46 protein-coding genes (1 of these 46 running past the window's edge) are annotated in these 57,671 nt (G+C 61.3%); 32 read left to right on the top strand and 14 right to left on the bottom strand.

The genetic code is table 11. The annotated features are described in order from the left end of the window. Window positions 1-277: the 3' end of a LacI family DNA-binding transcriptional regulator gene (locus ABEB22_RS17565; RefSeq protein WP_349295134.1), read on the top strand. It extends 737 nt beyond the left edge of the window; only the last 277 of its 1,014 coding nucleotides appear in the window; the start codon falls outside the window, past its left edge; the stop codon is at window positions 275-277. A gap of 56 nt (window positions 278-333) precedes the next feature. Here the strand turns inward: ABEB22_RS17565 and cysN are convergent, their stop codons facing one another. After that, window positions 334-2,250, bottom strand: a complete 1,917-nt coding sequence (cysN, locus tag ABEB22_RS17560) for a sulfate adenylyltransferase subunit CysN (RefSeq protein ID WP_339115219.1) — start codon at window positions 2,248-2,250, stop codon at window positions 334-336. Window positions 2,251-2,316: 66 nt separating this feature from the next. After that, on the bottom strand, window positions 2,317-3,222 hold the full coding sequence (gene cysD / locus ABEB22_RS17555) for a sulfate adenylyltransferase subunit CysD (RefSeq protein ID WP_339115218.1): 906 nt from the start codon (window positions 3,220-3,222) through the stop codon (window positions 2,317-2,319). Between the two features lie 104 nt (window positions 3,223-3,326). On the opposite strand from cysD, the gene ABEB22_RS17550 reads away from it, so the two are divergent. Then, window positions 3,327-4,370 carry a hypothetical protein gene (locus ABEB22_RS17550; RefSeq protein ID WP_349295133.1) on the top strand — a complete coding sequence of 348 codons (1,044 nt, stop codon included), beginning with the start codon at window positions 3,327-3,329 and terminating at the stop codon, window positions 4,368-4,370. On the opposite strand, the gene ABEB22_RS17545 is transcribed toward ABEB22_RS17550, so the two are convergent. Further along, window positions 4,367-5,344 carry a glycosyltransferase gene (locus ABEB22_RS17545; protein ID WP_339115216.1) on the bottom strand — a complete coding sequence of 326 codons (978 nt, stop codon included), beginning with the start codon at window positions 5,342-5,344 and terminating at the stop codon, window positions 4,367-4,369. The genes ABEB22_RS17550 and ABEB22_RS17545 overlap by 4 nt on opposite strands. Before the next feature lie 267 nt (window positions 5,345-5,611). Between ABEB22_RS17545 and ABEB22_RS17540 the strand changes: the two genes are divergently transcribed. The 4 genes from ABEB22_RS17540 to ABEB22_RS17525 all read left to right on the top strand — a co-directional run bounded on the left by ABEB22_RS17540 (window position 5,612) and on the right by ABEB22_RS17525 (window position 13,012). After that, the gene (locus tag ABEB22_RS17540) at window positions 5,612-8,293 is read left to right on the top strand and encodes a DUF4214 domain-containing protein (RefSeq protein WP_349295131.1); all 2,682 of its coding nucleotides are present in this window, start codon (window positions 5,612-5,614) and stop codon (window positions 8,291-8,293) included. A 144-nt stretch (window positions 8,294-8,437) separates the two neighbouring features. Further along, window positions 8,438-9,466 (top strand): GDP-mannose 4,6-dehydratase, encoded by a 1,029-nt coding sequence (gmd, locus tag ABEB22_RS17535; RefSeq protein WP_339115214.1) that lies wholly within the window; start codon window positions 8,438-8,440, stop codon window positions 9,464-9,466. 28 nt (window positions 9,467-9,494) lie between these two features. Further along, a complete protein-coding gene (locus ABEB22_RS17530; protein WP_349295130.1) occupies window positions 9,495-12,059 on the top strand; it encodes a glycosyltransferase in 2,565 nt (854 codons plus the stop codon). Continuing rightward, window positions 12,056-13,012 carry a sulfotransferase family 2 domain-containing protein gene (locus tag ABEB22_RS17525; protein WP_339115212.1) on the top strand — a complete coding sequence of 319 codons (957 nt, stop codon included), beginning with the start codon at window positions 12,056-12,058 and terminating at the stop codon, window positions 13,010-13,012. The genes ABEB22_RS17530 and ABEB22_RS17525 overlap by 4 nt, the downstream gene beginning before the upstream one ends. 19 nt (window positions 13,013-13,031) lie before the next feature. On the opposite strand, the gene ABEB22_RS17520 is transcribed toward ABEB22_RS17525, so the two are convergent. After that, on the bottom strand, window positions 13,032-14,069 hold the full coding sequence (locus ABEB22_RS17520) for a LacI family DNA-binding transcriptional regulator (protein ID WP_349295129.1): 1,038 nt from the start codon (window positions 14,067-14,069) through the stop codon (window positions 13,032-13,034). A 151-nt stretch (window positions 14,070-14,220) separates the two neighbouring features. On the opposite strand from ABEB22_RS17520, the gene ABEB22_RS17515 reads away from it, so the two are divergent. From ABEB22_RS17515 to ABEB22_RS17465, 11 genes are all read left to right on the top strand, one after another. Further along, complete coding sequence (locus ABEB22_RS17515) at window positions 14,221-15,195, top strand: sugar ABC transporter substrate-binding protein (protein ID WP_339115210.1); 975 nt, start codon at window positions 14,221-14,223, stop codon at window positions 15,193-15,195. A 130-nt stretch (window positions 15,196-15,325) separates the two neighbouring features. Then, window positions 15,326-16,369 carry an ABC transporter permease gene (locus tag ABEB22_RS17510; protein WP_406871206.1) on the top strand — a complete coding sequence of 348 codons (1,044 nt, stop codon included), beginning with the start codon at window positions 15,326-15,328 and terminating at the stop codon, window positions 16,367-16,369. A gap of 10 nt (window positions 16,370-16,379) precedes the next feature. Beyond that, complete coding sequence (locus tag ABEB22_RS17505; protein WP_349295127.1) at window positions 16,380-17,381, top strand: ABC transporter permease; 1,002 nt, start codon at window positions 16,380-16,382, stop codon at window positions 17,379-17,381. A gap of 11 nt (window positions 17,382-17,392) precedes the next feature. Continuing rightward, the gene (locus ABEB22_RS17500; RefSeq protein ID WP_349295126.1) at window positions 17,393-18,211 is read left to right on the top strand and encodes an ATP-binding cassette domain-containing protein; all 819 of its coding nucleotides are present in this window, start codon (window positions 17,393-17,395) and stop codon (window positions 18,209-18,211) included. Window positions 18,212-18,281: 70 nt separating this feature from the next. After that, complete coding sequence (locus tag ABEB22_RS17495) at window positions 18,282-19,178, top strand: sugar phosphate isomerase/epimerase (RefSeq protein WP_339115206.1); 897 nt, start codon at window positions 18,282-18,284, stop codon at window positions 19,176-19,178. A gap of 10 nt (window positions 19,179-19,188) precedes the next feature. Continuing rightward, window positions 19,189-20,232 carry a Gfo/Idh/MocA family oxidoreductase gene (locus ABEB22_RS17490; RefSeq protein WP_339115205.1) on the top strand — a complete coding sequence of 348 codons (1,044 nt, stop codon included), beginning with the start codon at window positions 19,189-19,191 and terminating at the stop codon, window positions 20,230-20,232. Then, window positions 20,229-21,170, top strand: a complete 942-nt coding sequence (locus ABEB22_RS17485) for a sugar phosphate isomerase/epimerase (RefSeq protein ID WP_339115204.1) — start codon at window positions 20,229-20,231, stop codon at window positions 21,168-21,170. Before ABEB22_RS17490 ends, ABEB22_RS17485 begins: the two co-directional genes overlap by 4 nt. Window positions 21,171-21,262: 92 nt before the next feature. After that, the gene (locus tag ABEB22_RS17480) at window positions 21,263-21,547 is read left to right on the top strand and encodes an antibiotic biosynthesis monooxygenase (RefSeq protein ID WP_349295125.1); all 285 of its coding nucleotides are present in this window, start codon (window positions 21,263-21,265) and stop codon (window positions 21,545-21,547) included. Between the two features lie 51 nt (window positions 21,548-21,598). Then, on the top strand, window positions 21,599-23,527 hold the full coding sequence (iolC, locus tag ABEB22_RS17475) for a 5-dehydro-2-deoxygluconokinase (RefSeq protein ID WP_349295124.1): 1,929 nt from the start codon (window positions 21,599-21,601) through the stop codon (window positions 23,525-23,527). A gap of 119 nt (window positions 23,528-23,646) precedes the next feature. After that, the gene (iolD, locus tag ABEB22_RS17470; RefSeq protein ID WP_349295086.1) at window positions 23,647-25,509 is read left to right on the top strand and encodes a 3D-(3,5/4)-trihydroxycyclohexane-1,2-dione acylhydrolase (decyclizing); all 1,863 of its coding nucleotides are present in this window, start codon (window positions 23,647-23,649) and stop codon (window positions 25,507-25,509) included. Window positions 25,510-25,732: 223 nt separating this feature from the next. Next, entirely contained in the window at window positions 25,733-26,701 is a 969-nt protein-coding gene (locus ABEB22_RS17465) for a GNAT family N-acetyltransferase (protein ID WP_349295123.1), read from the top strand. Window positions 26,702-26,749: 48 nt separating this feature from the next. On the opposite strand, the gene ABEB22_RS17460 is transcribed toward ABEB22_RS17465, so the two are convergent. Together ABEB22_RS17460 and ABEB22_RS17455 are read right to left on the bottom strand one after the other, a co-directional pair. Beyond that, a complete protein-coding gene (locus ABEB22_RS17460; protein ID WP_349295122.1) occupies window positions 26,750-28,039 on the bottom strand; it encodes an FAD-dependent oxidoreductase in 1,290 nt (429 codons plus the stop codon). Window positions 28,040-28,061: 22 nt separating this feature from the next. Next, window positions 28,062-28,727 carry a haloacid dehalogenase type II gene (locus tag ABEB22_RS17455; RefSeq protein ID WP_339115199.1) on the bottom strand — a complete coding sequence of 222 codons (666 nt, stop codon included), beginning with the start codon at window positions 28,725-28,727 and terminating at the stop codon, window positions 28,062-28,064. Here ABEB22_RS17455 and ABEB22_RS17450 point away from each other — a divergent pair, their 5' ends adjacent. The 11 genes from ABEB22_RS17450 (at window position 28,728) to ABEB22_RS17400 (ending at window position 39,992) form a co-directional block, all read left to right on the top strand. Next, on the top strand, window positions 28,728-28,898 hold the full coding sequence (locus tag ABEB22_RS17450) for a hypothetical protein (RefSeq protein ID WP_406871205.1): 171 nt from the start codon (window positions 28,728-28,730) through the stop codon (window positions 28,896-28,898). A gap of 35 nt (window positions 28,899-28,933) precedes the next feature. After that, the gene (locus ABEB22_RS17445) at window positions 28,934-29,302 is read left to right on the top strand and encodes a cupin domain-containing protein (protein WP_349295121.1); all 369 of its coding nucleotides are present in this window, start codon (window positions 28,934-28,936) and stop codon (window positions 29,300-29,302) included. Continuing rightward, complete coding sequence (argE, locus tag ABEB22_RS17440; RefSeq protein WP_349295120.1) at window positions 29,299-30,405, top strand: acetylornithine deacetylase; 1,107 nt, start codon at window positions 29,299-29,301, stop codon at window positions 30,403-30,405. The genes ABEB22_RS17445 and argE overlap by 4 nt, the downstream gene beginning before the upstream one ends. A 113-nt stretch (window positions 30,406-30,518) precedes the next feature. Continuing rightward, the gene (locus tag ABEB22_RS17435) at window positions 30,519-31,361 is read left to right on the top strand and encodes a GNAT family N-acetyltransferase (protein ID WP_339115195.1); all 843 of its coding nucleotides are present in this window, start codon (window positions 30,519-30,521) and stop codon (window positions 31,359-31,361) included. Between the two features lie 16 nt (window positions 31,362-31,377). Further along, the gene (locus tag ABEB22_RS17430; protein WP_339115194.1) at window positions 31,378-32,751 is read left to right on the top strand and encodes an aspartate aminotransferase family protein; all 1,374 of its coding nucleotides are present in this window, start codon (window positions 31,378-31,380) and stop codon (window positions 32,749-32,751) included. After that, window positions 32,748-33,659 (top strand): NAD(P)-dependent oxidoreductase, encoded by a 912-nt coding sequence (locus ABEB22_RS17425; RefSeq protein ID WP_339115193.1) that lies wholly within the window; start codon window positions 32,748-32,750, stop codon window positions 33,657-33,659. The genes ABEB22_RS17430 and ABEB22_RS17425 overlap by 4 nt, the downstream gene beginning before the upstream one ends. A gap of 277 nt (window positions 33,660-33,936) precedes the next feature. Next, entirely contained in the window at window positions 33,937-34,668 is a 732-nt protein-coding gene (locus ABEB22_RS17420) for an HAD-IA family hydrolase (protein WP_349295119.1), read from the top strand. Between the two features lie 143 nt (window positions 34,669-34,811). Next, the gene (locus ABEB22_RS17415) at window positions 34,812-36,422 is read left to right on the top strand and encodes an ABC transporter substrate-binding protein (protein WP_339115191.1); all 1,611 of its coding nucleotides are present in this window, start codon (window positions 34,812-34,814) and stop codon (window positions 36,420-36,422) included. A 91-nt stretch (window positions 36,423-36,513) separates the two neighbouring features. Next, window positions 36,514-37,461 (top strand): ABC transporter permease, encoded by a 948-nt coding sequence (locus ABEB22_RS17410; protein ID WP_339115616.1) that lies wholly within the window; start codon window positions 36,514-36,516, stop codon window positions 37,459-37,461. Continuing rightward, the gene (locus ABEB22_RS17405; RefSeq protein WP_339115190.1) at window positions 37,461-38,309 is read left to right on the top strand and encodes an ABC transporter permease; all 849 of its coding nucleotides are present in this window, start codon (window positions 37,461-37,463) and stop codon (window positions 38,307-38,309) included. The genes ABEB22_RS17410 and ABEB22_RS17405 overlap by 1 nt, the downstream gene beginning before the upstream one ends. A gap of 3 nt (window positions 38,310-38,312) precedes the next feature. After that, window positions 38,313-39,992: an ABC transporter ATP-binding protein gene (locus tag ABEB22_RS17400; RefSeq protein WP_349295118.1), complete on the top strand. Its 1,680-nt coding sequence runs from the start codon at window positions 38,313-38,315 to the stop codon at window positions 39,990-39,992. A 30-nt stretch (window positions 39,993-40,022) separates the two neighbouring features. Here the strand turns inward: ABEB22_RS17400 and ABEB22_RS17395 are convergent, their stop codons facing one another. Further along, complete coding sequence (locus ABEB22_RS17395; RefSeq protein ID WP_339115188.1) at window positions 40,023-40,517, bottom strand: Lrp/AsnC family transcriptional regulator; 495 nt, start codon at window positions 40,515-40,517, stop codon at window positions 40,023-40,025. Window positions 40,518-40,682: 165 nt separating this feature from the next. Between ABEB22_RS17395 and ABEB22_RS17390 the strand changes: the two genes are divergently transcribed. The 4 genes from ABEB22_RS17390 to ABEB22_RS17375 all read left to right on the top strand — a co-directional run bounded on the left by ABEB22_RS17390 (window position 40,683) and on the right by ABEB22_RS17375 (window position 46,124). After that, window positions 40,683-42,008 (top strand): FAD-binding oxidoreductase, encoded by a 1,326-nt coding sequence (locus ABEB22_RS17390; RefSeq protein ID WP_349295117.1) that lies wholly within the window; start codon window positions 40,683-40,685, stop codon window positions 42,006-42,008. A 119-nt stretch (window positions 42,009-42,127) separates the two neighbouring features. Then, on the top strand, window positions 42,128-43,591 hold the full coding sequence (locus ABEB22_RS17385) for an aldehyde dehydrogenase family protein (protein ID WP_349295116.1): 1,464 nt from the start codon (window positions 42,128-42,130) through the stop codon (window positions 43,589-43,591). Between the two features lie 18 nt (window positions 43,592-43,609). Further along, window positions 43,610-44,656 carry a tartrate dehydrogenase gene (locus ABEB22_RS17380; protein ID WP_349295115.1) on the top strand — a complete coding sequence of 349 codons (1,047 nt, stop codon included), beginning with the start codon at window positions 43,610-43,612 and terminating at the stop codon, window positions 44,654-44,656. 1 nt (window position 44,657) lies between these two features. After that, window positions 44,658-46,124, top strand: a complete 1,467-nt coding sequence (locus tag ABEB22_RS17375) for an NAD-dependent succinate-semialdehyde dehydrogenase (protein ID WP_349295114.1) — start codon at window positions 44,658-44,660, stop codon at window positions 46,122-46,124. A gap of 150 nt (window positions 46,125-46,274) precedes the next feature. Here the strand turns inward: ABEB22_RS17375 and ABEB22_RS17370 are convergent, their stop codons facing one another. The 7 genes from ABEB22_RS17370 to ABEB22_RS17340 all read right to left on the bottom strand — a co-directional run bounded on the left by ABEB22_RS17370 (window position 46,275) and on the right by ABEB22_RS17340 (window position 57,129). Continuing rightward, window positions 46,275-49,406, bottom strand: coding sequence for a M10 family metallopeptidase C-terminal domain-containing protein (locus tag ABEB22_RS17370; protein WP_349295113.1), 3,132 nt, complete (start codon window positions 49,404-49,406; stop codon window positions 46,275-46,277). Window positions 49,407-49,732: 326 nt separating this feature from the next. Beyond that, window positions 49,733-50,998, bottom strand: coding sequence for a cytochrome c (locus ABEB22_RS17365; RefSeq protein ID WP_349295112.1), 1,266 nt, complete (start codon window positions 50,996-50,998; stop codon window positions 49,733-49,735). Window positions 50,999-51,010: 12 nt separating this feature from the next. Then, the gene (locus tag ABEB22_RS17360) at window positions 51,011-52,783 is read right to left on the bottom strand and encodes a GMC family oxidoreductase (RefSeq protein ID WP_339115181.1); all 1,773 of its coding nucleotides are present in this window, start codon (window positions 52,781-52,783) and stop codon (window positions 51,011-51,013) included. 29 nt (window positions 52,784-52,812) lie between these two features. Beyond that, window positions 52,813-53,556, bottom strand: coding sequence for a gluconate 2-dehydrogenase subunit 3 family protein (locus ABEB22_RS17355; RefSeq protein ID WP_349295111.1), 744 nt, complete (start codon window positions 53,554-53,556; stop codon window positions 52,813-52,815). 635 nt (window positions 53,557-54,191) lie between these two features. Next, complete coding sequence (locus ABEB22_RS17350; RefSeq protein WP_349295311.1) at window positions 54,192-55,535, bottom strand: TRAP transporter large permease subunit; 1,344 nt, start codon at window positions 55,533-55,535, stop codon at window positions 54,192-54,194. Continuing rightward, entirely contained in the window at window positions 55,535-56,038 is a 504-nt protein-coding gene (locus ABEB22_RS17345; RefSeq protein ID WP_339115179.1) for a TRAP transporter small permease subunit, read from the bottom strand. The genes ABEB22_RS17350 and ABEB22_RS17345 overlap by 1 nt, the downstream gene beginning before the upstream one ends. 47 nt (window positions 56,039-56,085) lie before the next feature. Next, window positions 56,086-57,129: a TRAP transporter substrate-binding protein gene (locus ABEB22_RS17340; RefSeq protein WP_349295110.1), complete on the bottom strand. Its 1,044-nt coding sequence runs from the start codon at window positions 57,127-57,129 to the stop codon at window positions 56,086-56,088. Window positions 57,130-57,671 lie beyond the last annotated feature (542 nt).

The raw sequence follows: 57,671 nt of genomic DNA, 5'->3' as shown, positions 1-57,671 counted from the left end.
GCCCGGTGCGATCTATAACGTGGCGGGGGCCAATCGCGGCGTAGGGGCTGCGCTCGAACATGCGGGACTGAGTGGCAAAACGGTCTTTATCGGTCACGAGCTGACGCCATTCACGCGGGTTCTGCTTGAGGCAGGCACGATGGATTACGTCATCTCGCATGATTCGGCCGCCGAGCTGGTCCAGGCCGTGCGGGCCATCGACGAGCGTCTGCGCGGTATCGAAAGCCAACCCGCACCCTCCTCGATCCTGATCCATACCCGTTACAACTGCAACTGACACAACAAAACGCCCCGCTCTCTCGGGCGGGGCGTTTGTTGGTGCTATGAACCGGATCAGGGAATCAGACGCGCGATGATCAGATCGGCAGCTTCTTCCGGCGTCATCTCGGTCGTGTCGATGCGCAATTCGGCATTGTCAGGGGCTTCATAGGGGCTGTCGATGCCCGTGAAGTTCTTCAGCTGACCCGAACGGGCCTTTTTATAAAGGCCTTTCACATCGCGCTCTTCGGCGACTTCCAGCGGCGTATCCACGAAGACCTCGACGAACTCGCCCGGCTGCATCATCCCGCGCACCATGTCACGCTCCGAACGGAAGGGCGAGATGAAGGCGGTGATCACGATGAGACCGGCATCGGTCATCAGCTTGGCAACCTCGCCCACACGACGGATATTCTCGATCCGGTCGGCCTCGGTGAAGCCCAGATCCTTGTTCAGGCCGTGGCGCACGTTATCGCCATCGAGCAGGAAGGTGTGGCGGTTCATCCGCGCCAGTTTCTTCTCGACGATATTTGCGATGGTCGATTTGCCCGAGCCCGAGAGGCCGGTGAGCCAGAGCACGGCTGGCTTCTGGTTCTTCATCGACGCATGGCTCTCGCGCGAGATGTCGGTGGCCTGCCAATGGACATTGGTCGAGCGGCGCAGCGCGAAATGCAACATGCCGGCCGCGACCGTCTGGTTGGTCATTTTGTCGATGAGGATGAAGCCACCAAGATCGTGGTTCTCCTCATAGGGCGCGAAGGGGATCTCGCGGTCGGTGGTGATATTGGCCACGCCGATCGCGTTCAGATCCAGCGTCTTGGTCGCAAGATGCTCCTGCGTGTTGACGTTCACTTCGTATTTCGGCGCCTGAACGGTGGCCGAAACGGTCTGGGTGCCGATCTTGAGCCAATAGGCGCGACCGGGGATCATCTCTTCCTCGTCCATCCAGATGATGGTCGATTCGAACTGGTCGGCCACTTCGAGCGGGCTTTGCGCCGCCACGATGACCTGACCGCGCGAGCAGTCGATCTCGTCTTCGAGCGTGATGGTGATCGCCTCGCCTGCAATCGCTTCGTCGCGATTGCCCTCGAAAGTCACGATCTGCGCCACTTTGGAGGTCTTGCCCGAGGGAAGCACGCGGATCTCGTCGCCCGGTGCGATCCGGCCCGAGGCCACGAGGCCTGCAAAGCCGCGGAAATCGAGATTGGGGCGGTTCACCCATTGCACCGGCATACGGAAGGGTGCGTCGACGGGTTCGTGCGACGAGGTGATCTCGACCGTTTCCAGATGCGGCAGCAGCGGCGTGCCAGTGAACCACGGCATGTTCTCGGACGGCGTGGTGATGTTGTCGCCCTTATACCCGGAGATCGGCATCGGCACGAAATCGGTCAGGCCGATGGTTTTGCCGAATTCGGTGTAATCGGCCACGATCTGGTCGAAGGTCTCCTGCGAATAGCCCACGAGATCCATCTTGTTGACCGCAAGCACCACATTCTTGATGCCCAAGAGTTTCACCAGATAGGAGTGACGCTTGGTCTGGGTCAGCACGCCTTTACGCGCATCGATCAGGATCACGGCCAGATCGGCGGTCGAGGCGCCGGTGACCATGTTGCGGGTATATTGCTCGTGGCCGGGAGTATCGGCGACAATGAACTTGCGCTTCTCGGTGGCGAAGAAGCGGTAAGCCACGTCGATAGTGATGCCCTGCTCGCGCTCGGCGGCAAGACCATCGACCAGCAGCGCGAAGTCGATCTCCTGGCCCTGGGTGCCCACGCGCTTGGAATCGGCTTCGAGCGTTGCCAGCTGATCCTCGAAGATCATCTTGCTATCATAGAGCAGGCGGCCGATCAGGGTGGATTTCCCGTCATCGACCGAGCCGCAGGTGATGAAGCGCAGCATGGTCTTGTGCTGGTGGACCTTCAGATACTGGTCGATATCTTCCGCGATCAGCGCGTCGGTCTTGTAGATCGGGTCTTGTTGGTTTGCAGTCATGTGAGTGCACCTGAAATTCATATATCCGGAGAGAAGCGGGGCCGTTTGCGGCCCCTGCGCGCGCGATCAGAAGTAGCCTTCCTGCTTCTTCTTCTCCATCGAGGCGGCCTGATCGTGGTCGATCGCACGGCCCTGACGCTCGGAGGTGGTGGTCAGAAGGGTTTCCTGAATGACCTCCGGCAGCGTGGTGGCCTGGCTTTCGACGGCACCGGTCAGCGGGTAGCAGCCCAGCGTGCGGAAACGCACCGAGCGCATGACCGGCTCCTCGCCATCTTTCAGGCGGAAGCGGTTGTCATCCACCATCAACAGCATGCCATCGCGTTCCACGGTCGGGCGGGGCGCTGCGAAATAGAGCGGCACGATCTCGATGCCCTCGAGATGGATATATTGCCAGATGTCCAGCTCGGTCCAGTTCGAGATCGGGAAGACCCGCATCGACTCGCCCTTATTCTTGCGGGCGTTATACAGACGCCACAACTCGGGGCGCTGGTTTTTCGGGTCCCAGCGGTGCTGGGCGGTGCGGAAGGAGAACACACGTTCTTTCGCGCGGGATTTCTCCTCGTCGCGGCGCGCGCCACCGAAGGCGGCATCGAACCCGTATTTGTCGAGCGCCTGTTTCAGGCCCTCGGTCTTCCACATGTCTGTATGCAGCGAGCCGTGATCGAAGGGGTTGATGCCCTTTTCGATGGCTTCGGGGTTCTGGTGGACCAGCAGCTCCATCCCCGCATCTTTTGCGGCCTTGTCACGCAGCGCATACATCGCCTGGAATTTCCAGGTGGTGTCGACATGCAGGAGCGGGAAAGGCGGCGGTGCGGGATAGAAGGCCTTTTTTGCCAGATGCAGCATGACCGCCGAGTCCTTGCCCACGGAATACAGCATTACAGGGTTCTGCGCCTCGGCCACGACTTCACGCAGGATATGGATGCTCTCGGCTTCCAGCCGCTGAAGGTGGGTAAGAGATGTCTTGGTCATGATGCTCTCGGTTCAAACTTCGTGTTGACACCAGAGGTAAGCCTGTCAGTTTGTCGCAGCACCCCCCAAATGGGGGCTAAATGCTTTTTCGGAGATTTTCCGCCATGGCGTCCAGCGAAGAAGCTGTTATCGCGTCACTTTTTTCTGCCTCCTCCGGCTATGGCGCGGGCGAGGCCGCAGCGCCCTCCGAATTGTGGTCCGATTTTCTGCGCGGTCTGGCGCAGATGACTGGCGCGGATGCGGCGGGGCTCTTGTCTTTGCGGGGCGGCGAGGTCACGGGCGCATGGTCATGGGGCGGGCCGGTGCCGGTTTTTTCCCGCGCCCTCATCGAGAGGATGCGCAGCGGGCGGATCTATGGCCAGAGCGAGCTCTCCGATCTGGCAAATCCCGACCTTCCCTTGCGGGCGCTGCGCAGCCGGATCGATGCGACAAGCCACGCGCTTGTGTGGATCGGGCGTAATGGTGTGGATCACGGCATTGCGGATTTCCGCGCGCGCGACGGGGTCGGGTTGTCTCGGCTTGCGCCCTATCTGGGGCCTGCGTTGCAAAGCTATCAGGCGCTGCGGGCCGAACGGGCCCGCCACGCCCGTGATAGCAGGATTGCGCGCGATCTGGGGGGGTATTGGATGCAGATCTCTCCGGCGGGGCGGGTGGTCGCGCAATCTGCGGATCTTCCGGCGCGGCTGGAGGGCACGGCCATGACGCTGACCGAGCAGGGCTGGCTCGCATTCACCTCGCCCGATCTGGCGCGGCGGTTCCGTGCACGTCTGGCCGAACTGGGCGCCGCGGAAAGACCCGAAGCCGGGGGGAGCGCGGCGGGATGGGCCGCCTTCGATCTCTCCGAGACGCGCCCGCTTGCGATGGTATTGCGTATGGAGGAGGGGGCGATCATGGCCTATCTGCGCCAGCCGCGCGCCATCGGGGAGATGGGAGAGACCCATCTGATGCAGCATTACGGGCTCGCCCGCAGCGAGGCGCGGCTTGCGATCTGTCTGGGGGACGGGCTGTCGCTGGCGGAGGCGGGCGAGGCGCTCGGCTGGCAGCGCGAGACCGCGCGTAGCTATTCCAAGCAGCTCTACGCAAAACTGGGCGTTGCCGGGCAATCCGCTGTCGTGCGGCTCCTATGGTCGGGAGGGCTCTGGCTCTAGAGCCGTCCGGTGCGCGCCATCACCTGTAGCACGCGGTCGCCCTGTAGCGTCTGGCGGTGGATATCCAGCTCGCGCAGTGCTCTCCCGTAGGCGCCACCGCCCATCTTGCGCGCCGACAGGAACCGCATCAGCAGTGCGTCGTTCTCGGGGGTCAGCGACAGGCGGTTGGCAAAGAGCGCCGCGATATTGGCATCCAGCCAGCCGGAAAAATGGCGTTTGGCGACTGTGCCCAGCCGCTTGAGACGGCCACGCACCGGTCCGTGATGGCCCAGCTGGTTTGAGCCGTGCTGGCGGTAATAGAGCGTGGGTTTGGGATCGTTGAAGATCTGCGCGCCTGCCCCCGCCATCATCATGTAGATCCACCAGTCGTGATAGGGCACTCTGGCCGAGATCGCGGCTTGCGCCGACTGGCCCAGAATGGCGGCAGCCGGTGCCGACAGCACGATCGTATTGCCGCCGAGGATGTTCTGCACCAGCGAGTTGCGGAAGGACGGTCCGCGCATATGCAGATGCGACAGGCCCAGCTTCTTGAGGTGCGTATCGGTCAGGATGGTTCTGCTGGCATAGACGAGCGGGTCGCGGGCGGGATCGCCTGCGCGCTTCATCCAGCGCACCGAGCGCGCGAGCTTTACCTTCGACCAGACATCATCCTGATCGGAGAGCGCAAGGGCCGCCTCGGGGGCATCCTTGGCGGCGCGGGCGGCCAGCGTGAGAAACGCGGGGGCCACACCCGCGCGGGGCCCGTCAAAGATCCGCACCCGAGAGGGATGGCGCTTGCGGAAAGCCTCGAGAATATCGGTGGTGGCATCGCTCGATCCGTCATCGCTGGCATCGAGTGACCAGTTGCGATGGGTCTGGCGCTCGAAACTGGCCAGCTGGTCGGGCAGATGTGCGGCGCCGTTCCGGCAGGCCATGATGATGCGGATATGGGGCGTCTGGGTGGCCGAAATCAGGGACGAAACAGGGTTTTCCATGCCGGTATATTTGCGCGCCCCATTCCGGATTGTCCAGCGGTGTTGCGACATCTCCAAAGGCTGGGCGGCAGCATGCTGCCGAGGGCGCGACCGTTGGCATTTGAGCCAAATCGGCGGTAAAAGCCATGTTTTGTTCCCATTTTGATCCGCTTTCGGGCAGGCTTTGTGTCCATCTTGCGCATGTGGGAACAGCCAGCGCGCCATCGGGCACAGTATCGGGACAGGATAACCGGTGGCGCGTCTGCAAGGAGGTTTGGGGCGAGGCGGATGGGCTATCTGACACATCTGGGAATGGCGACGACGGGCGCCACCAAGTATATGAGTTCGATCGACGACCTGCTCCTGTCGCTCGACGGGGGCGTGCTCTATCAGGCCTCGGGCGAGGGCGGCGTCATCGTGCGCGATGCGGCTACGGGGGCCAAATTACTCGATCTGGCGCTCTATCCCGCAGGCTCGGGCCTCTACGGCACGGTCGATCTGGCGCTCTGCGAGGTTGGCGGCAAGCTCGCCCTTCTGGCCTCGGGCCCGCTGATCAGTGGCGTGGCGGGCTATTGGGTGGCCAGTAACGGCACGCTCAATCAGGCATTCACGCTCGAGAATAGTAGCCTCGACGCGATCAATATCCTTGAAACCGTGTCCATTGGCAGCACCGATCTTCTGATTACGGCGGGGCGCGAGGAAAACGGGTTCACGGTCTATACGCTCGGCACGAGCGGGGCGCTGTCGGTCACGGCGCGGGCGGATCTTGCGGCGGGCACTCTCCGCGATATTGAGACGGTGACCGTTGGCAGTGCGACCTATGTGCTGACCCTGTCGGATGACGATCCGAAGCTCGGCTGTTATGCGCTCTCCTCCACGGGCAAGGTCAGCGCGCAGGCGGGGCTTGATCTGGCCGATGGTCTGGCGATCTCGAACCCTGTCGCGCTGACGCAGGTCACGCTGGCGGGACAGGTCTATGTGCTGGTGGGCGCGCAGGGGTCCAGCTCGGTGACGGTTGCGAGGATCGATGCTGCGGGCCAGCTGACGGTGACAGATCAGGTGAATGATGACCTGACGACGCGTTTCGGCCAGCTGACCGTGTTGGAGGCGGTCGAACACGAGGGCCGCGCCTATATCGTGGCCGGTGGCGGGGATGACGGGCTCTCGCTCCTGACGCTATTGCCCGACGGGCGGCTCCTGCATCTGGAAACGGTCGCCGATACCGAAGGCATGGCGCTCGAGGACCCTTCGGCGCTGGAGCTGGCGGTGGTCGATGGCGAGTTGCGCCTCTATGTGGCAGGACAGGGCGAGGGCGAGGACGGGCTCTCGGCGCTCTCGCTGTTCAGTATCGACATCGATCCGGGGTCGATCCTGAGCGGCACCAAGGCGGCGGATGCGCTGACCGGCGCGGGCGCCGATGACATTCTTTCGGGCGGTGCGGGCAATGACACGCTGCGCGGCGGTGCGGGGGATGATGTCCTCATGGACGGCGCGGGCAGCGACCGGATGTGGGGGGGCGCGGGGGCCGATACATTTGTTCTGACCAAGGATGGCACCACCGACCGGATCGAGGATTTCGAGGTCGGGATCGACCGGATCGACCTGTCCCAGATAGGGCGCTTCTACACGGTCGATGCGCTGACCATCACCCCCATCACGGGCGGCGCCAAGATCACGCTGGGCGAGGAGACGGTGACGGTGATGTCCGCCGACGGGCGGTCGCTGAAGGCGTCCGATTTCAGTGCCGAGGATCTGCGCGATATCTGGCATATCGATATCAGCTATCTCACGCTCGGGCCGCAACATATCGTGGGCACGGCGGAGGACGAGTGGCTCGAGGGCGATCGCGGGGCCGATACGGTCACCGGCGGGCGCGGCGCCGATACGCTCTTGGGGGGCGCTGGCGATGATCTCCTTCTGGGCGAGATCGAGGACGGGAAATTCGATGCGGCCTCGGCGCAGGTGGTGCGGATCTTTCAGGCGACGCTCGACCGTGCGCCCAATGCGGCGGGCCATCTGGACTGGACGACCCAGATCCTGACGGGCGAGAAGACCCTCACCGAAGTGGCGGAGGGCTTTGTGAATTCGGCCGAGTTCCAGTCCACCTATGGCGAGCTGACCAATGCGCAATTTGTTACCCAACTCTATCAGAACGTGTTGGGGCGGGCGCCCGATGCCGCCGGTCTGAAAAGCTGGACCACGTTTCTGGGGCAGGAGGGCAATAGCCGTGCCGATGTAGTCGTAGGCTTTTCCGAAAGCACGGAATTCAGCCGAAATATGCAATCCGAAGTGCTGGATATGTCGCGCGCGGGCTATCAGGAAAGCTGGGCAGATGACGTGTTCCGGCTCTATCAGGCGACGCTCGGGCGCGCACCGGATCTGGCCGGCCTGACGGTCTGGACGACGGCGCTCTCGCAGGGGAAATCCTTCGGGGACGTCGTCGACGGGTTCGTCAACTCGCCCGAGTTCCAGCAGAGCTATGGCAATGTCGATGATGCGGGCTTCGTGACGCTTCTTTACCAAAATGTTCTGGGTCGTGCGCCGAATGCGGCGGGGCTGAGTGACTGGTGTGCCCGTATGGATCAGGGCTGGACCCGCGCCGAGGTGGTCGAGGGCTTTTCGCAAAGTGCCGAATTCGTGGCGCAGATGGCCGCGCCACTGAAGGCCTGGATGAAGGCACAGGGCGAGTGGAACCAGCTCGATGGCGGCAGTGGCGAGAATATCCTGTTCGGGGGGATGATGGCCGACCGGTTCGTGTTCTCGGCCGAGACACCCGGTTCGCATCTGGTGGTCGATTACCAGCCCTGGGACACCCTGTCCTTCGAGGGGTTCGGCTATGCGAGCGTGGCCGATATCAAGGCCCAGTTCACGCAGGACGGTGCTGATGCGGTCTTTGCCGACCAAGATGTCGAAGTGGTTCTGCGTAACATATCGGTGAACGAAATCGCCTATGACAGCTTCTCCTACTAAGCAGGCCGATTATGACGGAGGGTATTTTTACACAACCAAAAGGAGAAAAGTGTTTACTAAGAAAGGTTTTGTTAACCATTCTTACCCTAGCGTTCGATAAGCCAATTCTTCGTGTGACATCCTTGATTTTTCAAAGAGGGACGAATGACAAAGATCGCTTTCATTACCGGAATCACAGGGCAGGACGGGGCCTATCTGGCGCGTCTTCTTCTCGAAAAAGGCTATGAAGTTCATGGCGGTGTGCGGCGTATCTCACAGCCGGACATGATGCGTCTCGACACTTTGGGAATCACGCAGCATCTGCATCTGCATGATTTCGATCTGAGTGACGCCAACAATATCTTCCGCACGATCCGCGATGTGGCAATGGACGAGTTCTACAACCTTGCCGCGCAAAGCTTTGTGGGAGCCTCATGGGATGTGCCGGTCTATACCGCCGAGGTGGATGGTATGGCGGTGGTGCGAATGCTCGATGCGCTGCGCACCCTGCGTCCCGACTGCCGGTTCTATCAGGCCTCGACCTCCGAGATGTTCGGCGAGGTGCGCGCCGTGCCACAGCTGGAAAGCACGCCCTTCTACCCCCGCTCGCCCTATGGTGTGGCCAAGGTCTTTGCCCATTACATGACGGTGAATTACCGTGAGAGCTTCGGGATGCATGCGTCTTCCGGCATTCTCTTCAACCATGAGAGCCCGCTGCGCGGCAAGGAATTCGTGACGCGCAAGATCTCGATGGGGCTTGCGGCGCTGGCGCATGGGGCCAATGCGCCTGTGGAACTGGGCAATATGGCCGCCAAACGCGATTGGGGATTTGCGGGCGATTATGTCGAGGGGATGTGGCGGATGCTGCAGCGTGACAAACCCGGGGATTTCGTGCTGGCGACGGGGACCAGCACCACGATCCGCGACTTCTTCACCTATGTCGGCGAGGCGCTGGATATGGAAGTGATCTGGGAAGGGGAGGGCGCGGAGGAGGCCGCCTATGACCGCCGCTCGGGGCGTCAGCTGATGCAGGTCAATCCCCGCTTCTACCGGCCGGCCGAGGTGGAGCTGCTGCTGGGCGATCCGTCCAAGGCCCGCATCGAGCTGGGCTGGGAGGCGCGCACCGATGTGCGGGCGCTGGCCGCGATGATGGCGCGGGCCGATTTCGACGCACAGGCGCAGCATCTGCGCTAAGCCTTACTTTCACGCGCGGAGGATGCCCATGCGTCGCCTGTTTTCCATCCTGCGGCTTGTTGTCCGCAAAATCCTGTCCCGTCTGCGCCGGTTCCGTGACCGGCGCGAGACCCGCCGTATTCAGGCGCCGTTCATCGGCAATCTCGAGGGGCTGCATATCGCGGATGATACGATCAGGGGCTGGGTCTTCGATGAGCGCGCGCCCCGTGCGACAGGGTTGCAGGTCGGGCTCTATGCGCAAGGCGCGTTACTGGATGTGGTGACGGTCGAGCAACCGCGCGCCGATGTAGCCGCGCATCATGGCTGTGCCTTGGGATGCGGATTTGCCTTTCCTCTGTCCGAGGCGCTGATCGCGCCGATCCGGCAGGCGGGCGGTGTGGTCAGCGTCTGTATCGTCGGGCCCGAACCGCGCGAGATCGGGCAGCTCGGTCTGATGGTGCAATCGGGGCCTGACACCGATCCTGTCGATCTGACCGCCCTCATCGCACGGTTCCTGTCAGAGGATCTGGCCGATATCGACGCGATGCTTGAGGCACCCGTGCCGGAGCCCTTCTCCGAAGGCGTGCCGGATCTCGTGCCCCATAAGGCTCTATTCGAGACCCGCCCACTGGTTCCGGTGGCTGATTGCGTGCCAAGCGGCCTGCCCGCGTATCAGGAATTTACGCGCCACCGCAACAGGGTCGAGGAAGAGTTTCAGGTTGTGCCCGACAGTTCCGAGCGCGATCGCTTCCTGTATTTCTATCTGACCACCTATAACGCGACCCGCCGCCAGCGCGTCCCGCTTAGTGCTGCAGATATTGCCTATCTCAATGCCACGCTCTCGATGGGCGGGGCGCGGCAGCGGCTTACGCGAATGATGTGGTGGCGCCTTGCCCAGAGGCGCGATCTTCTGGCCGAACTCGATCTCAATGACTGCGGCTCATATACGCGGCTCGTGTTCTGGTGGGCATGGCAGGACGCGGCGCATCTGGGGGTCGAGGACTGTCTGGTCACCGATAGCATGGCTGACCTGTTGCGCAGCATTGCGCCCTCGCGCCAGTTCGACGACTGGCCGCTGACGACCTTTGCCGAGAGGGTCTTCAATGCGAGCGTGGCTCTGCATTTCCTTGCGCCGGGGCGCAGTGCCGAAAGCCGCAAGGAGCTTTATCTCATCCTTTTGGTGAGGGCATTGAAGCGGCCCGATCTCCTGCGCTACATGCCGCGGCGGCTTTGTGATGCACTGCTTCTACCGGTGGAATCGGGCGGGCGTTCGGAACTCGAGACGTTCCTCGCGCGTGTGACGGGGCGCAATAGCGTTGCTTTTGCGCGTGAGCGCTATGCCCATGCACTGCGCGAGAAGGGCTTCGACCTTGAAAGCCTGCGTTTCCTGACCCTGACGGAGGACGGGCACCGGCTGGAAGCGGCCGCGCTTCCGGTGCCGAAGGGCGCGCTGGCCGATATCCAGCTGATCGGCCCTCTGGCGAAGGCCTCGGGGCTGGGGCAGGCCGCACGGCTTTCGGCCAGCATTCTGGCGCAGACCGGCACGCATCTGCGCTGCGTTGATTTCGATATGGATAATCCTGCACCGGAAGGATTTAGTACCGATGGCACGCTGATCGAAAGCTATGGTCCGGCCAGGATCAATCTCATCCATCTCAATGCGGAATCGGTGCCTCTGGCTTTTGCCTATCAACCCGATGTGTTCTCCCACAGCTATAATATTGGCTATTTCTACTGGGAGCTCGACCGTCCGGCGGCCTGCCACTATCTTGCGCTCCAGATGCTCGACGAGATCTGGCTGTCCTCGGACTATGGTGTGCAGATCTATCGGCCGCATTTCGATGGCCCTATCCGCAATGTGGGGATGTGTTTTGAGCCCAATGACGATATCGACCGGCAGAGCGCGCGCCGCTTCGTGGAACGCAGGTTCCGGCTGTCGGGCAAGCATTTCGTTTGTCTTGTAGCCTTTGACAGTTTCTCCTTCGTGCAACGCAAGAACCCGCTGAATGCCCTGCGCAGCTTCCAGAAGGCCTTCGAGGGCGTGCCGGAGGCACGCCTGATCGTTAAGACCCAGAACCGGCATTCGGTCTTCGATCCCGTGCAGATCCGGATTTGGGACGAGATGGAGGCGATCATGTCCCGCGATCCCCGGATCTTGCTGATGAACGAGACGCTCAGTTACCGTGACCTGCTGAGGCTGAAGAAAGGGGCGGATTGCTATCTGTCGCTCCATCGTTCGGAAGGCTGGGGGTTCGGGATGATCGAAGCGATGAGCCTCGGTGTGCCGGTCGTCTGTTCGGCCTATTCGGGCAATCTTGAATTCTGCACTGAAGATACCGCATGGCTCGTGCCCTGCACCGAGGCTGCGCTCTCGAAGGGCGATTATATCTTCACGCCCAAGGGCGCGGTCTGGGCCGAGCCGGATGTCGAAACGGCGGCGCGCCTTTTGCGGCAGGTCTATGAGGATCCCGCGGCGCGCGAGCGCAAGACCGCCTATGCGCTCGACTTTATCAGGACGCATTTCTCGACCACGCCGATTGCTGCGCGCTATAAGGTGCGGCTCGAGCAGATCCTTGACCAGCTTGATCACCCCTCACGGGAGGCCGCAGAATGACCCTTGCCGCTCCGACCGATCTGCCCGCGGCCCTACCGCATGCTCTGGTGCGCGACACATTCCAGCTGTTTCTTGCGCGCGACCCCAATCCCGAGGCGCAATTCGGCGATTTCGGTGGCCTGCTCGGGACGCTGTTCGGCTCGCAGGAGTTCTTGACATCGCAGCGGGCACAGAAAACCGATCTGGCTTGGCCCGAGCGGCAGTATTTTATCGCCCGCCAGCTCGGAATTCTCTACTGTCCGATCGGCAAGAACGCCTGCAGCTATTTCAAACGCGCGATGGTCCATCTTGCCGATCATCCCAGACGTCACATCCTTGATCGCTCGATCCACCAGCTGACCGACCATATCCGCACCGGTATGCAGCTTTCGGATTACACCGAGAGCGAGATCTCCGCGATCTGGCGCGATCCCGATCTCTACAGCTTCGCGATCCTGCGCGACCCCTACCGGCGGCTGCTATCGGCCTATATCGAGAAATTCGTGGTGAACCGCATGGATGGCGCCAACCTGACTTATCACACCGGCCCGCTCATCGAGGCTGTACAGAAGGCGCAAGGGTTACCCGGGCCGGATTTCGCGCGAGGCATCCGTTTTCGGGATTTCATCCTGCATATTACCGCACAGCCGCCCGAAACCCTCGATCCCCACTGGCGGCCGCAATATCTCTATCTCGGCGACCATCACTGGAGCGCGCTCTATGATTTCGACAATCTCGCGCAGGCCGTGCGCGATCTGGAGGCCATGTCGGGCATCGAGCTGAGCCAGCCGCCCGTCAACCGTTCGGGGAGCGGCGAGGGGGTGACGCATTTCGGCGCCGAGCAGCTTCTGCCCGCAGTGCTGGACCGGCTGCCGATGATCGATGCGGAATCCTTCCTGACGGAGGATCTTAAGGAACGAATCTCCCAGTATTACGCGCGCGATTTCGCGCTGATGGCCGAGACGATTTCGTAGTGGCCGTGCCATGCCCCCGTCAGAGGTTCTCGGGGGTGATGATCTCGAACGGAAGCACATATTGCGTTGTTGTGCCGGACCCTTGTTGCGACAGCGAATCGAGCATGCTCTGCACCAGAAGGTTGGAGATGGGTCCGATCGGATGGCAAAGCGCTGCGGTAATCAGTCGCTCGGACAATCCCCTTCGGATTTCGGGGCCCATATCGCGGCATACGACCTGAATTTTCGCGCGTCGTTCGGGTGCTGTCTCGCGCAGCGCCCGCAGAACGCCGGAAATTCCGCCCCCGACGATGAAGATCCCCCGCAGATCCTCGTCGCTATCTTGCAGAAGCTCGGTCACCATCTGATAGGCGACATCCGATTCCTCATGTGTCGCGCGGCTTTCATCGACATGCAGATGCGGAGCATGTTCGCGCATATAGGAGCGGAAGCTGGCATCGGCGACATCCTGACACTGATAGCGGTGGTTGCCGTTGAAGACGGCAACCCGGCCTGCGTTTTTTGTCGTCTGGGCAATAAGGAACCCCGCCGTCCGTCCGAGTTTCCAGTTATCCGCCCCGACATAGCCTGCCCGTTCGGGTGCGGACTGGTCGGTGATATAGGCTACAACCGGTTTGCCCCTTTCGTGCAGGCTTCGAATCGTCTGGCCGATCAGGGGATGGTCGGCGGCGATGATGGCAACTGCATCACATCTTTCTGCCAAAGCCGTGAGGCGCGATGAGATATTATCTGGCGTGAGCACATCCACAAATTCCACATCCGGTTCAACGATCGCGTCACGCCTCGCGCGACAGGCCGTGACAATGGCACGCCCGAAGATCTGGTAAAGCTCGCGATTGCCTTGCTGCAGGAGGAACCCGAGACGGATACCGGGCAGGGTGCTGCGCAGCTGCTGATTGATAGATTCAACCCCGTAAAACCCAATATTTTCCGCGGCTTCCTGCACGCGCTGGATCGTGGTGTCGCGCACATTTCCGGCGCCCGCCAGAATGCGATTGACGGTCGACACGGAAACGCCCGCCGCTTTGGCCAGATCGGATATCGTAGGTCTGTTCATAGGGTCACCGTTGCCTGAATATCATCGTGAATGACACGTTATGAAACAAAAGTTTCTTTTACTCAAGAATATTATTTCACCTTCTCGGAGATAAGGGTAAGAAAAGGATGTTCGGCCCCAGAGGAGGTTTGGGGTCTAGGGAGGACAATCTATGACAAAATTCAGCCGTCTCGCGGCAAGTGTCGCGACCGTCGTGACCTTGGGTTGCTATGCTGGTGCAGCTTTTGCTGCGGATATTTTCGTGGTGGGTGGCAAGCCTGACGATCCCTTCTGGTCGATCGTGAAGCGTGGCGCGGAAGATGCCGGCAAGCTGGCCAAAGAGCAGGGTGGTTCCGTCACCTGGCTCGGCCCGCAGAACTATGACAATCTCGGCGTCGACGCCGCCGAACTGATCCGTCAGGCGATCAGCCAGGGCGCCGATGCAATCGCGGCACCCGATTGGGTTCCGGAAGCCATGGATCCTGCCTTCAAGGCAGTGGTCGATGCAGGCATCCCGCTGATCATCATCAATGCCGGTGGTCTGGACGCCGCCGACAAGCTCGGCGCGATGAACTATATCGGCTCGGATGATTACGAGAACGGCAAAGCGGCCGGCGGCTATTTTGCCAAACATGACATCAAGAACGTTGTTTGCATCAACACCCTGCCGGGTGCTGCAAATATCGAAGCGAACTGCAAAGGCCTGACCGACGGGATCACCGAAGCAGGTGGTAGCGGTGAGGTTCTGCCGCTTCCGGCGACCTCCTTCGGCAACCAGACTGCTGTGGCACAGGCCGTCAAAGCCTATCTTCTGCAGAATCCCGAAGTTACCGGTATCTATACTGTGTCGGACGTGGATGCGAATGCCTCGATCAACGGTGTGATGCAGTCGGGTAAATCGGGCAAAGTCCAGGTCGGTGGCCTGAACATGAACGAGACCATCCTGAACAACATCAAGGCCGGCAAGCAGATGTTTGCCATCGATCAACAGGGCTACATGCAAGGTTACATGGCCGCGTCGATCCTGAACGCGCATGTCAATTTCGGCCTGTCGATCCCGACCCGTGAGATCCTCACCGGCCCGGGCATTGTCGACGCGGAAAATGTCGATGCGACCATGGACGGTCTGAAGCAAGGCGTCCGCTAAGCAAAGCCAGTGAGACTGTGCCGTCCGGACTGTCCGGTCGGCACCCCGAGAGGCGGAAGGGCGACAGCCCTGTCGTCACCAAAATGGTGGCCACCCGCCTTCCTTTCGAACCTCGTACAGGGAAAATCGAATGGTTTCCGAGACTCAAGGAGCCGCACCCGCAGTGTCCGGTGGCAGCGCAAAATCTTCGGGGTTGGGGCGTCATCTTCGTCGTCCTGAGGCCGGGTCGCTTTTCGGCATGTTTGCCGTGTTTATCTTCTTCGCTATTTTCGCCGGTCAGGCCTTCCTGTCGCCTGCAGGCTTTGCCAGCTGGTTGAACGTCGCCGCAGAGATCGGGATCGTGGCATTGCCCATCGGTATCCTGATGATCGCAGGCGAGCTGGATCTCTCGATCGGCTCGGTCATTCCGGCCTCTTCGCTGACGGTCGCCGTGGTTTCCGGCTATTTCGGTCTGCCCGATATTATCGGTATCGCTTGTGGCCTGGGCTTCGGTGTGCTGGTTGGTCTGGTCAACGGTCTGGTCGTGACCCGCACCGCTGTGCCCTCGCTGATCGTGACCATCGGGTCGATGTTCGGGGTGATGGGTCTGACGCTGGGCCTTTCGGTTCTCGTGACCGGCTCGACCGCGACCGCGCTGTCGCCCGATCCGCTGACCACCACGCTGCTGGGTCATTTCGTCGCCTACATGTTCCAGGTCACCATCTTCTGGTGGATCGGTTTCGCGGTGATGCTGGCCTATATCCTGCACGTCTCGCCCTGGGGCAACTGGATCTATGCGCTTGGTGGCGACAAGATCTCGGCGCGCAACGCCGGTATCCCCACCGAGAAAGTGACGATCTCGCTCTTCATGCTCTCGGGTTTTGCCGCAGCTTTCGTCGGCGTCAGCCAGGTAATCGTCTACCAGAGCGCGCAGGTCGCCGGTGGCCAGTCCTTCATCTTCAACTCCATCATGTGTGTCGTGATCGGTGGCGTGCTTCTGACCGGTGGCTTCGGCTCCATCCTCGGGATCGTTCTGGGCACCATCACCTTCGCCATGGTGAACCAAGGGATCTACTTCACGGGCTTTGATGCCAACTTGGGGTCTGTCATCATCGGTGCGCTTCTCCTGATCGCGGTTCTGATGAACGATACTTTCCGCAAGCTTGCGCTCAGCTACGCGACGAAGAAGAAGTGAGTGTGATCTGATGAAAAACTCTGTCTTTTCCGACTTCCTCCGCCGCCCCGAAGCGGGCTCCGTCCTCAGCCTCATCGCCGTCTTCGCCTTCTTCGTGATCTTTGGCGGTGTCAATCTGGGCAATCTGGTGGGCTCGGCCTCCTGGGTCAACTTCGCGGCCAATCTCGGTATCGTCGCCATCCCGATGGGTCTGCTGATGATCGCAGGCGAGCTCGATATCTCGATCGGCGCAATGATCCCTGCGGGTTCGATGACCGTCGCCATCCTCTCGGGCTATTACGGCCTGCCGATCTGGGTCGGCATGGCGGGCTCGCTCGGTCTCGGCGTGATCGTGGGCACCATCAACGGCCTTCTGGCCACCCGCACCACGGTGCCGACGCTGATCATCACGCTGGGCACGCTGGTGGCCATGCAGGGGATCGTGCTCTCGGCCTCCGTGCTGCTTACCGGTTCCGCCTCGGTCGCGCTGCAATCGCCGGCATGGGCCAAGTTCCTCTTCGGCCAGCTTATCGGCGGCAGCTACCAGGTGATCATCGTGTGGTGGATCGCCATGACCATCGGCTTCGTCTATGTGCTGCACCATTCGCGCCGCGGTAACTGGATCTTTGCTCTCGGTGGCGACAAGGTCTCGGCCCGTAACGCCGGTATCCCCACCGACCGCCTGATGATCGGCCTCTTCATCCTCTCGGCTGTGAGCGCCTCCTTTGTCGGCATGTGCGGGGCGATCCTGTTCAACTCGGCGCAGGTGTCCGGTGGTATGAACTATATCTTCAACGCGGTGGTGGCCGTGGTTGTGGGTGGCGTCCTTCTGACCGGTGGCTTCGGCTCCATCATGGGGATCTTCGTCGGTACCATTACCTTCGCCATCGTCAGCCAGGGGATCTATTTCACCGATATCGACCGGAACTGGTCGAGCCTGATCCTCGGCGCGATGCTGCTTGTGGCCGTCCTGATGAATAACGGCTTCCGTAAACTGGCGCTGAGCGCGCCGTCCAAGAAAACTCAGAAGTGAGGACACGGATCATGACCCACCCGGTTCTGGAACTGCGCAACGTCAACAAGTCCTTCGGTCCGATCGACGTGCTGCACGATATCTCTCTCAAAGTCGAAGCGGGCGAAGTGCTCTGCCTGCTGGGTGATAACGGTGCGGGGAAATCGACCCTCATCAAGACGCTCGCAGGGGTCCATAAGCCCACCACCGGCGAGATGTTCATGGATGGCGAGGCGGTCAGCTTCGACAAGCCCAAGGACGCCGCCGATCGTGGGATCGCCACAGTGCACCAGTTCGGCGGCACCTTCCCGCTGATGACCATCGGCCGCAGCTTCTTCGTGGGTGTCGAGCCCGTCAAAAAGATCGGCCCCTTCAAGTTCTTCGACCGCAAGACCGCGAATGAAGTTGCCGTCAAAGCGGTCCAGAGCTTCGGCATCACCCGTATCGATGATGGCGACCGTCTGATCGGTGGTCTGTCGGGCGGGGAGCGCCAGTCGCTCGCCATCGCACGGGCCGTCCATTTCGGCGCCCGCGTCCTTATCCTCGACGAGCCGACCGCAGCCCTTGGTGTCAAACAGGCAAGCCACGTCCTGCGCATCATCATGGAAGCCAAGCGTCGCGGCATCGCGGTGATCTTTATCACCCACCAGGTGACCCACGCGATGGCCGTTGGCGATCATTACGCGGTTTTGATCCGCGGTGCGGTTGCCGCAAATTTCAAACGCGGCGAGAAAACCCGTGAGGAAATTACCGACCTGATGGCAGGCGGTGAGGCATTGGCCGATCTGGGCGAGGCAATGGAAAGCCATATGGCAACCCATGACGGCCATCCGCCGCAGGTTGTCGCCTGAGCCCTATGAAAATGGATAGGGCGTCCGGAGGAGGGACGCCCCGTTCGAACGCTTCTTAAAGGTCCTGACCATGAAACACACGCTCGACCCGCATATGATCCGTCACCTGTCTTTGGAAGACACGGTGCGCAAGGTCGCCGAACTGGGCTATGACTACGTCGAAATGTCGCCCCGTCCCGACTTCTTCGCATGGTGGACCCGACCGAAGCTTTACCCGGAGCGTATCAAGAGCTTCAAACAGGCGTTGCGCGACAACAATGTCGGCCTCGCCACGATCCAGCCGATGTATCGCTGGGCCAGCCCCTATCAGGACGAATGGGACAACGCGATCGACAACTGGAAACGCGCGATCGAGTTCGCCGTCGAGCTGGAATGCCCGATGTTCGTTTCCGAATTCGGCCGCGGTGGCTCGCCGAACCGCTCGCTGAACGACCGTTCGGGCCTGCACCGCCCCGAGACCTGCGAGATGCAGTTCTTCCGTGCGATGGACATCATCGTGCCGCTCTTGGAGAAAGAGGGCATCAAGCTGTCGCTTGAAGCGCATCCCGAGGACTGGGTCGAGGAGATCCATCCGGCGATCGACATCATCAAGACGATCAACTCGCCGATGGTCCGCGCCTCGTTCATCGCGCCGCATACCTTCTTCTACGGGCCCGATATGGAAGCCAACCTGCGCGCGACCGCAGGCCTTCTGGAGCATGTCCGTCTGGCCGATACCTATGACCATAACAAGTCGTCGGAGCTGCGCTACATCGTGAACCCGCCGGAATCCAAGGTCCGCGTTCACCAGCACCTCGATTACGGTCAGGGCGAGATCAACTGGGATCTGTTCTTCTCGACCCTCGCAGATATGAAATTCGATGGCGTTCTGTCGAACTGCGTCTTTGCATGGGAGGACCGCGCCGAGGACAGCGCGCGCTTCATGCTCGCAGAGACCAAACGCTATCTCGACAAGCATTACAAATAAGGAACACGCCATGGTACTCAAGGTTGGAGTCATCGGCACCGGCATGATCGGTCAGGACCATATCCGTCGTCTGACCCAGGTCCTGTCGGGGGTGGAAATTACCGCCGTCACCGACATCGCGCTTGACCGCGCACAATCCGCCGCCCCCGCTGGCGCGGAAGTCTTCGAGACCCCCGAGGCGCTGATCGCCTCGGACAAGGTCGACGCCATCGTCATCTGTTCGTGGGGCCCTGCCCATGAGGAGCAGCTCCTGACAGCCATCGCCCACGGCAAGCCCGTGTTCTGCGAGAAGCCGATGGTGACCTCGGAAGAGGCGGCCCTGCGCGTGATGAAAGCCGAGGTCGCTTTCGGTCGCCGTCTGGTGCAGGTGGGCTTCATGCGCCGTTTCGATGCCGATTACCGCCGCCTGAAGGCCGTGATCGACAGCGGCACGCTGGGCGCACCGCTTCTGTATAAATCCTGCCACCGCAACGCATCGGTGCCGGAGGGGCTCTACACCTCGGAAATGCCGCTCAATGACACGCTGGTCCATGATGCGGATATCTCGCGCTGGCTCCTGAGCGACGAGGTCGTGGGTGTCGAGGTGCGTCTGCCGCGCCGCTCCTCCAAAGGCGGCGAGCTGCGTGACCCCCATATCGTGCTGCTGCATTGCGCCTCGGGGGCCATCGTCGATGTCGAGATCTCGGTCAATATCGGCTATGGCTATGATATCCGTGGGGAAGTCAGCTGCGAGGCAGGGATTGCCGCGCTGCCGAACCGTCCGGCGACTGTTATCTCGGACGCGCATGGCTACCGTCAGGCACTGCCGGCCGACTGGCGCGAGCGCTTCATCGAAGCCTATGATCAGGAATTCCGCGAATGGATCGTGGCCGCGGGCGAGGGCACCGCAACCGGCCCGTCCGCATGGGATGGCTACGCCGCGACGCTCGTCGCCGATGCAGCCCTGCGCGCAGTGGAGAGCGGTGTGCTCGAGCCTGTCACGATGATTGAAAAACCCGCGCTTTACACCGATGGTATCAGCCTCGGCCAGGCGCTGCGGGAGGAAAATGCATGAAACTTTCGATTTGCACCGATGTGATGGGCAATCTGTCCTTCACGGATATGCTCGACAAATGCGTCGAGCTTGGTGTGGAAGGCATCGAGATGACGGGTGGCGGGTGGTCGAAAGGCCCCCACTTCCGCGCCGATGAACTTTTGGCTGATAAAGGCCTCTTGAAGCAGAAGCTGGCCGAGATCGAGGCTCGTGGCCTGAAGATCGCCGCCCTCAACTGCTCGGCCAACCCGCTCGATCCGGGCGCGATGGGCACCCGTCATCTCAAAGAGATGAAGGAAACCATCACGCTTGCAGGCGAGATCGGCGTCGAAACCATCGTCACCATGTCGGGTCTGCCCGAGGCGGCGCCCGGTGACACCGTCCCGAACTGGCTGGTCTATACCAAGTCCTGGCCCGACGAGATGCCCGAGCGCGACCGTTATCAATGGGAAGACCGTGCCTTCCCGCTCTGGCACGATCTGGTCGATTTCGGCAAGAAGGCTGGCATCAAGCGCTATGCGCTCGAGAATTTCTCGGCGATGCTGGTCTGGAACCCCGAGACCCTGTTCCGTCTGCGCAACGAAGTGGGCGAGATGGTCGGTATGAACCTCGACCCCTCGCACCTGATGTGGATGGGCGCGGAGCCGATCGCATCTGCCCGCGCGCTGGGGAAGGCGATCCACCACTGCCACGGCAAGGACACCCGCATCGAGCGCGGCGTCTGCGACGTGAACGGCCTTCTCGAGCTGAAAGACGTGACCGATGTCGCGAACCGCAGCTGGAACTATGTCGCCGTGGGCGCGGGCCGTGACCTGCAATGGTGGAAGGAGTTCTTCTCCGTTGTCGGCATGATGGGCTATAATGGCTGGGTCAGCCTCGAGATGGAAGATTTCACCATGTCGACCGAGGCGGGTATCCAGTCCTCCATCGATGCGCTGAAAGCGACCATCATCCGCTAACCGCTTCCTCCCGAGGATGTGGCCGGAGCTTCCCCCTCCGGCCACATGGAAGGGCGCATCCGAACGGGACAGGCTTTGGAGATACCAAGACCATGTACAAGTTCATCATCACGATCATCTGCCAGCCCGGCACGCGCGAGAATATCCTTGAACGCGCACCGGCCGCGCAGGCGGCCACCCGCGCCGAGGCGGGTTGCCTTTCCTATGATTTTTTCACCTGCACGGATGATCCCGACAAGCTGGTCTTCGTGGAATCCTGGGTCGATGAGGCAGCGCATGCCTTCCATATGGAACAGTCCCATACCAAGGACTTCATCGCCTATCACGAACAGTTCCACCAGAGCCTGACCTTCGAGACGATCAACCCGGCTGCCTGAAATGACCCTGCGCATCATGTCCGCGATGCGACCCGAGGACGGAGAATACCTATGTCGAAACCATTGGATGTAATTACGATTGGTCGCGCTGGCGTTGACCTTTACGGCTCTCAGGTTGGGGGTCGTCTGGAGGATATGGGGTCATTTGAGAAATATATTGGCGGGTCTCCGACGAATATCGCCTGCGGGACGGCGCGTCTTGGGTTGAACTCGGGTCTGATCACGCGGGTTGGCGACGAGCATATGGGTCGGTTCATCCGCGAGGAGTTGGTGCGTCACGGGGTGAATGTCGAGGGTGTGACCACGGATCCCGAGCGTCTGACGGCGCTGGTGATTCTGGGGATCCGCGACGAGGAGCAATTCCCGCTGATCTTCTACCGCGAGAACTGCGCGGATATGGCGCTGTGCGAGGATGACATCTCGGAAGATCTGATCGGGCGCACGCGCTCGGTGGTGGCGACGGGCACGCATCTGTCGAACCCCAAGACGGAAGCGGCGACGCTGAAAGCGCTGGCGCTGGCGCGCAAACACGGTGCGCAGACGGCGCTCGATATCGATTACCGCCCCAATCTCTGGGGGGTTGCGGGCCATGGCGATGGCGAGAGCCGCTTTGTGGAAAGCGCCGAAGTGACGGCCAAGTTGCAGAAGTCCTTGCATTATTTCGACCTGATCGTGGGCACCGAGGAAGAGTTCCATATCGCGGGTGGCACGACCGATACGATCGCGGCGCTCAAGGCGGTGCGGGCGGTGTCGAATGCGACGCTGATCTGCAAACGCGGGGCGGCGGGGGCTGCGGCCTTTGAAGGCGCGATCCCCGAGAGCCTTGACGAGGGCCAGACGGGCCCGGGCTTCCCGATCGAGGTGTTCAATGTGCTGGGCGCGGGCGACGGGTTCTTCTCCGGCCTCCTGAAGGGCTGGCTCGATGGCGAGACCTGGCCGAAGGCGCTCGAATATGCCAATGCCTGCGGGGCCTTTGCGGTCTCGCGCCATGGCTGCACGCCGGCCTATCCCTCGCTCGAGGAGCTGGAGTTCTTCCTGAGCCGCGGCGTGATCCAGCCCGATCTGCGCAATGATGCCGAGCTCGAGCAGATCCACTGGGCAACCAACCGCCATCGCAGCCATGGCGGCGACTTCTCCGAGATGCGGGTGTTCGCCTTCGATCACCGGATGCAGCTCGAGGAGATGGAGGGCTATACGCTGAAAAAAGGCGGGGCCTTCAAGGAGCTGTGCCTCGAGGCCGCACTCAAGGTGCAGGATGGCCGTCCGGGCTATGGGATCCTGTGCGACAACCGCATCGGGCGCCATGCGCTGCATGCGGCCTCGGGCACGGGCCTGTGGATCGGGCGTCCCTGCGAATGGCCTGGTTCCCGTCCGCTGACGCTGGAGCCGGAACTGGGCGATGATTGCGGCGGCCTGAAGGAATGGGCGCGCGAGAATGTGGTGAAGGTTCTGGTGTTCTGCCATCCCGATGATGATGCGCAGACCTGGGCCAGGCAGCTCGACAGCGTCAAGAAACTCTACGCGGCCTCGCGCCGCAACAATCTCGAGTTCCTCCTCGAGATCATCCCCTCCAAGGTGGCTGCGGTGACCGATGACACCACGGCTATCCTGATCCGGCGGTTCTATGCGGAAGGGATCTATCCCGACTGGTGGAAGCTGGAGCCGATGGCATCGCAGACCGGATGGGCCAAGGCCTGCGATGCCATCGAGGAGCATGACCGCCACACCCGCGGGATCGTGGTTCTGGGGCTGGATGCGCCGGAGGCGGAACTGGCGGCAAGCTTCGAGGTGGCCGCAGGCTTCCCGCTGGTGAAAGGCTTTGCCGTGGGCCGGACGATCTTCGGGTCGGTGGCGCGCGACTGGCTGGCGGGGCGGATGGATGACGAGGAGGCGGTTGCCGAGATGGCCACGCGCTACACCCGTCTGGCCGGGATCTGGGACAAGGCCCGCGCGGCAGCGACCTCTGTGGCTGCCGAATAATCGAAAGGACCGGCGCGCCCCATCGGGGGCGCAGCCCGCGATGCGCGCCCGCAGGTGGCTCGATGCCGCCAAGGGCGCGGCCCCCCACAGGGCGGGGCGTATAACAAAGGAAGAAGAGTATGGGCACGATCCGCATGACGGCCGCACAGGCCATGGTAAAATGGCTGAGCGTTCAGCTGACGCCCGAGGGCGAACGGTATATCGAGGGGATCTGGGCGATCTTCGGCCATGGCAATGTGGCGGGTCTGGGTCAGGCGCTCGAGGAGATCGGCGAGGCCTTCCCGACCTGGCGCGGGCAGAACGAGCAGACCATGGCGCATGCGGGTCTGGCCTATACCAAGGGCATGGGCCGCACCCGCGCGCATGCGGTGACCTCCTCGATCGGGCCGGGCTCGACGAACCTCGTGACGGCGGCGGCGCTGGCGCATGTGAACCGTCTGCCGATCCTTCTGATCCCGGGCGATGTCTTCGCCAATCGCCGCCCCGATCCGGTGCTGCAGCAGGTCGAAGGCTTCGAGGATGGCACGATCTCGGCCAATGACTGCCTGCGCCCCGTCTCGCGCTATTATGACCGGATCACGCGGCCCGAGCATCTCCTGACGGCGCTGCCCCGCGCATTGGCCACGATGACCGATCCTGCCTCGGCAGGCCCTGTCACGCTGGCCTTCTGTCAGGATGTGCAATCGGAAGCCTTCGATTACCCCGAAGCGTTCTTCACCCCCCGCACCTGGCATATCCGCCGCCCCGCGCCCGATGCGCGCGAGCTCGATCATGCCATCGCGATGATCCGCGCGGCCAAGGCCCCTGTGATCGTGGCCGGCGGCGGGGTGATCTATTCGCAGGCCGAGGCCACGCTGGCCGGGTTCGCCAGCCGCCACAACATCCCCGTGGTCGAGACGCAGGCGGGCAAATCGGCGCTCTCGCAATTCCACCCGATGAACTTCGGGGCGAGCGGCGTCGACGGCTCGGCGGCGGCCAATGCCGCAAGCCAGCGCGCCGATCTGGTGATCGGTGTGGGCACGCGCCTGCAGGACTTCACCACCGGCTCGCGCACGCTCTTTGCGAACCCGCAAGCGAAACTCCTCTCGATCAACGTCGCCGCTTATGATGCCATGAAGCACGGCGCCGAGCCCCTGATGGCCGATGCGAAAGTGGCGCTCGAAGCGCTGACCGAAGGCCTCGGCGCCTACCGCGCCGAGGATGCCGATCAGGCCGCCCGCGAGGATTGGCTGAAGGCCGTGACCCATCACTGCCGCGACCGCTCGGAGGAGCGGGGCGCGGGCGAGCTGCCGCTCGATGCGGAAGTCATCGGCGCGGTGCAGCGCGCGGCCCCCGAGGCCGTTGTGATGTGTGCCGCAGGCACCATGCCGGGCGCGCTGAAGCTCCTCTGGCAGCCCACTCAAGGCGGCTATCACATGGAATACGGCTATAGCTGCATGGGCTACGAGGTCGCAGGCGGCATGGGGCTGAAGCTCGCGAACCCCGACCGCGAGGTGATCTGCTTCGTGGGCGATGGCTCCTATATGCTGGCCAATTCCGAGCTGGCCACTGCCGTCATGCGCCGCATCCCCTTCACCGTGGTGCTGACCGATAATGCGGGCTATGGCTGCATCAACCGGCTGCAGACGCTGGGCTGTGGCGGCAACCCGTTCAACAACATGTATGTGAACTGCAATATCGAGGCGCAGCCGCAGATCGATTATGTGATGCATGCGGCCTCGATGGGCGCGCATGCGGTGAAGGCACGCGATATCAAGGATCTGGAAGCGCAACTGGCGGCCGCCCGCACGCGCGATATCCCCACCGTCATCGTGATCGACACCACCGCGAAAGACTTCCCCGGCACCGGCATCGAGACCACGGCAGGCCACGCCGGCCACTTCTGGGACGTCGCCGTCCCCGCAACAGGCCACGCCCCGAACCGCCCCGCAGCCTACCAACGCTACCTCGAAAATACCGCCAAACAACGGCTCGTGAACTAAGCGGATAAACTGAAGCGGTTCTCGAACTGGCCAGAAAAGTTGCAGGCGTCTCCTTTTGGGAGGCGCCTTTGCTATTGACGTGCCACTCTGGTGGAAATGGTGCCAAAACCTGCATGTTTTCGATGGGGCTGCAGCAGAATCTATCAACTGCCCGCGAGATACGGTATAAATCCCTCCGATATTTCTATTATATCTGATTACGGTCTAGTGATGGGAAAGGTGCATGAGCCGAAATATTGCGATTGGTCCGTGTTCCGATGCGATGCCTCAAGGTGCCCGTGCGCGCTATCTTGATTTCATGGCGCGTGCGCAGACGACCGATGAAAATTATATGCAGATCGACAGTTACAAAGCGCAGATTGTCGAGATCGCGCCCGAACATCTATTGGCGATGCACGAGCTGACGGTTTCGGTCTTCTGGCCGCATCGGGCGCGCGATCTCGAGGTCTTTCTGGCGCTGGGGCGCGGTTATCTGGCGATGGACGAGATCGGCCGTCCGCTGGGCTCGGCCATGTATTTTCCGGTTGGGGACGATTATGCCATGTTTGGCATGATGGTAACGACGCCGCGACTGCAGAGCTATGGCACCGGCGCGCGGCTGTTGCGGCGCATCATGCGTGATTGCGAGGGGCGCGATCTGCGGCTTTCGGCCACCCGCGCCGCCTATAGGCTCTATGAATATGCCGGTTTCGTGCCGGTCGGGACGATCTGGCAGCATCAGGGCGTCGCACGCCCGATCCGGCAGCCCTCGCCGGTTTCAGGGGTCGAGATCCGACCGTTGGCGCCCGGTGATCTCGGCGAGGTCCATGCGCTCGATGCGGTGGGGTATGGGGCGCCGCGCCGCGAGATGCTCGATCTTTTGCTGAACCTGTCACAGGGTGTGGTCGCGCTGCGCGACGGGAAGATCATCGGCTATGCGCTCAGCCGCGACTTCGGCAAAGGGAGTGTCATCGGGCCATTGGTGGCCGGTGACGAGCGGATTGCGATGCAGCTTGCCGCGCCACTCATCAAGGCCAATGAGGGTCGGTTCACACGGCTTGATACGCCTGTCGAGAACGAGCACTTCGCGGCCTTCCTCGCCTCGGCGGGAATGGGGGTCTATGATACGGTGACCGAGATGCGGAATGGCCGGATGCGGCGCCCGCAGGAGGGTATCCAAGTCTGGGGTCTGTCGGCGCATTCACTGGGCTGAAATACCCCGCACTACCGGAATGAAAAAGGGGGGCAATGCCCCCCTTTCTTACGAGATCTTGTCCTTGAGGCTGAAATACATCCCGACCAGTGGCAGGAACCACGGCTTGCCGCTATGCAGGGGGATGGTCGGCCAGTCGAGCCCGGCAAGCGGGTTCGTGTCCTTCACGCCCATTGCCATATCGGCCAGCGCCTGACCGATCAGCGTGGACATCTGCGCACCATGGCCCGAATAGCCCATGCCGTAGATCATGCCATCGGTTTCGCCTGCGCGGGGATAGCGGTCCTTGGTCATACCGACGAGCCCGCCCCAGCAATAATCGATCTCGATATCGGCCAGATGCGGGAAGATCTTGGCCATCGAGGCGCGCAGGATCTCGCCCGATTTCGCATCCGATGCCTGATCGGAGGTCGCCGAGAACCTCGCACGGCCCCCGAAAATCAGCCGGTTATCGGGCGAGAGGCGGAAATAGTTCCCGATATTCATCGAGGTGACAAAGGTCCGGTTGCCAGGCACGGTGCGGGCCACTTCCTCGGGCGTCAGCGGACGGGTCGCGATGATGAAGGAGCCCACCGAGATGATCCGGCGGCGGAAGAAAGACAGCGGCGCTTCGGGCGCGGCCCCCGTATAGGCGCCGGTCGCCACGATCATCCGGTTGGCCTGTAGCGTGCCGCGCGGTGTGGTGATCTCCCAGCCATTGGCGGTCTTGCGACGGGCGGTCATGGGCGTGGCTTCCCAGATTTTCGCGCCGTGCTTATGGGCAGCCTCGGCCAGCCCGTTCACATAGCGTCCCATATGCATCATGGCGGTCTTTTCGTAGACCATCCCGCCGTGGAATTGTTCAGAGCCAACCTCGTCTTTCAGACCTGCGCGGTCGATCCAGCGGGTCTCGGGGTCCACCTCGCGGTGGATCAGTTCGAAATTCGCCCGCAGTCCCGCCACATGGCTTTCTTTGGAGGCCAGTTTCAGCTTACCGCAGCGACGGAAGCTGCAATCGATGCCTTCCTCGGCCACCAGATCCTCGATCATATCGATCGAGCGGTCATAGGCTTTGTAAAGCCGATGGGCCTGATCCGCGCCCAGATGCGCTTTGGCATCCGCATAGCCATGGGCGATCCCGTTATTGAGATGTCCGCCATTGCGCCCCGAGCCGCCCGCGCCCACATGCGAGGCTTCCAGAAGCGCCACCGAGACGCCGGATTTCGCCAGTTTGCGCGCAGCGTTGAGCCCCGTGAAGCCACCACCGATGACGACCACATCGAACTGCCCCTCGGCAGGCCCCTGTTCGCCATGGGCGAAAGGGGTCGAGGTTTCGTGCCAATAGGATTTATATTCCATCTCTCTTCCCCTTCGCACCCTTTTACAGACCGACGACTTCGGCCAGACCGGAAATGTCTTTGACCTCGGTATAGCCGTAATACGGGTTGGCGGGTTCATGGGCGCGGTTGACCCAGACCTTATTTTTGATCCCCATGTCATGGGCAGTCATCAGGTCATAGCGGAAACTTGAGGACACATGCAGGATATCTTCCGGCCCGCAGCCCAGCTCGTCGAGCATATATTCGAAGGGCCGCATCTGCGGCTTGTAGGCGCCTGCGCTCTCGGCGGTAAACACATGCGCGATGGGCGCGCCGAGCTTGGCGATATTATGCGGGATCTGTTCGTTCATCGAGTTGGTCAGCGCCACCAGCGGGATATGCGGCGCGATACGGGCAAGCCCTGCGGGCACATCGGCATGCGGGCCCCAGGTCGGCACGCGCGCATAAATGTCTGCGGCCACCGCCGGATCGAAGGTGATCCCGTTGCGTTTGCAGGTGCGCTCGACCGCGTTATGGACGATCTCCGCATAGGGTTTCCATGCGCCCAGAACCTCGTCCAGACGATAGGCCGAGAAATCACGGATGAACTTTTCCATCGCCGGCTCGGAGAGCTGGGCACCGTAATGGTGGCGGGCCGCACCGGCCATGTCGAAGTGGATCATCGTGCCGTGGCAGTCGAAGGTGATGAATTTCGGGCGGAAGGTCATGTGTATCTCCGGGATCTCTCTTGTGGCCCCAGCCTGAACCTGTTGCGCGCACGGGTGCTGCCGCATCTGCGCGATCAGGCGCAGGAAATACCGTTTCGGGGCGCGAGTTCGGCAGGGCCTGCGGTGCGGGACACGCTTTTGACGGCACGTCCCGCACCGGCAGGGGCATAAAAGGGTCACTCTCACTTGCCTTGAAAGGGCCTTACATGTCGCTTCTTATCCCCGTCGAGACCTCCCCCCAGTTCAGCCCGCGCGAGGACGTGGCCGCTCCCGAGCGCCTGATCGAAGGTGCGCCCGCCTATAAGACATGGGAGTTGGACACCGCTATGGCGGAGGCGGCCAAATGGGGCAAGATCCGCACCGGCATCTGGGAAGCGACTCCCGGTAAAACGGTATCGATGAAGGGCGAGACATTTGAATTCTGCCATATCCTCGCGGGTCGCTGCATCATCTCCGAAGAGGGTGGCGCGGCGCATGAATTTGCCGCAGGTGATAGTTTCATCATGAAGCCCGGTTTTGTCGGCACCTGGCATACCGTTGAAACCGTGAAAAAAATCTTTGTGATCGCCTCATGAGCCCCGAAGATCTCCTCGCTCGGCTCGTCGGGTTTCCGACCGTGGTCGGGACGCCCAATGGCGCGGTTCTCGAGGATATTGCCACCTATCTGCGCGGGTTTGGTGCGCAGGTCGATATCCTGACCGGTCCCGAAGGGGACCGGTCGAACCTTTTCGCCAGCTTCGGGCCGCGGGACGTGGCGGGGATCGTGCTCTCGGGCCATATCGACGTGGTGCCTGCGGGCGAGCCGGAATGGCTCGCCGATCCCTTTATCCTGCGCCATGAAGGCCAGCGCCTGATCGGGCGCGGGGCCTGCGATATGAAGGGGTTCTTGGCGGCCGTGCTGGCAGCGGCTCCCGCTATGGGCGAGGCTGATCTGGCAAAGCCTATCCACATCGCGATCTCCTATGACGAGGAGGCGGGGTGCAAGGGGGTGCCGCATCTGCTGGCGGCGCTGCCGTCGCTTTGCGCGCTTCCCGAGGCCGCGATCATTGGCGAGCCGACGGGGCTGGTGCCGGTGCTGGCGCATAAGGGCAAGGCCGCGCTGCGCCTTGTGGCCAGGGGTGTGTCTGGCCATAGCTCGCGCCCTGATCTGGGCGTGAATGCCATCCAGACCCTTGTGCCGGTGCTGGCACGGATCTGCGAGACCGCCCATGACCTTACCACCGGCCCGCAGGATGCACGTTTTGCGCCGCCCTATAGCTCGGTGCAGATCGGCACGATCGCGGGCGGGCAGGCGGTCAATATCATCCCCGATCTGGCCGAGGCACAGATCGAGGCACGGGCGATTGCAGGCGTGTCGCCGCGCGCGATCCTCGAAGAGATCTGCGCGGATCTCCCCGAAGGCGTGTCTGCCGAATTCCTGTCGGATTATCCGGCTCTTGCGCTGGATGCGAGTGATCCGCTCGTGGCGCTGGCCGAGGAGATCTCGGGCCATCAGGCGCAAGGGGCGGTCAGCTTCGGCACCGAAGCCGGGCTGTTCCAGCAGGCGGGTATTCCCGCCATCGTCTGCGGGCCGGGCGATATTGCCCGCGCGCATAAGCCCGAGGAATATCTGACGCGCTCCGAGCTGGAGGCCGCCCATGCCATGGTTCTGGCGCTCGTCGTCAGGTGTTCAGCATAAAATGCTGTCATGCCGCAGGAATTCCTTTACTCCTGCGGCATGATTGCGTGAACAAAGTGAAACTGCCGCCCGCCAGGCATTAGCCTGAAGGTAACAAGACCGAAGAGGCCCCTATGACCGACGTTTCCAGCACCGAGACCGCGCAGATCGCCATCGCCCCGATGGAGCTTTCGCATATCCCGCAGGCGCATGGTATGTCGCAGGCAGTCTCGTGGCCGCACCGCCCCGAGGATTGGGCGTTGGTATTGGGTGTGTCCGAAGGCGTTGTTGCCCTGCAGGGCGAAAAAGTCGTGGGCACTGCAATTCTGTCATTGTTGGGCGATGTCGGCACACTCAACATGATCATTGTCGATGAAGCCATGCGCGGGCAGGGGCTCGGACGCAGGCTGATGCAGGCGCTGCTGGACCGTGCAGCCACGATGGAGCTGCGCCTTGTGGCCACCGCCGATGGTCTGCCGCTTTATCAGAAACTGGGCTTCAAGGCCCAGGGTGAGGTCATGCAGTATCAGGGCGTGGCCGTAGCGCAGACGCCCGAACAGCCGGTGCATGAGGCCAGCGCCGAAGAGCTCGCGCAATTGATTGCCGCAGATCGTGTCGCAACCGGCATGGATCGTGCCAAGCTCCTGACGGATATTGCCGCTCAGGGCGAGGTTCTTGTGACTGCGGGCGGCTTTGCCATGCTGCGCGCATTCGGGCGCGGATATGTGATCGGCCCGATCTTGGCCCAAAACGATATCGCGGCGCGCGCGCTTCTGTCCGAAGCCGCCTGCCGCACCCGAGGCCGGTTCCTGCGCGTCGATTTCGCGCCGGAGCGTGCCTTGCAAGACCATGCAGCAGCGCTGGGGCTTGCCCATGTGGGCGGCGGCGTTGCCATGCTGCGGGAAGGGGCGGTTGCCGCCCGTCCTGCGAACCCCGATTTGAAAACCTATGCCCTCGTGTCGCAGGCCCTGGGCTGATCTTAGGAGACTGTCAATGTTGACCAATTCCCTGATCGAGATGGATCGCCAGCACCTGATCCACCCCGTATCCTCGTTCAAAGGCCACGAAGCGCGTGGCGTGCGGGTGCTCGCATCGGCCAAAGGCGCGCGGGTGACGGATGCGGAAGGCCGAGAGCTGATCGACGGGTTTGCAGGCCTGTGGTGCGTGAATGCGGGCTATGGCCATGAAAGCATTGTGGAAGCTGCCGCCGAGCAGATGCGCAAACTGCCCTATGCCACCGGCTATTTCGACCTCGGGGCCGAAGCTCCGATCAAGCTTGCCGCCAAACTGGCCGAGCGCGCACCGGGCGATCTGAACCATATCTATTTCTCGCTCGGTGGCTCGGATGCGGTCGATAGCACGATCCGCTTCGTGCGGTATTACTGGCACTCGAAAGGCCAGCCGAACCGTGACCAGTTCATCTCGGTCGAACAGGGCTATCATGGCTCGACCACGATGGGCGCAGGCCTGACGGCACTTGGCGGCTTCCATGAGGGCTTCGGCGTGCCCTATAGCTGGCAGCACAAGATCTCGTCGCATTACACCTATCGTAATCCGCTCAAGACCGATGCAGAGATCATCGAAGCGTCGGTGAACGAGCTGAAAGCCAAGGTCGAGGCCATCGGGCCTGAGAAGGTTGCGGCCTTCTATCTCGAGCCGATCCAGGGCTCGGGCGGCGTGCTGGTCCCGCCGAAAGGCTGGGTCAAGGCGATGCGCGATGTGTGTAAGGAACTCGAGATCCTCTTCATTGCCGATGAGGTTATCACCGGCTTCGGCCGCACCGGCCCGCTTTTCGCCTGTGAAGACGAGGGCATCGTCCCCGATCTGATGACCACCGCCAAGGGCCTGACCTCGGGCTATGTACCGATGGGTGCGGTCTTCATGTCCGATCATGTCTACGAAACCATCGCCGAGGGCGCAGGTGCCAAGGCCGTGGGTCATGGCTTCACCTATTCGGCGCATCCCGTTTCGGCGGCGGTCGCTCTGGAAGTCCTGTCGCTCTACGAGGGTGGCCTGCTGGAGAATGGCCGCAAGGTTGGTGCGCGACTGATGGAAGGTCTCAAGGGCCTGTCCGACCATCCGTTGGTGGGCGATGTTCGCGGTCGCGGCATGCTCGCCGCCATCGAGCTGGTCGTCGATAAGGAGAACAAGACCCCGCTTCCGGCCTCGGTGCAACCGGCCACCCGCCTGTTTGACCGTGCGTGGGAGAAGGGTCTGATCGTGCGCTCCTTCGCGCAGGGCATCTTCGGCTATGCGCCGCCGCTGTGCTGCACCGAGGAAGAGATCGACATGATCGTTGCCCGCACCAAAGCCGTGCTCGACGAGACGCTCGAGGATGCGGATGTGCGCGCGGCACTGAAAGGATGAAGCTCCTTTATCTCTCCATCCCCGAGCGCGAGAAGGTCTGGAAAGAGGTCCTCGCTCCGCATGGAATCGAGATGATCATGGGCGAGGCGGCGGTCACGGACCCCGCCTCGATTACCCATATCGCCTGTTGGGAGCCACCCGAGGATATTGCGCGCTATCCCAATCTCGAGGTGCTGATCTCGGTGGGGGCGGGTGTCGACCATATGCCACCGCTGCCCGAAGGGGTGGCGCTGTCGCGCACGCTGGCCGAGAGTATCGAGAAGATGGTGCGTGACTGGTGCGTGATGGGGGTTCTGGCCACCCATCGCGATCTGCCTGTCTATCTCGATCAGGCCACCCGTGGGGAATGGGTCCAGCATGCGCCCAACACAGCCAAGGGCGCGCGGGTCGGCATCATGGGTATGGGCCGCATCGGTCAGCTGACGGCGCAGACCCTCAAGAGCCTCGATTTCGAGGTAGCCGGCTGGTCACGTTCGGGGCGGCCGGTGGAGGATTGTCCGGTCTATGATCAGGCAGGCCTCGACGCGTTCCTGGCGCGCACCGATATTCTGGTGTGCCTGCTGCCGCTGACGGACGAGACGCGCGGACTGATGGATGCGGCATTCTTTGCGAAGCTGCCCAGAGGCGCGCGGATCGTGCAGGCGGGGCGCGGGGCACAGCTCGATCTGGCGGCGCTGCGTGCCGCACTCGATGCGGGCCAGATCACATCGGCCATGCTGGATGTGACCGACCCCGAACCCCTCCCGGCAGATCACTGGGCATGGTCCGACAGCCGTCTGATCATCACGCCCCATATCGCGGCCCGCACCGGCTATGAGGAGGGCGCGCGCCATGTTCTGGCGGTGATGCAAGCCTCGGCTGCAGGAAATCCGATCCCAGGACAGGTGGATCAGAAGAAAGGCTACTGAGCCTTCAGGAACCGGCCTTAGGGCCGGTTTTTTTTACAGCATTAAATTCTGTCTCTGGCCGGTGGGATACAGAACATTATGCCGCAAAGCTTCGATATTCGGTGCCTCAGGGCTGTTTTTTAGCGGCACACTGATCCTACGAAGACAGAAATTGTCGCAGCAAAAGCCCAAGAGACACACGCATTTCGGGGCATAGATGCCTCGATACCGGTGCTTGCCCGCAGAATGTTTCGCCGGACCTCTCCCTCCGGCATATCCGCAGAAAGGACTGCCAAAGATGGCAACCACAACCGCCACCAAACCGCTGACCGCTTTTAGCTATGTCACTTTCGACGTTGTCGGCACCTTGATCGATTTCGAGGGCGCGATCAAAGACGGCCTCAACGCGATCGCGGCCAAAGAAGGCGTGACGATCGACGGCGAAGCTGCCCTCTCGGTCTATCGCGACGCGCGCTACGAGCCGGGCGCGCTGCGCTTCCCCGATGATCTGGGGCGCTGCTATTCGCGTATCGCGGCCGCATTTGATCTGCCCGATACCGAGGAATATCGCCAGCTGATGATCGACACTGTGGGCGAGGCCAAGCCGTTCCCCGATAGCGTGAAGGCCATGGCGACGCTGAAGAAGCATTACAAGCTGGTGGCGATGACCAATGCCCGCCGCTGGGCCTTCGAGAAATATGCCGAGAAACTGGGTCAGCCCTTCTGGGCCGGTTTCACCACCGATGATACCGGCTGCGAGAAGCCGAACCCCGATTACTTCCATCAGGTTTTCGCCTATGTGGAAAAAGACGGCGGCTCCAAGGACGACATCCTGCATACCGCGCAGAGCCAATACCACGATATCGGCATCTCGCGCGAGTTGGGTATGACCAATGCCTGGATCCAGCGCCGGCACGCGCAGAACGGCTATGGCGGGACCATCGAGCCCAAGGAATTCACCGAGCCCGACTACCACTTCCACGCGCTGATCGAGCTGGCGGAAGCCGCCGAGAAAGCCTTTGACGCATAACGTCTGCTGAAGTGTTTGCAAGCCATGTGCGGGCACGTTGAACCCGGCTCAGGGCGGCCATAAGACCGCCCGAGCCAAATTGGCACCTAAAAGGCCATCGTTAACCAAAGCCTTCGGGCACAACAGACAGGGATGACCAGATTATGACTTTCAAGCCGACCAACTGGACCGGTCGCGATGACGCGATGGTCGAGAACATGATCCGTCGCGGAGCCTCGCGGCGTGACCTTCTCAAGATGCTGATGGCCTCAGGTGTAGGCATGGCGGCCGGTGGCTCGCTCTTGCTCGGCGCCAACAAGGCCGTGGCCGCGACCCCCGTCTCGGGCGGTGTGCTGAAAGCCGCGGGCTGGTCGTCCTCGACCGCTGATACGCTCGATCCGGCAAAAGCGTCGCTCTCGACCGATTATGTGAACTGCTGTGCCTTCTATAACCGTCTGACCTTCCTCGACGAACAGGGTCAGGTGCAGATGGAGCTGGCCGATACGATCAATACGGACGATGCGAAAACATGGGAAATCAAGCTGAAATCCGGCGTGACCTTCCATGATGGCAAGGCGCTTGTGGCCGAAGACGTGGTCTATTCGCTCAAGCGTCACCTCGATCCGGCCGTGGGCTCCAAGGCAGCTGCAATGGCAGGCCAGATGTCCGAGATCTCCAAAATCGATGATCTGACCGTGAAAGTCGTGCTGTCGGGCGCCAATGCCGACCTGCCGACCATTTTCGCGATGCATCACTTCATGATCATCGCCGATGGCACCACCGATTTCACCAAAGCCAACGGCACCGGTGCGTTCATCTGTGAGGCCTTCGAACCCGGCGTGCATTCGATCGGCAAGAAAAACCCGAACTACTTCAAATCCGAAGGCCCCTATCTCGACGGGTTCGAGTTCTTCGCGATTGCCGATACCAATGCCCGTGTGAACGCGCTCCTGTCGGGCGATATCCATGTGGGTGCCTCGCTCAACCCGCGCTCTGTCCGTCTGATGGACGGCAAACCGGGTGTGACCACCTCGATCACCACCTCGGGCAGCTATACCGACCTCAATATCCGTCTGGATATGGAGCCGGGCTCGAAGGCCGATTTCGTCGAGGGCATGAAATATCTGGTCAACCGCGAAGCGATCCAGAAATCGATCCTGCGTGGCATGGCAGAGATCGGCAATGACCAGCCGATTTCCAGCGCGAACCGCTACCATAACCCCAACCTCAAGCCCCGCGCTTATGACCCCGACAAGGCAAAACACCATTTCGAGAAATCCGGCCTTCTGGGCACCGAGATCCCGATGGTGGCCTCCTCGGCGGCCAACTCCTCGGTCGATATGGCCACGATCATCCAGCAGATGGGCCAGCAGATCGGCATGAAGCTGAAGGTCGATCAGGTTCCGCCCGATGGCTACTGGTCGAATTACTGGCTCAAATCGGCCGTGCATTTCGGCAATATCAACCCGCGGCCCACGCCCGATATCCTCTTCTCGCTGCTGTATGCATCGGATGCACCGTGGAACGAGAGCCATTACAAGTCGGAGAAATTCGACAAGATGATGCTCGAGGCGCGGGGCTCGCTCGATGAGGACAAGCGGACCTCGATCTATTGGGACATGCAGGAAATGGTTGCCAACGAGGCAGGCACCATCATTCCGGCCTTTATTTCCAACGTGGATGGTCTGTCTGACAAGGTCGGTGGCATGCGTGCCAACCCGCTGGGCGCGCTGATGGGCTTCTCCTTCCTCGAATATGTCTGGCTGAACGCCTAAAGAATATCCCCCGACTGGGGCTGCGCCGTGCAGGCGCAGCCCGCTTTTTTAAGATTTCTCCGACGGGAGGTGCTCCTTGCCCCAATCGCTCATGCCATGGTTCCTTGTCTTACAAAGGCTCGGTATCGCGATACTGACGCTGATCATCGTATCCTTTGCCGTATTCTTCGCCACCGAACTGCTCCCCGGCGATGTGGCGCAGATCCTGCTGGGGCAGGCGGCCACACCCGAAGCTGTTGCGGGCCTGCGCAAGGCGATGGGGCTCGACGAGCCCGCGATCCTGCGTTTTCTGAGCTGGCTTTTCGGGTTCCTGCGTGGTGATCTGGGCACATCCTATGTGAACCATATGGCGGTGGCCGATCTGGTCAGTGGCCGTTTGGTCAATTCGCTGAAACTGGCGGGGATCACGACGCTGATCTCGGTGCCCGTGGCGCTGTCGTTGGGGATCGGGGCGGCCATGTGGCGCGGCTCGTGGTTCGACCGCATCGTGTCGATCCTGACGATCTCGGTCATCTCGGTGCCCGAATTCATGGTGGCGACGCTCTCGGTGCTGATCTTCGCGGTCTGGCTGGGCTGGCTGCCGGCGCTGAGCTATGGGGCTGCCGATGCCACCACCTTCGGCGCGATGCTCAAGGCCTATGCGATGCCGGTGATCACGCTGACCTTCGTGGTCTCGGCGCAGATGATCCGCATGACGCGGGCCGCCGTGATCGAGACGATCAATACCCCCTATGTCGAGATGGCGCTCCTCAAGGGGGCCTCGCGCAAGCGGATGGTGCTCAAACACGCGCTGCCCAATGCGCTCGGTCCCATCGCCAATGCCATCGCGCTCTCGCTCAGCTATCTGGTTGGCGGCGTGATCATCGTCGAGACCATTTTTAACTATCCGGGCGTGGCCAAGCTGATGGTCGATGCCGTCTCCACCCGCGATCTGCCGCTGATCCAGTCCTGCGCGATGATCTTCTGCATCAGCTATCTGCTGTTGATCACGCTGGCCGATCTGACCGCAATCCTGTCCAATCCGAGGCTGCGCCGTTGATGAATATTTCGAGTTTCCGCCTTCCGACGCCGAAAAACCTTGGCTATTCCTTCAACTGGGTGGGCCGGATCGGCCTTGCCATCATCCTCTTCTGGGCCGTGGTTGCCATCTTCGGCGGGTTGATCGCGCCGCACCCGCCGGGTGAAATCGTCGATTGGGACTATTTCGGCGCGGTCACGAACAAGTTCTGGATGGGCACCGATTATCTGGGCCGCGATGTGTTCTCGCGTGTGCTGATCGGGGCGCGCTACACGGTGGGCATCTCGCTGGCGGCGGTGTTCTTCGCCTGCACCGGCGGGGTGATCCTCGGCATGGTCGCTGCCGTGGCCGGTGGCTGGTTCGATATGTGCCTCTCGCGCTTCCTTGATGCGCTCAACGGCATTCCCTCGCTCCTGTTCGGTCTGGTGACGGTGGCGGCGATCGGCTCGTCGATCCCCGTTTTGGTGGGCACGCTTGCAGTGATCTACCTGCCCGGCGCCTACCGCTTTGCCCGTGCGCTGGCGGTCAATGTGAACACGATGGATTTCGTGACCGTGGCCCGCGCCCGTGGCGAGCGCACCCCTTATCTGATCGCCCGCGAGATCTTTCCCAATATCCTCGGTCCCGTGCTGGCCGATCTGGGTCTGCGCTTTGTGTTCATCGTGCTGGTGCTCTCGGGGCTGTCGTTCCTCGGGCTTGGTGTGCAGCCGCCCAATGCCGATTGGGGTGGCCTTGTGCGCGAGAATATCGAAGGTCTGTCGCTGGGCGCGCCCGCGGTGGTCTTCCCCTGCCTCGCCATCGCCTCGCTGACCATTTCGGTGAATCTCTTCATCGATAACCTGCCCACTAAAATCCGCGACAGGAGCTGAGCCATGAAGGATTTCGCACAAGACACCAAGGCGCTTGTATCGGTGCGTGATCTGCGGATCGGCGCCACCACGGATGCGGGCCGCAAGATCGAGATCATCAAGGGCGTGAGTTTCGATATCGCGCCGGGTGAGATGGTCTCGTTGATCGGCGAGTCGGGCTCGGGCAAGACTACCATCGCGCTGTCGCTGATGGGCCATACCCGCACCGGCTGCAAGATCACCGGCGGCGATATCCGGCTCGACCGGCATATGGTTACCGCCCTGTCGGAGAAACAACGCGCCACGATCCGCGGCACCGAAGTTTCCTATGTGCCGCAATCGGCGGCGGCGGCCTTCAACCCCAGCCAACGGATCATGGATCAGGTTGTCGAGATTTCGACCATCCATGGCCTCATGTCGCGCGAGGAGGCCGAGAAGAAGGCCGTGAGCCTCTTCCACGCGCTGGCGCTGCCCAATGCCGATACGATCGGTCAGCGCTATCCCCATCAGGTCTCCGGTGGACAGTTGCAACGGCTCGCAGCGGCAATGGCCCTGATCGGAAGCCCCAAGCTGGTGATCTTCGACGAGCCCACCACCGCTCTTGATGTGACCACCCAGATCGAGGTTCTGCGCGCGTTCAAGCGCGCCATGGCCGAGGTGGGTGCGGCGGGCGTCTATGTCAGCCATGATCTGGCCGTCGTGGCCCAGATCGCGGACCGGATCATCGTGCTCAAGGGCGGCGAGATTCAGGAAGAGGGAACCTGCGAGCAGATCCTGCATCAGCCCGCCCATCGCTATACCAGGGAGCTTCTCTCGGCGTTCGAGCCGGTGGTTCATGAGCCTTCGGGTGTGCCGGATCGTGCCAAACATACGCCGATCCTCGAAGTGCGCGATCTCTGTGCAGGCTATGGCACGCTGCGTGACGGGGTTCCTGCGGCCAAGATCCTGAAAAACGTGAATTTCACGCTGGATCGCGGGCGCAATCTGGGGGTGATCGGGGAATCCGGCTCGGGCAAATCGACGCTCGCGCGCGCTGTGGCAGGGATCCTGCCGCCCTATCGCGGCTACACTCTGGTTGACGGGCAGGAAATGCCGGGCGATCTGGCCAAACGCTCGAAGGAGCAGCTGCGCCGCGCTCAGATCGTATTCCAGCTGGCCGATACCGCACTCAACCCGGCGCAATCGATCGGCAATATCCTTGGCCGTCCGCTGACCTTCTATCACGGCCTGCGCGGAGCGGCGCGCGAGAAGCGGGTGATCGAGCTTCTGGATATGGTGCGCCTGCCTGCGGCGCTGCGTCACCGTCTTCCGGGCGAGCTGTCGGGCGGGCAAAAACAGCGGATCAATCTGGCGCGTGCGCTGGCCGCCGAGCCCGAGCTGATCCTGTGCGACGAGATCACCTCGGCGCTCGATACGGTGGTGGCTGCGGCGATCATCGAACTCCTCAAGGAGCTGCAGCGCGAGCTGGAGCTGAGCTATATGTTCATCAGCCATGACCTCTCGACGGTGGAGGCCATCTGCGACGAGGTTCTGGTGATGTATAAGGGCGAGGTGGTCGAGGCGCTGCCTGCCGCCAAGATGAGCGCGGAGGCGACGCATCCCTATTCGCGGCTCCTGATCTCCTCGGTGCCGCAGCTCGATACCAACTGGCTCAATTCGCTGGAACAGGATCCCGAGCTCATCGCCAAATTCGCCAATCGTTGAACAAAAAGCCCCGCTCTTGGCGGGGCTTTTTCATAGCCTGTCAGCGAAGATCCGCGTCAGCGGGATCTGGGTTTTGACGAAGGGCGTCTTCATCACCACGAAACTGAAATATTTGTCGATCCCGATATCGCGGTCCACCAACCCCTCAAGGATGGTCTGGTAATCGCCGATCGAGGCGGTGACGAATTTCGCCAGATAATCGTATCCGCCCGAGACCAGATGGCATTCGACACAGCTATCGACCTTCTCGAGCGCCTCCTGAAATCGGGCGAAATCGATCTGGCGGTGGTTTTTCAGGGTGAATTCCGTAAAGACGGTGAGCGTCTCACCGAGCTTTGTCATATCGATCTGGGCGGCATATCCGCTGATATAGCCCGCTTGCTGGAGCTTTTTCACCCGCATCAGGCATGGCGAGGGCGAAAGTGCCACGAGATCTGCCAGTTCCACATTGGTGATCCGGCCATTGCGCTGCAGCTCCGCCAGAATCTTCAGATCGATCCTGTCCAGTTTATAAGCCGTGCTCATATTCGTTCCTGCGCCTTTACCTGCCCTAGTCATAGCGGATTTTTCCGCGCAAGGAAGGGCATGCGGCATCCGGTATACAACATGATATGCCACAAATGGTTGAGATTTGGCAGATGTGGCTGCGGGGTGACGTGTAGCGTGGGGCCAACGATCGAGGAGACCCCCATGCCCGCACCGCTTTTCACATTCGATACCCCCGCCGATCTGCCGACCCATGCCGATTGCGTGGTGATCGGGGCAGGGATCGCGGGGGTGAGTGCGGCCTATTGGCTGGCGCGCGCGGGCCAGAAAGTCGTGCTGTTGGAGAAGGGCCGGATCGGGGCCGAGCAATCGAGCCGCAACTGGGGCTGGTGTCGCCAGCAAAACCGTGATGCGCGCGAGCTGCCGCTTTCGACGAAGTCTCTGGAACTATGGGAGGAGATGACTGCCGACATTGGCGAGGATATGGGGTTCCGGCGCTGCGGGCTTCTGTATCTCTCCAAAGATCAGGCCGAGATCGAGGGCTGGGCCAAGTGGGGCCGTTTCGCTCGTGGCGAAGGGGTCGATACACGGATGCTGACGGCGGCGGAAGCGGCCGAACGGGGCGCTGCAACCGGCCAGACTTGGGCAGGCGGGGTCTGGTCACCCAGTGACGGGACCGCCGATCCCTCGCGCGCGGCGCCGATGATTGCCAAGGGCGTGATCAAACATGGCGGGGTCGTCTTGCAGAACTGCGCCGCGCGAGGGCTGGAAACCAGTGCCGGCCGGGTCAGCGGCGTCGTGACCGAACGTGGTACCATACGGACCGCGCAGGTGGTGATGGCGGGCGGCGCTTGGGCGTCAAGCTTCCTGCATCAATACGGGCTGGCCTTCCCGCAGGCCTCGGTGCGCAGTTCAATCCTTTCCGTTGCGCCGGGGGCCGAGGGGCTGCCCGATGCGCTCCATACCGCCGCCGTATCGGTGACGCGGCGCGGCGACGGCGCCTATACGCTTGCCATCTCGGGCAAGGCCGCCGTGGACCCCACGCCCGGAATGATCGTTCAAGCGAAACATTTCCTGCCGATGTTCACCAAGCGCTGGAAAAGCCTCGGCCCGGGCGGGTTGCAGGCATGGAAGGCAGGGTTCGAGACCCGCAAGATCTGGGCGCTCGATCGGATCACACCGATGGAGCGGATGCGGGTTCTGGATCCGACGCCCGCAAAGGGACTGATCGATATGACGCTGAGCCGCGCCCGTGCGCTGCTACCCGCGCTGAAAGCGCTGCCGGTTCAGGCAACATGGGCGGGTTTCATCGATTCTACCCCCGATGGTGTGCCCGTCATCGACACCGAGACCGGCCTGCCCGGTCTGACGCTGGCCGCAGGGCTGTCGGGCCACGGGTTCGGTATCGGGCCGGGGGTCGGGCATCTGGTGGCCGACATGCTTCTGGGACGGACGCCGATCACCGAGATCGCACAATACAGGCTCTCCCGCTTTAACGAGAGCCAATGGGGCAAGGTTTCAAAATTCTGACGCGGCATAATCTGCCGCAAAGCGGCCCGCGCAGTGGAAAATGCTGCGAAGAGGGCCGTTTTAATCAGAATTGATGCGCCAGTCCCGCTTAGGCTGGGGCGAAGAAAGACGAGGATAGTATGAGTTTCGCATTCGACCCTTCCACCGTTGCCCTTCCTTCGGGCCATTTCATCGGCGGGCAATATGTTGCGGCCCCCGAGGCGATCGAGGTCATCTCTCCTTCGACCGGCCAACGTATCGGTGCGATTGCCTGTGCGGATGCGCAGATGGTGGATCGTGCTGTCAGGGCGGCGCGTCAGGCGCTGAAACTGTCGAACTGGGGCGGGATTGCGCCCCGCGACCGTGCCAAGGCGTTGCATAAATGGGCGGATCTCATTGAGGCCGAGGCGCCCTATCTGGCACAGCTTGAAGCGATCTGTTCCTCGCGCCCTTATGCGCAGGCGCTCGCGGGCGATGTGATGGTGACCGCCGAGCAGATCCGCTTTTTTGCTGAATTTGCCGATAAGGAATGCGGCGATCTGGTGCCGACGTCTGACAGCCAGTTTGGCTATATCTCGGATCATCCCTATGGGGTAATCGGGGCCGTGACGCCCTGGAACTTCCCGATTTCCATGGCGGGCTGGAAGCTTGGCCCCGCGCTTGCGGCGGGAAATGCCGTAGTGATCAAACCCTCCGAAATGACGCCCTATACCACGCTTTATATGGCGGAACTCTCGGTGCGTGCGGGCATTCCTGCGGGGCTCATCAATGTGGTGCTGGGCGATGGTCCGACTACCGGCAATGCGATTACCGGCCATCCGGGCATCGACAAGGTGTCTTTCACCGGCTCGACCCGCGCAGGCGCCGCGATCATGGAAAATATCGCGCGCCATGGCATCAAGCCGATGACGCTGGAGCTGGGCGGCAAAAGCCCGATGCTGGTCTTTGCCGATGCCGATCTGGATAAGGCCGCCGAATGTCTGGCGCGGGGTATCCTGCCCAATGCGGGGCAATTCTGTGTGGCGGGCTCGCGCATCCTTGTGGCGGCATCGGTGGCTGATGAGCTGGCCGCCAAGCTGATGGTGGAGTTCGCCAAGCAGGTGCCCGACGTGACCCATGCGGGCAGTGCGGGTTTCTCGCCTATCATCTCGGCCCGTCAGATGGGGCGGATCGATTCCATCGTGCAGGCGGCTCGCGCACAGGGCGGCGAGATCCTCTGTGGCGGCGCGGCGTTTGACCGCGAGGGCAGCTTCTATCAGCCAACCCTCATTGGGGGCGTGGATGAAACCAACCCCGCCGTGACCGAGGAAATCTTCGGCCCCGTGGCGACCTTCCAGACGTTTGAGAGCGAGGAAGACGCCATGGCGCAGGCCGCCCATGACACCTATGGTCTTTGCGCGGGGCTGTTTACGCGCGACCTCAGCCGCGCGCTGCGTCTGGGCGGGCGGCTCGAGGCGGGGACCGTCTGGATCAACCGCTATGGCCGCTCGCGCGATCACATTCTGCCGACGGGGGGCTGGAAAGCCTCGGGGCTCGGCAAGGACTTGGGCCGCGAGGCCTACCGCGCCAACCGGCGCACGAAATCTGTGCTGATCGATCTGTGATCGACCAAAGGAGTGACGATGAAGACCTATACGCTTGCCCTCATCCCCGGTGACGGGATCGGTGTCGATGTAACGGATGCCACGATGGAGGTGCTGGATGTGGCGGCGGCCAAATTCGGCTTCGCTCTCGCGCCCACCACCTTCCCGTGGTCCTGCGAATATTATGTGGAAACCGGCAAAATGATGCCCGAGGACGGGATCGAGCAGTTGCACCCCTTCGATGCGATCTATTTGGGTGCCGTGGGCTGGCCGAAAACGGTGCCGGATTCGGTGTCGCTGCACGGGCTTCTGCTGCCGATCCGCAAGGCCTTCACCCAATATGCCAATATCCGCCCGCACCGTCTGTTGCCGGGCGTCGAGGGCCCGCTGAAGGCCGAAGGCTTCGATATCCTGTGCATCCGCGAGAATACCGAAGGGGAATATTCGGGTGCCGGTGGCCGCGTGCATCAGGGGCAGGACAATGAGGTGGCGACCGAGGTTGCGATCTTCACCCGCAAGGGCGTCGAACGTATCCTTCGTTTCGGTTTCGAGCAGGCGCGGGCCCGGCGCAAGCATCTGACCTCTGTCACCAAATCCAATGCCCAGAAATACTCGATGGTGTTCTGGGACGAGATGACCGACAAGATCGCCGCCGAATATCCCGATGTGACCGTCAGCCATATGCATATCGATGCGATGGCCGCCAAGATGGTGATGGCGCCGCAGGATCTGGATGTGATCGTGGCCTCGAACCTCTTTGGCGATATCCTCACCGATCTGGGTGCGGCCATTCAGGGCGGGCTTGGCTTTGCGGCCTCGGCCAATATCTGCCCCGATCCGTCGGTGCCCTCGATGTTCGAGCCGGTGCATGGCTCGGCCCCCGATATTGCCGGTAAAAACATCGCCAATCCGATTGCCGCGATCTGGTCGGGCGCTATGATGCTTGACCATCTGGGCGAGAAAACCGCCGCAACCGCAATTCTGTCGGCCATCGAGGCCGCCACTGCCAAGGGCATCGGCACCCGTCCGGGCGCCAGCTCGACCGATGAAATCACCGCGGCCGTGAAAGCCGCATTGGAGGCCTGATATGACCGTGCATGAAACCTTCGACCTGCGCGCCCAGCTGCGCGACCCCGCCCTCTTCATCGAGGCGGCGCTGATCAATGGCGAGTGGCGCGCGCGGGCCGATATGCCCGTGATGAACCCCGCGACCGGCGACGTTCTAGGCCATATGCCCGACAATACCGCCGCCGAGACCGAGGAGGCGATTGCCGCCGCAGCCGAGGCGATGAAGTCGTGGAAGGCCAAGACCCATGCCGAGCGCGCCGATATCCTGATGGCGTGGTATGATCTGATGCTGGAGAATGCCGATGATCTGGCGCTGATCCTGACCGCCGAACAGGGCAAGCCGCTGGCCGAGGCCAAGGGCGAGATCGTCTATGGGGCCTCCTTTATCCGCTGGTTTGCCGAAGAGGCCCGCCGCATCAACGGTTCGATCATCCCGAGCCCCGTGAAGGGTAAGAAGATCTTCGCGATGAAAGAGCCGGTGGGTGTCTGTGCGATCATCACGCCGTGGAACTTCCCGACCGCGATGATTACCCGCAAGGTGGCACCGGGTCTGGCGGCAGGCTGCACGATGGTCATCAAACCTTCTGATTTCACACCCTATTCGGCGCTGGCGCTGTGCCTGCTGGGCGAGCGTGCGGGCATCCCCAAAGGTGTGCTCAACTGCCTGACCGGTCGACCCGAGGCCATTGGCGGCGCGCTGACTGCAAGCCCTGTTGTGCGTAAGCTGTCCTTCACCGGCTCGACCCGTGTGGGCGCACTTCTGGCCGAACAATGCGCCCCGACGCTGAAGAAGATGTCGCTGGAACTCGGCGGTAACGCGCCCTTCATCGTGTTCGATGATGCCGATCTGGATGCGGCTGTGGAAGGCGCGATGGCGTCGAAATTCCGCAATGGTGGCCAGACCTGCGTCTGTGCCAACCGTCTGCTGGTGCAATCGGGGATCCATGACGCCTTTGTTGCCAAGCTCGCGGAGAAGGTCGATGCGCTGAAGGTCGGCCCCGGCACTGCCGAGGATACGACCATTGGTCCGATGATCAATGCAGCCGCGATCGACAAGATCAACCGCCATGTCGAGGATGCGCTGTCCAAGGGCGCAACCCGCGCGACCAAGAAACGCGAGCTGACGGCGCAATATGCCGATCCGACCGTGCTCGTGGGGGCGACGCTGGATATGCAATGTGCGGGTGAAGAGACCTTTGGTCCCGTTGCTCCGGTCTTCAAATTCGAGACCGAGGAAGAGGCGCTGGCAATCGCAAATGGCACGCCCTTCGGTCTGGCGGCCTATTTCTACACCACCGATATGGCCCGTGCCTTCCGCTTCGGCGAGGCGCTGGAAACCGGTTTGGTGGGGCTCAATACCGGCGCGGTCAGCCATGCCGAAGCACCCTTCGGCGGTGTGAAAGCGTCGGGTCTGGGCCGTGAAGGCGCGCAAGAAGGGATCGAGGAATATCTCGAGACCAAAGCCTTCCATTTCGGCGGTCTCTGATCCACACGATCAAAAACACCGGCACCTCGAGGGGTGCCGGTGTTTTTTTATGGCGAGGGCCAAGAGAGCCTTGTCACGGCCTTGATCCGCAGGGGCTGCCTTGTCAGAAGGCACTCCCCGGGCGGAATTGCGCCCTTGATCCGCGGATATTCACAGGACGAGATCATCCACGAAGGAGGTCATGTCCGAACCGGCAGCAGCCAATACGGGCTCGTCGGCAGCCGCATCGTCAAGATCGATCAATTCATAGCGGCCTTCGCCAATCGTGATCCAGGAGACCGTTTCATAGACATGCCCTGTCTCGCTATCCTTGGATTGTTCTTCCTGCAAATAGAGCTTGGTGCCATCATTGGTCTCTTTGCTGCGCAGGACGATCGTATCCGCTCCCCGATAGGACTGTGTATCCGCAAATAGCGCCAAGGTGCTGTCGACGGAAATCTTGGCGGCGGTGCTGCTGATCAGGGCCGAGCCCTCGGAGACCGAGGATCCGGGCGCTTCCTCGATGGCGGCCCATTGCACGACGCGGGTAGTCGTGCTGGAGACCCCGCCATCGGATTCCTCGGCGGCGAGCCTCAGTTTGGCGCTCTCGGTTCCGACCGAGACGATCCGTTCCGTGACGATCTGGCTACCCTCTCCCGAGACCGAGGCAATGAGGGTTGGCGTGCCATCGAAGCCGTCATAGGAAATCGCGGCGGTCTGGTTGCCCGTGACCTGTTGGGTGCCGAGTGTGATCTTGGTGCCATCGGACAGCATGTGCTGGCCCTCGGTGCCTGCCATCCAGGAGAGGCTTTCCACTATATGGGCTCCATCCAGATAATCCCATTCGGAAAGGCGCACATCGAAGCCTTCATCCGTGATATTTCGCAATTCTGTTGTGACGGCTTGGCCGCCATTTGTTGTCACCGGTCCGAGCACGACAACGGCATCTGCGATCGTCTCGCCAAAACTGACATGGATCCAGCCATCGTCCGATTTGCTGCGGCTCAGGGATAGCGTTCCGACCTCGAGGGCACTTTTAACGGTGTTGTATTCCTGAGGGTCGGATGTCAGGAGACTATAGCTTCCGGTCTCGAGGCTGGTATAGGCGACGCTTTCGTTCATATGACTGGTTTCTGCGTCGTAGGACTGTTCTTCGACAAGTTTCAAGTAGGTTGTGTCTTTGACTGTTGTCTGTCTCAGGCTCGTCGTATCGCCGCCCCGATAGGTCTGCATGTCTGCGAAGACCGCGTTACTGTCCGTATCTCCGATTGCTCCCCAGTTCGACGCAAGGTTGAGGGCACTATTGTCGACCAGGGTGCCACCGTTCTCGATCACCACATAGTCAAAAGTCCGGATCTCGGTGGAAACCGTGCCTTTTTCTGCTTCTTCTGCCTGCATCCTGACTTGCAGACCATCGGACGATATATTTGCCATACGATGGGTCAGAACCTGATCGCCCGTCCCCACGAGGCTGCCATAGGCCGTCACCGTGGCGGAACTATCGAAACCGTCAAGCGTGATGGTCGTGTTTCTTGCGCCGTTGATCTCGGCCGATCCGAAGGTGATCTGGGTGCCGTCGGCCAGATAGTAGCTGCCCGCGCTCCCTGCCATCCAGGAGATCTGTTCCTGCACATGCGTTCCGTCGAGATAGTCCCATTCCGCCAGCCGGATCTCGAAGCCCGAACTTGTGATGTTGCGGATCTCGGGCACAACCTGCTGGCCACCATTACTCGTGATCGGGCCGACGACGACAATCGCGTCCTCGATTGCTGATGCGAAGCTGACCGTGATCCAGCCTTCATTCTTGGCCGATCGCGCAAGGCTAGTGGTTCCAACCTCCATATGCGAGGCGACCGAGGTCGTGGCTGCGACCGTGCTCGTGGTGGTGGCAGGATCTGTCACGCTGGTTTGCGTTTTCGCGGCCGTCTGCAGCGCCGTTCCGTCCAGGATGCTCGAGGCATCGATCCAGCCTTTATTGGCCAGCGTTGCCAGATCGGACACGGCGCAGCTTCCGTCATTGAAGGCGACGGTTTCGATCCCGTTGAGATAATCGATGTCGCTGCCATGTTTGATCTGAAGCTGAGAACCGGAATAGTAGATGAAAACATCTTCCGACTGCAGGTCGTAGACGACCGTATCGTCTCCTTCGGCACCGTTCAGGGTGTCGCTGCCGGAGCCTGCGATCAACGTGTCATTCCCCGATTGCCCGTTGAGGAAGTCATCGCCATCCCCTCCGATCAGCACGTCGTTATTATTGCCGCCCCAGAGGCTGTCATTTCCATTGCCGCCCCATAGCGCATCATTGCCGTCCTGACCGGCAAGATAATCCGCCCCCGCACCGCCGGAGATTTCGTCATTGCCCGCACCGCCATACAGGATATTCCTAGCCGCATTCCCGATGATGGTATCATCGCCACTGCCGAGATAGGCATTCTCGATGGTCGTGTTGAGCGCGATCGCGAGGTTTTTCTCGCGCCCGCCAAGATCCGAGAAGCTACCCGGGGTCAGGTCGATCTTCTGGTCCGCGCTGCGCGAGCGTAGATCGATGGTATCGGTGCCGCCGGCATCGACGATGGTCTGGGCGCGCGCATCCAGAAGTTCGACCCCGCTATCCCCATAGGTCGTACTGCCGCTATGGACAGAAGAGGACGTGCCATACATCTGCTGGATCGCGAGAATATCGGCGATCTGTGGCGTGACGACATAGGCAAAACTGGCATCGGTATCGCTGCTGAGGGTCTGGTAGAAATAGGACATGATCGAATATTGCCAGGTATCATTGGCATAGGCGGCATCGGTCGCAAAACTTGCGGAGCCGTTGTAATCGCCCGAATGGCCAAGCCCCAGCGCATGACCGATCTCGTGGATATAGGTCTGCAGCATGTAGGCGCTGGAGGCGAACGTCTCGTTTATATTGATTCTGGCCGAGCTGGTCACGGAGCCCGAATAGCTTGTCGAGGTATAGGCGCCGGAATTGCTATCGGTAAAGGTGATCTGGGCATTCGCCGTCGTCTCCTTGAACCGGATACCCGAGGCATCGGTCCATGCCTCGAGGGCTGCACGGGCATAGGCGGCGCTGGTGTCGCTCAGGCCCGACAGGTTGACCGTCAGGGTGCCGGAAGAGGTGATCGCAAATTTATGCGCGGCACTGCCTTTGTCGGCCCAATAGCCGGTGCTTAGATAGGTCGCGATCTGCTGAACACTCCAGACGGGTTTGCCGCTGGATGCACTATCGGATGTAATGCTCGCCGCCATGTCGATGAGCGGGGCAATATGATCTGTGCTGCCGCAAATTGTGCACATAAACGCAATCCTTCAGGATAACGGCCGTAACAACGCCGGAAATACCTGTACTGGCCGAAAGGGACGCGGATTCACCGCCAGAATTGCGCGCATTTTGCACGCGCTCGCGCGGCGCCCGGGGCGTCTTCGCTGCGAGGAGGACAGATGCAAACTGCCCGAGCCGCAAGGAACGGCCTTGCCAAAAAGCTGGCAAGAATATGGCGATTGGATTCACCTTTAATCGAAAGTGAATCTATCTATCCTTATATTCCACCCTGCTTATCAACTGAAACGGGGCGCATCATGGATGCGCCCCGTCAGGGATAACCCGTCTTTGGCGGACCGGATCAGTCCTGGGCCAGGGTCGCGCGGACCGACGCCACATCCGACGTGCTGACCTTGCCGGCATTGTTCGTCCATGCGCCGCGCAGGAAGGTTGCGAGATCCGCAACATCCTGATCGCTCAGACGGCCGGCAAAGCCCGGCATCAGATTGACCGAAGGCGCCTTCTCGACCGAGGGCGTCTTAGCGCCGGCGAGGATGGTATGCACAAGACCTGTCGCGCTCGGCGCGTTGACGATGCTCGCGCCATCCAGCTCGGGGAAGATGTCCTTGCCGCCCTTGCCGGTGACGAAGTGGCACGCACCGCAATTGTCGATATAGACGCGCTCGCCATTGGTCAGATCCTTGGCCGCCGTCAGGGTGGCGATCGTGGCTTGGGCATCGGCTGCAGGCTTCAGCGAGACCAGATCACCCGAGGGCGCCATGGTCTTGAGATAGGCCGCGACCGAAGCCAGATCGTCATCGGTCATGTGGCTCGTGCTGTGCTCGATGACCGAGGTCATCTCGCCGCCCACCGCCGCCTTGTCATTGCGACCCATGGCCAGATAGTCGACGATCTCCTGATCGGTCCAGCCTGCGACACCTATGCCACTGTCTGCGTCGGCGCGCAGCGAGGGCACGCTCCAGCCGTTCAGATCGCCGCCAGCGAGATAGTCGTCGCTGCCGTTATCATAGGCTTTCTCCTGCATGCCGATCCCGCGCGGGGTATGGCAGCTGCCGCAGTGGCCTGCTCCTTCGACGATATATTTCCCGCGGTTCTCGGCATCCGAGAGCTTGGGATCGGGTGTGAAGCCCACGCTTTCGCTGAAGGCGAGGTTCCACAGGGCCATCCCCCAACGCTGGTTGAACGGGAAGCCCAGATGCGTTTCCGGGGCTTTCTCGGCCACCGGTTCTACATCCTGCATGATATAGGCGTAGAGCGCCTTGATATCGGCATCCGTCATTTTGGCATAGGAGGGGTAGGGCATCGCCGGATAGAGATGCGTCCCGTCGGGGGTGACACCTTTGCGGACGGCCTTGGCGAAATCCTCCTCCGAATAGCTGCCGATACCGGCCTCTTTGTCGGGGGTGATATTGGTGGCGTAGATCGTGCCCAGATCGCTCTTGATCGGCAGGCCACCGGCATAGGGCGCGCCGCCCGGTGCGGTATGGCAGGCCATGCAATCGCCCAGCCGCGCGACATAGGCGCCCTGTTTGACCAGATCGGCATCCTGCGCCATGGCCATCCCTGCGCCCAGCGATAGGGCGGCGGACATCATTACGAGTTTCATATCCAACGCTCCTTATGCCTGGACCAGCGGGCCGGGGTTCTTGATGTAATCCTTTACGATGGTTTCGGCCGCGTGGTAGGTCAGCGCGCCGATCATATCGGTCGGGTTTGCCTGGAAGTTCTGCGGGAAGGCATTGCCGCCCGGCACGAAGACGTTATGCACATCCCAGCTTTGCAGATACTTGTTGAGCGCCGAGGTCTTGGGATCATCGCCCATCACCGCACCGCCCACATTATGGGTCGAGACATAGGGGCGCATGTCGTAATGGCTGTCGGGCTTGAGGAAGCTGTCATGGCTGATATCGGGGCCCATTTCGCGGGCGATATTGTTGCATAGCTCCTTGAGATACTGCTGCAGCTTCAGCTCGTTCTCTTTCCAGTCGAAGGTGATCCGCGCCATCGGATTGCCCAGATGGTCGGTATAGGTCGGATCCAGATCCATGTAGTTGCCGCGATAGGACATGCAGGTCGTGGTGATCGAGATCTTCATCGAATGGCCATACCAGTCGCGCATACCCTGTTTCCAGCCCATGCCCCAGCCGGGCACGTCCTTGGGAAGGGCGGTGCCGATCGGGTTGCCGTTCGATTGCGAGGAGTGGATCTTCGCGCCGCCCAGGAAGCCGTATTTCACGCCATCCTCGAAGCCCGGACGCGGCGAGACATCGTTGAACATCACACCGGTCGCGCCGGCGGTCGCGAAGGGGTTGAACTCCTTGTCCTTGAAGAACATGGTCACGCCGCCATTCGACAGGAAGGCATAGTTCCGGCCCACGACGCCCTCGCCCGTCATCGGGTTATAGGGCTGGCCGATACCCGATAGCAGCATCAGGCGCACGTTCTGGAACTGGAACGAGCACAGGAAGACCATCTTGGCAGGCTGGAAGACCTCCTCGCCATTCTCGTTGACATAGGTCACGCCCTTGGCGGTCTTTTTGTCGTCATGCAGATCGACGCGGACCACTTCGGCATTAGTCTTGTAGTCGAAGTTCTTGTGCAGCTTCAGCGCATCCAGAATGGTCGTCTGCGGTGAGGCTTTCGAATAGTTCAGGCAGGGGTATTTCGAGCAGAAACCGCAATAGTTGCATGGCGCGATGTTCTGGCCATAGGGGTTGGTCCAGGCTTGCGATACGTTGGCCGAGGGGTTCGAGAAGGGGTGGTAGCCCATCTTCGTGGCCTGTTCGCGGAACATCGAGCAGTTCAGCGTGTCTTCCAGTGCCGGCAGCGGATAGGGGTTCGAGCGCGGGCCCTCGAAGGGGTCGCCGCCCGGCTGGATCTCGCCATTGAGGTTGCCAGTGGTGCCGGACTGGCCGCAGACTTTCTCGAAGAAGTCGAAATGCTTCTCCATCTCGTCCCAGGTCACGGGGAAATCCTGCACCTGCATGTCTTCCTGCAGCTGGCCGGGGGCGTAGGTTTCATCGGCATAGGTCTTCAGTTTCAGGTCCGTGGGCGTCGGACGCAGCATCACTGCCGTCCAATGCAGACCGGCCCCACCTACGCCATTGCCAGGGCAGAATGACCCCCATTGGCGGGTGGGAAGTGCATTGTCATCAGTGGTGTGACGCACCGTGACCGCTGCCGATTTCGGTTTGGCAAAGATTTTATACTGCTTGTCGTAGCCATATTGGTCGGCGGGTTTGGGATAGGCGAAGTCCTCGCTCGACTGGTCCTCGCCCCGCTCGAGCGCGCGCACTTTCAGGCCTGCACGGGCCAGTTCCATCGCCATGATTGAGCCGCTCCAGCCCAGACCCACGACAACGGCATCCACTTCATCATTCACAATAGCCATTGCTATCTCCTTCTTTCCGTTGTCGCGGTTTACGCGCGCATGCCTTTGACGCTGACAGGGCCCAGCGGGTATTTGACATTGTGCTGGGTGACCCATTCGCGGAAGCTGGCGCGGGCGCCCGGGTAGCCGATCATGATCCATGCCCCCATACCCTTGTTGCCGCCATACATCGGATCGGCGAGATAGCCGTTACGGGTATCGGAAAGCAGCTGGCTGAAGAAATTGCCAGCGGTCAGGTAATCCTCGCCTTGTGCGAGGAAATCGATCTTGTCCTTCTGCAGATCGGTCAGGAAGGCGTCCTGCTCGTCTGCGGTCAGCTCGGCAAAGGCCTTGCCATGCGCGTCCTGTGCGGCCTTGGCGGCCATCGCGAGCCCCTTGCGGTAGATCTCGGCGGGCATATAGGGCATCTGGTAGCCCATCAGCGGATCGGGGTTCTTGGGGAAGGGACCCTTGAGATACCAGTCCTGACCGTAATCGCCACCGACCTGCATATCGAGGAAGACGGGAACATTGGCCTCGAGGGCGCCGGGGCCGATTTTCTCGCCATCGCCGTCACCCGGGATCAGGCGGTCGACCATGGCGCAAAGGAGCGCGAATTCGTCCTTGGTGAAGAAGGTGGGCTGATAGGTGGCGAGATCCGGAGCTGCCTGATCGAGTACGGTGGCCGCGCTGACGCTCTCGAACGGATAGCCCAGTGCCGCGGCTGTGGCGATGGCTGCTGTGCCCAGCATGAACCCGCGCCGCCCGACATGCGGGCCTGAAGTCTGTGTCATGATTTTTCTCTTTTGTATCGGGGGGACCGCGCCGGACGAAGTCGGGGGAGCCTTTTCGCCAAGCAACGGATCGCTTTTGGGAGACAGTAGAGCACGGGCCGCCTGCGCCTTGGCATCGGAACGTTGGACCGGGGATCCGACTGTCGCACCATCTGAGACCGTCCTCACTGGCACAGATAGTTTGAAATTGAACCATTTAAGCGCGACGCGGATGACGGGAAAAGAATCCCTTTCCTGCCTCACACGTCACAGTTTGCTTCATTCAGAATGTTTCAATTTGACGCAATGTCGCCAGCGTCGAAGTCACCGTATCGTGATGTATGCGCAAACTAGCGGCTAGAGAGCTTACTGGAAGCGGGGTCCATTAAATACTTTAATAATAACAACAACATAATGGAAAAAATATTATAATTTGATGCCTTGGCGGATAGAATATGCACATTTCAGCCTCGTGGATTGTTTAAATGTGAACAGTCAAGAATATGACCTGATGTCAGTAAGCTATGGGGTGGCGCTCTATAAGGACGTAACCGAAATATACGGTTCGGAGTTAATGGATGCGCATTCTTTGATGTAATGAAAGCACGCTTATAGTCAAATAAGCATGCTCGAAAATCGTTCACATATAACTGGTGCTAGTTCTGGAGTGATGGCAACCAAAGCACCAATGAGGGGAAGGCCGCCACAATCGCCAGTGTCGCCAACTGTAACAGCACGAAGGGAATGACCCCGCGATAGATCTCGCCGATGGTTGCCCCCGGCACGGCCGAGCGCAGATAGAATAGCGCCATGCCCACGGGAGGCGTCAGGAACGAGGTCTGCAGCACCAGTGCCAGAAGGATCGCGAGCCAGACCGGATCATAGCCGAAACCGGTCAACACTGGCATCACCAACGGGGCCACGATCAGCACGATCTCCATCCAGTCGAGGAAGAACCCCAATAGGAAGACCACAAAGATGACGAAGGCCAGCACCCCGTGCGGGCCGAGCGGCAGCGCCTGCAGCGCCTCTGCCACCACATCATCCCCGCCATAGCCGCGCAACACGACCGAGAAACAGGCCGCCCCGAAGATCAGCATATAGAGGAAGGCGGTGGTGCGGGCACTCTGGTAGCAGACCTCGCGGAAGTCCTGCCAGCCGAGCTTGCGGTTCATCGCGGCCAACAGTGTCGCGCCTGCTGCGCCGATCCCCGAGGCCTCGGTAGGCGAGGCGATGCCCGCGATGATCGAGCCCAGCACCGCGAGCACCAGTGCCAGAGGGGCGAGCAGGGCGCCCGCAAATTCGCGCAGAAGCACCGTGACGGGCAAGGCGGCACCGCTGCGCTGGTATCTGGGCATGGTCCCGGGCACCAGAAGGGCGGTGACCACGATAAAGAGCACGAAAGCCAGTGCCAGAGCTGCTCCCGGAAGGATTGCCCCCATAAAGAGATCCCCCACCGGAATGCGGAGCTGGTCGCCCATCACCACCAGCATGATCGAGGGCGGGATCAGGATGCCAAGGCATCCTGTTGCCCCTACCGTGCCGAGGCTCACGCGGCGGGAATAGCCCGCCTCGAACATGGTGGGAACGGCGATCGTGGCGAGCAAAACCACGGAGGCACCGATGATGCCGGTCGAGGCCGCGAGCACCACCCCGATCACCACAACGGCAATCGCCAGCCCGCCCGGTGCCGGACCAAGAGCCGCCCGCATCGACTTGAGGAGCCGCTCGGCAATGCCCGAACGGTCCAGCATGAAGCCCATGAAGATGAACATTGACATCGGGATCAGGGAATAGCTCGAGACCGTATCGAAGACGCGGTTGGCCACAAAGCCGACCATCCGCAACTCGGCCACATCGGCGATGTCGAGCGGAGCGATCACCGTGCCGAGGGCCGCAAAGAGCACCCCCACTCCCCCCAGCACGAAGGCCACGGGGAAGCCCGAGAACAGGATGCACAGGAAGGTGGCGAAAAAGAAGAAGATGAAAAGCGCATCCATCATGCAGCCCTCCGGTTAGGGCCGAAGAGCCGTGTGGCGGCTTTCAGGAAAAGCCCGATGCCTTGCAAAAGCAGCAGGCTCAGCCCGAAGCCCATGATCCCCTTGATGATATAGCGCGCAGGGAGACCCGAGGGCATGGGCGAGCCTTCCTTCAGGGCCCATGAATAGGAGAAGATCGTCCACGCATTCCATGCGACGAGCCCGATGAAGGGAAAGAAGAGGAAGATCAGCCCGAGCACCTCCACCAGTGCTTGGCGGCGCGGCGACATTTTGGCATGGAACATGTCCACCCGCACATGATCCTCGCATTGATAGGCCCAAGCGAGGCTCAGCAGGACGGCTACGGCATTGAGATGCCATTGCAATTCCTCGAGCTCGATCATGCCCATGGAAAACACATAACGCAGGGTGACATTGACGAGGATCGTCACGATCAGGAGCGGCAGGAAGAAGGCGCCTATCTTGCCGATCGTGGCGCAGAAACGGTCGATGAATTGGATCATGGATCACCTTTCAGACGGAAGGGCGGGTATGACCCCGCCCTCCGGCCTTATTCCTTATGCTCGGTCCAGTCCTGCACCGAGGCCCGATAGGCCTGCAGCGACTCCCATGTGCGTTTGAAATCGGCATCCTGCTCGGATTGCGCGGCCATCACCTCGTCGGTCGCCTGTCTGAAGGCGGCCAGAACTTCCGGCGGGAAGGTGCGGATCTCGGTGCCGGCGGCCTCGAATTTCTTGACGGCTGCGGCATTGGCCTGCGCGGTGGAGGTCAGCGACCAGATATTGGTTTCGCGGCAGGTGGTCTCGATCAGCCCGCGTTGGGCATCATCCATGCTGTCCCATTTGGCCTTGTTGATGATCAGCTCGTTGATCGCGGCGGGCTGGTGCCAGCCGGGCAGATAGTAGTATTTGGCGACTTTCTCGAAGCCCATGGCCTCGTCGATGGCGGGCATCGAGAATTCGGTGCCATCGATCACATGGCGTTCGAGATTGGGATAGATATCGCCCCCCGCCAGCAGCACAACCGAAGCGCCCATCTTCTTCATGACCTCGCCTGCAAGACCTGCGAAGCGGATTTTCTTGCCTTTCAGGCTTTCGACGCTTTCGATCGGGAAGGTATACCAGCCCCCGGCCTCGGCATCCATGACACCACAAGGCACGGTGACCACGCCCTGTTTGGCATAGATCTCGCGCCAGATTTCGAGCCCGCCGCCATTGTAGATCCAGCCGATATAATCCTGCGCATCCGGCCCGAAGGGCACGCCGCCGAACAGCTGCACGGCAGGGAAGCGGCCCGCCACATAGAGCGGCGAGGTATATCCCATATCGAGCGTACCCTGCTGGACGGCATCGAAAATCTGCAGCGGCGGGACCAGCTTGCCCGCGTCATAGAGTTTGACCGAGACCTGACCGCCGGAAATGGCGTTGATCTCGTCGGTGAAGTGCTGGGCGTTCTGGCCGGAGGCGGGCAGGGTCAGCGTCCATGCCGATTGGAGGTCCAGTTTGGCCTCCTTGGCGGCGGCGGGCTGAAGGCTGGCGGTCAGGATCAGAGCGCCGAGCGCTGCGGTCACGAAGGGCGGAAAGCGGAGAAACATGGCGGGCCTTTTGATTGGAAGGGATAGGGGGCCTCGGGATCGTCCGGAGTTCCGGTTGCGGGTCTTTGTGGCGCTTGCCACCCGATCCAGAGGGGTCAATACCCCCTACTCATGCCGTGATCTCGGCGTGAGGTGCATCCTCCATCGTGCCTGCGGGGATGCGGAAACACGGTTTGGTCAAATAAGAAGCATGAAAATTCACCTAAAGAATGAATCTTTGGCATATTTAAATGAATTATCACATAAATACTCACGTAATGTGACTATTGCTGCGCTGCGGCTATGGGTATTTGCGCGTAGGGATGAAGCAGGACGAAAAGCCGAGGCGACTCAGGGTGCTTGCGGCGAAATCCGAAATAAAAATATAGTAAAAACAACATAGTATATTTCCGCATTTTGGAGCGATTGTCCTGAAGCGGGGTAAGGCTCGGCATCCGCCGGGCGGACCGATTCCGGAAACGGATTTCCCAGACATAAATTGCGTAACTTTCACGCATCATATGTTAAATAACTGGTGATAATGGATTATATTCTCGGGAATC

This window comes from Thioclava sp. 'Guangxiensis' (assembly GCF_045348365.1).
GTDB classification, from domain to species: Bacteria; Pseudomonadota; Alphaproteobacteria; order Rhodobacterales; family Rhodobacteraceae; genus Thioclava; species Thioclava kandeliae.
This window is presented reverse-complemented; position numbering and strand designations above follow the sequence as displayed.

Coding starts and splice junctions, on each gene's coding strand:
- cysN (WP_339115219.1), bottom strand. CDS start 2,250: ATGACTGCAAACCAACAAGACCCGATCTACAAGACCGACGCGCTGATC.
- cysD (WP_339115218.1), bottom strand. CDS start 3,222: ATGACCAAGACATCTCTTACCCACCTTCAGCGGCTGGAAGCCGAGAGC.
- ABEB22_RS17550 (WP_349295133.1), top strand. CDS start 3,327: ATGGCGTCCAGCGAAGAAGCTGTTATCGCGTCACTTTTTTCTGCCTCC.
- ABEB22_RS17545 (WP_339115216.1), bottom strand. CDS start 5,344: ATGGAAAACCCTGTTTCGTCCCTGATTTCGGCCACCCAGACGCCCCAT.
- ABEB22_RS17540 (WP_349295131.1), top strand. CDS start 5,612: ATGGGCTATCTGACACATCTGGGAATGGCGACGACGGGCGCCACCAAG.
- gmd (WP_339115214.1), top strand. CDS start 8,438: ATGACAAAGATCGCTTTCATTACCGGAATCACAGGGCAGGACGGGGCC.
- ABEB22_RS17530 (WP_349295130.1), top strand. CDS start 9,495: ATGCGTCGCCTGTTTTCCATCCTGCGGCTTGTTGTCCGCAAAATCCTG.
- ABEB22_RS17525 (WP_339115212.1), top strand. CDS start 12,056: ATGACCCTTGCCGCTCCGACCGATCTGCCCGCGGCCCTACCGCATGCT.
- ABEB22_RS17520 (WP_349295129.1), bottom strand. CDS start 14,069: ATGAACAGACCTACGATATCCGATCTGGCCAAAGCGGCGGGCGTTTCC.
- ABEB22_RS17515 (WP_339115210.1), top strand. CDS start 14,221: ATGACAAAATTCAGCCGTCTCGCGGCAAGTGTCGCGACCGTCGTGACC.
- ABEB22_RS17510 (WP_406871206.1), top strand. CDS start 15,326: ATGGTTTCCGAGACTCAAGGAGCCGCACCCGCAGTGTCCGGTGGCAGC.
- ABEB22_RS17505 (WP_349295127.1), top strand. CDS start 16,380: ATGAAAAACTCTGTCTTTTCCGACTTCCTCCGCCGCCCCGAAGCGGGC.
- ABEB22_RS17500 (WP_349295126.1), top strand. CDS start 17,393: ATGACCCACCCGGTTCTGGAACTGCGCAACGTCAACAAGTCCTTCGGT.
- ABEB22_RS17495 (WP_339115206.1), top strand. CDS start 18,282: ATGAAACACACGCTCGACCCGCATATGATCCGTCACCTGTCTTTGGAA.
- ABEB22_RS17490 (WP_339115205.1), top strand. CDS start 19,189: ATGGTACTCAAGGTTGGAGTCATCGGCACCGGCATGATCGGTCAGGAC.
- ABEB22_RS17485 (WP_339115204.1), top strand. CDS start 20,229: ATGAAACTTTCGATTTGCACCGATGTGATGGGCAATCTGTCCTTCACG.
- ABEB22_RS17480 (WP_349295125.1), top strand. CDS start 21,263: ATGTACAAGTTCATCATCACGATCATCTGCCAGCCCGGCACGCGCGAG.
- iolC (WP_349295124.1), top strand. CDS start 21,599: ATGTCGAAACCATTGGATGTAATTACGATTGGTCGCGCTGGCGTTGAC.
- iolD (WP_349295086.1), top strand. CDS start 23,647: ATGGGCACGATCCGCATGACGGCCGCACAGGCCATGGTAAAATGGCTG.
- ABEB22_RS17465 (WP_349295123.1), top strand. CDS start 25,733: ATGAGCCGAAATATTGCGATTGGTCCGTGTTCCGATGCGATGCCTCAA.
- ABEB22_RS17460 (WP_349295122.1), bottom strand. CDS start 28,039: ATGGAATATAAATCCTATTGGCACGAAACCTCGACCCCTTTCGCCCAT.
- ABEB22_RS17455 (WP_339115199.1), bottom strand. CDS start 28,727: ATGACCTTCCGCCCGAAATTCATCACCTTCGACTGCCACGGCACGATG.
- ABEB22_RS17445 (WP_349295121.1), top strand. CDS start 28,934: ATGTCGCTTCTTATCCCCGTCGAGACCTCCCCCCAGTTCAGCCCGCGC.
- argE (WP_349295120.1), top strand. CDS start 29,299: ATGAGCCCCGAAGATCTCCTCGCTCGGCTCGTCGGGTTTCCGACCGTG.
- ABEB22_RS17435 (WP_339115195.1), top strand. CDS start 30,519: ATGACCGACGTTTCCAGCACCGAGACCGCGCAGATCGCCATCGCCCCG.
- ABEB22_RS17430 (WP_339115194.1), top strand. CDS start 31,378: ATGTTGACCAATTCCCTGATCGAGATGGATCGCCAGCACCTGATCCAC.
- ABEB22_RS17425 (WP_339115193.1), top strand. CDS start 32,748: ATGAAGCTCCTTTATCTCTCCATCCCCGAGCGCGAGAAGGTCTGGAAA.
- ABEB22_RS17420 (WP_349295119.1), top strand. CDS start 33,937: ATGGCAACCACAACCGCCACCAAACCGCTGACCGCTTTTAGCTATGTC.
- ABEB22_RS17415 (WP_339115191.1), top strand. CDS start 34,812: ATGACTTTCAAGCCGACCAACTGGACCGGTCGCGATGACGCGATGGTC.
- ABEB22_RS17410 (WP_339115616.1), top strand. CDS start 36,514: ATGCCATGGTTCCTTGTCTTACAAAGGCTCGGTATCGCGATACTGACG.
- ABEB22_RS17405 (WP_339115190.1), top strand. CDS start 37,461: ATGAATATTTCGAGTTTCCGCCTTCCGACGCCGAAAAACCTTGGCTAT.
- ABEB22_RS17400 (WP_349295118.1), top strand. CDS start 38,313: ATGAAGGATTTCGCACAAGACACCAAGGCGCTTGTATCGGTGCGTGAT.
- ABEB22_RS17395 (WP_339115188.1), bottom strand. CDS start 40,517: ATGAGCACGGCTTATAAACTGGACAGGATCGATCTGAAGATTCTGGCG.
- ABEB22_RS17390 (WP_349295117.1), top strand. CDS start 40,683: ATGCCCGCACCGCTTTTCACATTCGATACCCCCGCCGATCTGCCGACC.
- ABEB22_RS17385 (WP_349295116.1), top strand. CDS start 42,128: ATGAGTTTCGCATTCGACCCTTCCACCGTTGCCCTTCCTTCGGGCCAT.
- ABEB22_RS17380 (WP_349295115.1), top strand. CDS start 43,610: ATGAAGACCTATACGCTTGCCCTCATCCCCGGTGACGGGATCGGTGTC.
- ABEB22_RS17375 (WP_349295114.1), top strand. CDS start 44,658: ATGACCGTGCATGAAACCTTCGACCTGCGCGCCCAGCTGCGCGACCCC.
- ABEB22_RS17370 (WP_349295113.1), bottom strand. CDS start 49,406: ATGTGCACAATTTGCGGCAGCACAGATCATATTGCCCCGCTCATCGAC.
- ABEB22_RS17365 (WP_349295112.1), bottom strand. CDS start 50,998: ATGAAACTCGTAATGATGTCCGCCGCCCTATCGCTGGGCGCAGGGATG.
- ABEB22_RS17360 (WP_339115181.1), bottom strand. CDS start 52,783: ATGGCTATTGTGAATGATGAAGTGGATGCCGTTGTCGTGGGTCTGGGC.
- ABEB22_RS17355 (WP_349295111.1), bottom strand. CDS start 53,556: ATGACACAGACTTCAGGCCCGCATGTCGGGCGGCGCGGGTTCATGCTG.
- ABEB22_RS17350 (WP_349295311.1), bottom strand. CDS start 55,535: ATGGATGCGCTTTTCATCTTCTTCTTTTTCGCCACCTTCCTGTGCATC.
- ABEB22_RS17345 (WP_339115179.1), bottom strand. CDS start 56,038: ATGATCCAATTCATCGACCGTTTCTGCGCCACGATCGGCAAGATAGGC.
- ABEB22_RS17340 (WP_349295110.1), bottom strand. CDS start 57,129: ATGTTTCTCCGCTTTCCGCCCTTCGTGACCGCAGCGCTCGGCGCTCTG.